At 70.6% G+C, this 57,531-nt stretch carries 50 protein-coding genes (2 of these 50 cut by a window edge); 24 read left to right on the top strand and 26 right to left on the bottom strand.

Translation table 11 applies throughout. The features are described from left to right. The 3 genes from PV364_RS32570 to PV364_RS32560 all read left to right on the top strand — a co-directional run. On the top strand, window positions 1-376 hold the 3' portion of the coding sequence (locus tag PV364_RS32570) for a hypothetical protein (RefSeq protein WP_319664137.1). The gene continues 14 nt to the left of window position 1, outside the view; 376 of the gene's 390 nt are visible here — the last part of the coding sequence; the start codon falls outside the window, past its left edge; it ends in the stop codon at window positions 374-376. Between the two features lie 207 nt (window positions 377-583). After that, window positions 584-2,875, top strand: coding sequence for a protein kinase domain-containing protein (locus PV364_RS32565; protein WP_319664136.1), 2,292 nt, complete (start codon window positions 584-586; stop codon window positions 2,873-2,875). Window positions 2,876-2,957: 82 nt separating this feature from the next. Continuing rightward, window positions 2,958-3,830: a hypothetical protein gene (locus PV364_RS32560; protein WP_319664134.1), complete on the top strand. Its 873-nt coding sequence runs from the start codon at window positions 2,958-2,960 to the stop codon at window positions 3,828-3,830. 96 nt (window positions 3,831-3,926) lie between these two features. Here the strand turns inward: PV364_RS32560 and PV364_RS32555 are convergent, their stop codons facing one another. The 3 genes from PV364_RS32555 to PV364_RS32545 all read right to left on the bottom strand — a co-directional run bounded on the left by PV364_RS32555 (window position 3,927) and on the right by PV364_RS32545 (window position 7,153). Further along, entirely contained in the window at window positions 3,927-4,346 is a 420-nt protein-coding gene (locus tag PV364_RS32555) for a CoA-binding protein (protein WP_319664133.1), read from the bottom strand. Between the two features lie 361 nt (window positions 4,347-4,707). Beyond that, window positions 4,708-5,751: a LacI family DNA-binding transcriptional regulator gene (locus tag PV364_RS32550; protein WP_319664132.1), complete on the bottom strand. Its 1,044-nt coding sequence runs from the start codon at window positions 5,749-5,751 to the stop codon at window positions 4,708-4,710. A 277-nt stretch (window positions 5,752-6,028) separates the two neighbouring features. Further along, a complete protein-coding gene (locus PV364_RS32545) occupies window positions 6,029-7,153 on the bottom strand; it encodes a Gfo/Idh/MocA family oxidoreductase (protein ID WP_319664149.1) in 1,125 nt (374 codons plus the stop codon). Between the two features lie 400 nt (window positions 7,154-7,553). Between PV364_RS32545 and PV364_RS32540 the strand changes: the two genes are divergently transcribed. The 6 genes from PV364_RS32540 to PV364_RS32515 all read left to right on the top strand — a co-directional run bounded on the left by PV364_RS32540 (window position 7,554) and on the right by PV364_RS32515 (window position 13,976). Further along, on the top strand, window positions 7,554-8,987 hold the full coding sequence (locus PV364_RS32540) for an aldehyde dehydrogenase family protein (protein WP_319664130.1): 1,434 nt from the start codon (window positions 7,554-7,556) through the stop codon (window positions 8,985-8,987). Window positions 8,988-9,054: 67 nt separating this feature from the next. Next, window positions 9,055-10,371: a sugar ABC transporter substrate-binding protein gene (locus tag PV364_RS32535; protein WP_319664129.1), complete on the top strand. Its 1,317-nt coding sequence runs from the start codon at window positions 9,055-9,057 to the stop codon at window positions 10,369-10,371. A gap of 101 nt (window positions 10,372-10,472) precedes the next feature. Further along, window positions 10,473-11,468, top strand: a complete 996-nt coding sequence (locus PV364_RS32530; protein ID WP_319664128.1) for a sugar ABC transporter permease — start codon at window positions 10,473-10,475, stop codon at window positions 11,466-11,468. Next, the gene (locus PV364_RS32525) at window positions 11,465-12,355 is read left to right on the top strand and encodes a carbohydrate ABC transporter permease (protein WP_319664127.1); all 891 of its coding nucleotides are present in this window, start codon (window positions 11,465-11,467) and stop codon (window positions 12,353-12,355) included. Before PV364_RS32530 ends, PV364_RS32525 begins: the two co-directional genes overlap by 4 nt. Further along, entirely contained in the window at window positions 12,355-13,335 is a 981-nt protein-coding gene (locus tag PV364_RS32520; RefSeq protein WP_319664126.1) for an aldo/keto reductase, read from the top strand. Before PV364_RS32525 ends, PV364_RS32520 begins: the two co-directional genes overlap by 1 nt. Continuing rightward, window positions 13,332-13,976: a ThuA domain-containing protein gene (locus PV364_RS32515; protein WP_319664125.1), complete on the top strand. Its 645-nt coding sequence runs from the start codon at window positions 13,332-13,334 to the stop codon at window positions 13,974-13,976. The genes PV364_RS32520 and PV364_RS32515 overlap by 4 nt, the downstream gene beginning before the upstream one ends. 132 nt (window positions 13,977-14,108) lie before the next feature. Here PV364_RS32515 and PV364_RS32510 read toward each other — a convergent pair whose 3' ends face one another. From PV364_RS32510 to PV364_RS32480, 7 genes are all read right to left on the bottom strand, one after another. Continuing rightward, entirely contained in the window at window positions 14,109-16,877 is a 2,769-nt protein-coding gene (locus PV364_RS32510; RefSeq protein WP_319664124.1) for a bifunctional YncE family protein/alkaline phosphatase family protein, read from the bottom strand. 6 nt (window positions 16,878-16,883) lie between these two features. Beyond that, a complete protein-coding gene (locus tag PV364_RS32505; RefSeq protein WP_319664123.1) occupies window positions 16,884-18,245 on the bottom strand; it encodes an ABC transporter permease in 1,362 nt (453 codons plus the stop codon). Then, entirely contained in the window at window positions 18,242-19,183 is a 942-nt protein-coding gene (locus PV364_RS32500) for an ABC transporter ATP-binding protein (RefSeq protein WP_319664122.1), read from the bottom strand. Before PV364_RS32500 ends, PV364_RS32505 begins: the two co-directional genes overlap by 4 nt. Window positions 19,184-19,495: 312 nt before the next feature. Next, window positions 19,496-20,173 (bottom strand): response regulator transcription factor, encoded by a 678-nt coding sequence (locus PV364_RS32495; protein ID WP_319664121.1) that lies wholly within the window; start codon window positions 20,171-20,173, stop codon window positions 19,496-19,498. After that, window positions 20,170-21,498 (bottom strand): sensor histidine kinase, encoded by a 1,329-nt coding sequence (locus PV364_RS32490; protein ID WP_415924634.1) that lies wholly within the window; start codon window positions 21,496-21,498, stop codon window positions 20,170-20,172. Before PV364_RS32490 ends, PV364_RS32495 begins: the two co-directional genes overlap by 4 nt. A 79-nt stretch (window positions 21,499-21,577) precedes the next feature. After that, window positions 21,578-22,426, bottom strand: coding sequence for an ABC transporter permease (locus tag PV364_RS32485; protein WP_319664120.1), 849 nt, complete (start codon window positions 22,424-22,426; stop codon window positions 21,578-21,580). Further along, entirely contained in the window at window positions 22,423-23,361 is a 939-nt protein-coding gene (locus PV364_RS32480; RefSeq protein WP_319664119.1) for an ABC transporter ATP-binding protein, read from the bottom strand. Before PV364_RS32480 ends, PV364_RS32485 begins: the two co-directional genes overlap by 4 nt. A 659-nt stretch (window positions 23,362-24,020) precedes the next feature. On the opposite strand from PV364_RS32480, the gene PV364_RS32475 reads away from it, so the two are divergent. Together PV364_RS32475 and PV364_RS32470 are read left to right on the top strand one after the other, a co-directional pair. Next, window positions 24,021-24,911, top strand: a complete 891-nt coding sequence (locus PV364_RS32475; RefSeq protein WP_319664118.1) for a hypothetical protein — start codon at window positions 24,021-24,023, stop codon at window positions 24,909-24,911. Window positions 24,912-25,830: 919 nt separating this feature from the next. Next, window positions 25,831-28,074 (top strand): RICIN domain-containing protein, encoded by a 2,244-nt coding sequence (locus tag PV364_RS32470; protein WP_415924633.1) that lies wholly within the window; start codon window positions 25,831-25,833, stop codon window positions 28,072-28,074. A 133-nt stretch (window positions 28,075-28,207) separates the two neighbouring features. Here the strand turns inward: PV364_RS32470 and PV364_RS32465 are convergent, their stop codons facing one another. Beyond that, complete coding sequence (locus tag PV364_RS32465) at window positions 28,208-29,077, bottom strand: winged helix-turn-helix transcriptional regulator (RefSeq protein ID WP_319664117.1); 870 nt, start codon at window positions 29,075-29,077, stop codon at window positions 28,208-28,210. 80 nt (window positions 29,078-29,157) lie between these two features. Here PV364_RS32465 and eno point away from each other — a divergent pair, with 80 nt between their 5' ends. Continuing rightward, window positions 29,158-30,441 carry a phosphopyruvate hydratase gene (gene eno / locus PV364_RS32460; RefSeq protein ID WP_319664116.1) on the top strand — a complete coding sequence of 428 codons (1,284 nt, stop codon included), beginning with the start codon at window positions 29,158-29,160 and terminating at the stop codon, window positions 30,439-30,441. A 153-nt stretch (window positions 30,442-30,594) separates the two neighbouring features. Here eno and PV364_RS32455 read toward each other — a convergent pair whose 3' ends face one another. From PV364_RS32455 to PV364_RS32445, 3 genes are all read right to left on the bottom strand, one after another. After that, window positions 30,595-31,473: a hypothetical protein gene (locus PV364_RS32455; RefSeq protein ID WP_319664115.1), complete on the bottom strand. Its 879-nt coding sequence runs from the start codon at window positions 31,471-31,473 to the stop codon at window positions 30,595-30,597. A gap of 157 nt (window positions 31,474-31,630) precedes the next feature. Then, window positions 31,631-32,959, bottom strand: coding sequence for a VanZ family protein (locus PV364_RS32450; RefSeq protein WP_319664114.1), 1,329 nt, complete (start codon window positions 32,957-32,959; stop codon window positions 31,631-31,633). A 185-nt stretch (window positions 32,960-33,144) separates the two neighbouring features. Continuing rightward, window positions 33,145-33,720 (bottom strand): helix-turn-helix domain-containing protein, encoded by a 576-nt coding sequence (locus tag PV364_RS32445; RefSeq protein WP_319664113.1) that lies wholly within the window; start codon window positions 33,718-33,720, stop codon window positions 33,145-33,147. Between the two features lie 77 nt (window positions 33,721-33,797). Between PV364_RS32445 and PV364_RS32440 the strand changes: the two genes are divergently transcribed. From PV364_RS32440 to PV364_RS32430, 3 genes are all read left to right on the top strand, one after another. After that, window positions 33,798-34,532, top strand: coding sequence for a hypothetical protein (locus tag PV364_RS32440; RefSeq protein WP_319664112.1), 735 nt, complete (start codon window positions 33,798-33,800; stop codon window positions 34,530-34,532). Between the two features lie 188 nt (window positions 34,533-34,720). After that, window positions 34,721-35,374, top strand: coding sequence for a class I SAM-dependent methyltransferase (locus PV364_RS32435; protein WP_319664111.1), 654 nt, complete (start codon window positions 34,721-34,723; stop codon window positions 35,372-35,374). A gap of 26 nt (window positions 35,375-35,400) precedes the next feature. Then, on the top strand, window positions 35,401-35,958 hold the full coding sequence (locus tag PV364_RS32430) for a hypothetical protein (RefSeq protein WP_319664110.1): 558 nt from the start codon (window positions 35,401-35,403) through the stop codon (window positions 35,956-35,958). Window positions 35,959-36,006: 48 nt separating this feature from the next. Here PV364_RS32430 and PV364_RS32425 read toward each other — a convergent pair whose 3' ends face one another. Next, window positions 36,007-37,326, bottom strand: a complete 1,320-nt coding sequence (locus PV364_RS32425; RefSeq protein ID WP_319664109.1) for a helix-turn-helix transcriptional regulator — start codon at window positions 37,324-37,326, stop codon at window positions 36,007-36,009. 236 nt (window positions 37,327-37,562) lie between these two features. Between PV364_RS32425 and PV364_RS32420 the strand changes: the two genes are divergently transcribed. Both PV364_RS32420 and PV364_RS32415 read left to right on the top strand, forming a co-directional pair. Beyond that, window positions 37,563-38,084, top strand: a complete 522-nt coding sequence (locus PV364_RS32420; protein ID WP_319664108.1) for a hypothetical protein — start codon at window positions 37,563-37,565, stop codon at window positions 38,082-38,084. A 228-nt stretch (window positions 38,085-38,312) separates the two neighbouring features. Beyond that, entirely contained in the window at window positions 38,313-38,480 is a 168-nt protein-coding gene (locus PV364_RS32415) for a hydrophobic protein (RefSeq protein ID WP_319664107.1), read from the top strand. 228 nt (window positions 38,481-38,708) lie between these two features. Here the strand turns inward: PV364_RS32415 and PV364_RS32410 are convergent, their stop codons facing one another. From PV364_RS32410 to PV364_RS32400, 3 genes are all read right to left on the bottom strand, one after another. Next, a complete protein-coding gene (locus PV364_RS32410) occupies window positions 38,709-39,395 on the bottom strand; it encodes a hypothetical protein (protein WP_319664106.1) in 687 nt (228 codons plus the stop codon). Between the two features lie 343 nt (window positions 39,396-39,738). Next, complete coding sequence (locus PV364_RS32405) at window positions 39,739-40,320, bottom strand: hypothetical protein (protein ID WP_319664105.1); 582 nt, start codon at window positions 40,318-40,320, stop codon at window positions 39,739-39,741. 243 nt (window positions 40,321-40,563) lie between these two features. Beyond that, a complete protein-coding gene (locus PV364_RS32400; protein ID WP_319664104.1) occupies window positions 40,564-41,160 on the bottom strand; it encodes a TetR/AcrR family transcriptional regulator in 597 nt (198 codons plus the stop codon). A 236-nt stretch (window positions 41,161-41,396) separates the two neighbouring features. Here PV364_RS32400 and PV364_RS32395 point away from each other — a divergent pair, with 236 nt between their 5' ends. From PV364_RS32395 to PV364_RS32375, 5 genes are all read left to right on the top strand, one after another. Next, window positions 41,397-42,989 (top strand): MFS transporter, encoded by a 1,593-nt coding sequence (locus PV364_RS32395; RefSeq protein WP_319664143.1) that lies wholly within the window; start codon window positions 41,397-41,399, stop codon window positions 42,987-42,989. A 133-nt stretch (window positions 42,990-43,122) separates the two neighbouring features. Further along, window positions 43,123-44,025 (top strand): NAD(P)H-binding protein, encoded by a 903-nt coding sequence (locus PV364_RS32390; protein WP_319664103.1) that lies wholly within the window; start codon window positions 43,123-43,125, stop codon window positions 44,023-44,025. A gap of 116 nt (window positions 44,026-44,141) precedes the next feature. Then, a complete protein-coding gene (locus PV364_RS32385) occupies window positions 44,142-44,324 on the top strand; it encodes a hypothetical protein (RefSeq protein WP_319664102.1) in 183 nt (60 codons plus the stop codon). Between the two features lie 149 nt (window positions 44,325-44,473). Next, entirely contained in the window at window positions 44,474-44,719 is a 246-nt protein-coding gene (locus PV364_RS32380) for a hypothetical protein (protein WP_319664101.1), read from the top strand. A gap of 836 nt (window positions 44,720-45,555) precedes the next feature. After that, complete coding sequence (locus PV364_RS32375) at window positions 45,556-48,285, top strand: glycosyl hydrolase family 95 catalytic domain-containing protein (protein ID WP_319664100.1); 2,730 nt, start codon at window positions 45,556-45,558, stop codon at window positions 48,283-48,285. Between the two features lie 121 nt (window positions 48,286-48,406). Here PV364_RS32375 and PV364_RS32370 read toward each other — a convergent pair whose 3' ends face one another. The 3 genes from PV364_RS32370 to PV364_RS32360 all read right to left on the bottom strand — a co-directional run bounded on the left by PV364_RS32370 (window position 48,407) and on the right by PV364_RS32360 (window position 52,438). Beyond that, a complete protein-coding gene (locus PV364_RS32370; RefSeq protein ID WP_319664099.1) occupies window positions 48,407-50,020 on the bottom strand; it encodes a peptidoglycan-binding protein in 1,614 nt (537 codons plus the stop codon). 249 nt (window positions 50,021-50,269) lie between these two features. After that, window positions 50,270-51,538: an MFS transporter gene (locus PV364_RS32365; protein WP_319664098.1), complete on the bottom strand. Its 1,269-nt coding sequence runs from the start codon at window positions 51,536-51,538 to the stop codon at window positions 50,270-50,272. A gap of 348 nt (window positions 51,539-51,886) precedes the next feature. After that, window positions 51,887-52,438 (bottom strand): TetR/AcrR family transcriptional regulator, encoded by a 552-nt coding sequence (locus PV364_RS32360; RefSeq protein WP_319664097.1) that lies wholly within the window; start codon window positions 52,436-52,438, stop codon window positions 51,887-51,889. Window positions 52,439-52,557: 119 nt separating this feature from the next. Here PV364_RS32360 and PV364_RS32355 point away from each other — a divergent pair, with 119 nt between their 5' ends. Further along, window positions 52,558-53,607, top strand: coding sequence for an aldo/keto reductase (locus PV364_RS32355; RefSeq protein WP_319664096.1), 1,050 nt, complete (start codon window positions 52,558-52,560; stop codon window positions 53,605-53,607). 365 nt (window positions 53,608-53,972) lie between these two features. Here PV364_RS32355 and PV364_RS32350 read toward each other — a convergent pair whose 3' ends face one another. Next, window positions 53,973-54,347: a hypothetical protein gene (locus PV364_RS32350; RefSeq protein WP_319664095.1), complete on the bottom strand. Its 375-nt coding sequence runs from the start codon at window positions 54,345-54,347 to the stop codon at window positions 53,973-53,975. Window positions 54,348-54,768: 421 nt separating this feature from the next. Between PV364_RS32350 and PV364_RS32345 the strand changes: the two genes are divergently transcribed. Continuing rightward, window positions 54,769-54,996, top strand: a complete 228-nt coding sequence (locus PV364_RS32345) for a hypothetical protein (protein WP_319664094.1) — start codon at window positions 54,769-54,771, stop codon at window positions 54,994-54,996. 158 nt (window positions 54,997-55,154) lie between these two features. Here PV364_RS32345 and PV364_RS32340 read toward each other — a convergent pair whose 3' ends face one another. The 4 genes from PV364_RS32340 to crcB (PV364_RS32325) all read right to left on the bottom strand — a co-directional run. Continuing rightward, the gene (locus PV364_RS32340) at window positions 55,155-56,138 is read right to left on the bottom strand and encodes a helix-turn-helix domain-containing protein (RefSeq protein WP_319664093.1); all 984 of its coding nucleotides are present in this window, start codon (window positions 56,136-56,138) and stop codon (window positions 55,155-55,157) included. A 374-nt stretch (window positions 56,139-56,512) separates the two neighbouring features. After that, window positions 56,513-56,887: a fluoride efflux transporter CrcB gene (gene crcB / locus PV364_RS32335; protein ID WP_319664092.1), complete on the bottom strand. Its 375-nt coding sequence runs from the start codon at window positions 56,885-56,887 to the stop codon at window positions 56,513-56,515. After that, entirely contained in the window at window positions 56,884-57,231 is a 348-nt protein-coding gene (locus PV364_RS32330) for a DUF190 domain-containing protein (RefSeq protein ID WP_319664091.1), read from the bottom strand. The genes crcB (PV364_RS32335) and PV364_RS32330 overlap by 4 nt, the downstream gene beginning before the upstream one ends. Next, window positions 57,228-57,531, bottom strand: the 3' portion of a protein-coding gene (gene crcB, locus PV364_RS32325; protein WP_319664090.1) for a fluoride efflux transporter CrcB. It continues 185 nt past the right edge of the window; the window shows 304 of its 489 coding nt (coding positions 186-489); its start codon lies off the right edge, out of view; it ends in the stop codon at window positions 57,228-57,230. Before crcB (PV364_RS32325) ends, PV364_RS32330 begins: the two co-directional genes overlap by 4 nt.

The raw sequence follows: 57,531 nt of genomic DNA, 5'->3' as shown, positions 1-57,531 counted from the left end.
ACTGCTCACCCCCGAGGAGAAGCTCGCCGACGCGAAGAAGCTGTTGAGTCTCCCGCCTATCGTCGTGATCTGCGGCTCCACCCGCTTCATGACCGAGATGAACGAGGCCGATCTGCGGGAGACCGCAGCCGGAAAGATGGTCGTCAAACCGGGCTGTGACATGAAGTCGCCGCACGAACTCTGGTCCGATCCTGTCGAGGCCGAGGCGCTGAAGGTCCGACTCGACGATCTGCACCGGGCGAAGATCCGGCTCGCCGACGAGGTGCTCGTCGTCGGCGGCTACATCGGAGACAGCACCCGAGCCGAAATCGCCTACGCCCGCTCGCTGGGCAAGCCCGTGCGGTTCACGCACCCCGAAGTCGACCCCGACGCCTGACCGCCCACCCCGCACCCTCCGCAGGCATCCCTTGGAATTGGTCATAGGCAGTGCCCCAGGCCACTGCGGGCCGGCGGCGGATCCGGACGGTCCGGTCCCGCGTCAGCCGTGCCGGCCTGGTGAGACCGGGTCCCGCGCGATCGGGGGGCACGGTCTACGATCAACGCTGCCGAGGGAAGACCGCTGACAGCCGGGGGACTTGGGGCCGTGGACGACCGGGATCTGATACTCGCTGACCGCTACCGCCTCGTACGCCCGCTGGGGAGCGGCGGGATGGGGGAGGTGTGGGAGGGCCACGACGCGACTCTCCGGCGGCCGGTCGCGGTCAAGGTGATCTCGGTCCTCGCGGGCGGCGGCAGCCGGGCCGACGAGGCGCGCGCCCGGTTTCTGCGGGAGGCACGGATCACCGCGGCGCTTCAGCATCCCCACATCGTCACCGTCCACGACCTCGGTGAGGCGCCGACCGGGCAGGGCACGACGCCGTTCCTGGTGATGGAACTGCTCCGGGGCGAGGGACTGGACGCCGTCGTCCGGCGCGGACCTGTCGCCGAGGAGGACGTGGCGCACTGGGGGGCGCAGGTGTGCGACGCGCTGGGGGAGGCGCATGCCGCCGGCATCCTGCACCGCGACATCAAGCCGGCGAACCTGTTCGTCGCGGCCTCCGGTCGCAGCCTGAAGGTGCTCGACTTCGGGATCGCCCGCGCCGCCGACGCCTCGGCCACCGGTGACCGGCTGACACACACCGGATTCGTGGTGGGCACGGCCGCGTACATGGCACCGGAGCAGGCACGCGGGCGCCCCGAGCAGCGCAGCGACCTGTACTCCCTCGGGTGCGTGCTGTTCGAACTGCTCACCGGTCGACTGCCGTTCGACGCTCCGGACTCCCTCGGGTACGTCACGGCGCACCTGCACGATCCGGCCCCCGCCCCGAGCAGCATCGCCCCCGGCGTCTCCGCACCGTGGGACCGCCTGGTCGGTCGGCTGCTGGCCAAGGACCCGCGCGAGCGGTACGCATCGGCCGCTGTGCTCGCCGGGGAACTGCGCCGCGTCGGTGCCGCGCGGCAGGCCGTCCCCGCGACTCGTCGTCACACCCCCACCGTCGCCGACAGCGGGGCGTCCGCGGCGAGTTCGCCGCCTTCGGCTGCCTCCCTGCCCGGCGATCCCGCGGCGGTGGCCACCGTGCGGGCGCCCGCCGAGCCACCGGCCGGATCGGGCGTGAGCCGGCGCAGCCTGCTCCGCAGCGGTGCGGGCGCCGCCGCGGGCGTGGTCGCCGCAGGTGCGGCGGCGGTGTACTTGTTCGGCGACCCCACGAGGGACCCGGTCGCCTGGTCGCAGAGCATCGCCGATGTCGACGTCTACAACTCCGACGGTCCGGACGTCGTCGTTGCCGACGGCCGGTGCCATGTAGGAGCCGGTCACTACTACAAGAAGACCGCCGCGCTCCACACCTTCGACCTTGCTACGGGAAAGCCTCTGTGGAAGTTGTCCCTCGACGCGGCCTGGGCCCGGGAAGCACGCTTCACGGTCGTCGGCGGCACGGTGCTCGCCCTGACCGAGGACCCCGCTGACAAAGGCGGACTCGTGCAGGCCTTCGACGCGGCAACCGGCGAGCGCCGGTGGGGGAGGTCCGTCTCCTACGGCGCCATGGGATTGGACGTGCACCGGCCCAGCGGCCTGCTGATCATCGAAAGGGACGGGTACGTCACGGGAATCGATCCGCGCACCGGCGACGAGCGATGGGCGGCCGATGTGAGCTCCCCCTATGGCGCCACGTCGCTCCTGGCCGGCGACCTCATCGTCTGCGGCGACGGAACCGCGCTGCTCGGCAGGACGGGCAAGAAACTGTGGACGCGCTCGGGCTTCGAACCGCTGGGCGACTCGGCGCAGTCCCTGGGTGAGGGCCTGCTCTGCTACGAGGCCGGCAAGGCGGTCCCCGTCGACCTCGTCTGCCGCAAGGCGGACACGGGTGAGGTGATGTGGCGGAGTCCGTTCCAGACGACCGAACCCGACGCCTTCGTCGTCGGGGCCCTGCAACCGCTCGACGAGCTGGTGTCGGGCACCACGGTGTTCCTTCCGCTGGCCGCGGGGTCCCGCCGGAAACCGACCGCACTGGACGGACTCACCGGCGAGCAGGCGTGGACGTACGGCAGCACGTACGAGGAGGTCGGCCTGGAGGCGCGGGCGACAACGAGCGTGGCGGGCGGGTTCGTCCTGTCCACGGGATCGGGACTGGTGTGCCTGGCCGCCGACGACGGCAGGCAACGGTGGCACGCCGATACCCGGTGGGTGCAGGCCGCCGGTACGTACGCCCTGCTCTCCCGGAAGGAGCAGGCACGCGTGTTCCGGCACTGGACCAGCGTGCGGATCGTCGGAGCGGAGAACGGCCGCACGCTCTGGACAGGCGAGTTCGACGGCACGGCGGTGAGCGAGCCCGGCGCGAGCGGCGACTCGGTCGTCGTTCTCGACGCCGGCGGCACGGTGTGGGCGATACACGTGTGACCTCGGGGTGGGGTGCCCCCGTCTCGCATCCGCGGCCGCGGGGTGTCCACGGCATGCCCGAGGCGGCACTAGTATCGCGGCCATGCCACGTCCCGAGGAGAGCGGCGGCACCGAGGGGGCGATCTCCGCGCCCTGGCGGGCCACTGTGCTGAACCACGAACAAGCGATCGGCCACCCGCCGTACGAGCGCGCCCGTTCAGAAGGCGAGCCGCTCGCGCGGCGGGACGATTTGCGCGTCCATGGCGCGGTCGGGGAGATCAGCTGCGCCGACGCCTCGGGCCGCACCCGCTGGACGCACCGCTTCTCAGGCCGTCCCAACGCCGCCCACATCTCGGGCGGGCGGGTCCTGGTCACCACGGACTCCCTCGAATACACCCCCTGGGGGCTCCTCGGGCCGGCCCTGCTGCTCGACCTCGCGGACGGTACCCTCATCGCCGAACTGCGCGGGGAGCGCGGCGCGGCACTCCGCGGCGGTCGCTTCCTGCTCGGCCTGGAGGGTTACTCGTTCTTCGACACCTGGGAGCACGACCGCGACGGCGACATGGTGGATTCCTGGCGCAGCTACGGCCACTACGTCGTCGGCACCGGCGTCCGTGTCGTCGAGGCCGACCGCGCCCACCCGACCCGCAGCCGGGTCGTCCGGTTGCTGCCCGGCGGCGTCATCGAACGCGGCCCGCACCTCACCGACCCCCAGGCCCCTCGGCCCCTGGTCCTGGACGACGGCACCATGCTGGTCCTCGACGGCGGTGTCCTGCGCGCGGTCGACCGCCGGCTGAACGGCACGGTGCTCGCCGAACTGCTGCCCGCCGCCCCCGGCCGGCCCCCGGGCCGCATCGGAGCGCTGCGCCGCGACGGCGACCACATCACCGCGGTCATCGCCGAGCCCCACCCGGACAGGAGTCCCACGCAGCACACCGTCCACACGTGGACCATCGCGCTCCACCCGCGCGCCTGATACCGGCTCACCGGACCGGCGACGCATGCGCTGCCCCGGCCGCTCCGGAACGCGGCGCCACCCGTGGACGCCGGGCGCGACGCGGGCGAGGGGGCGTCAGCCCAAGCCCAGCCGCGATATCTCCCGTCCGGGGGAGCGGTCCATGACCATGAGGAGACCTGCCTCGCGCGTCCTGTCGTAGGCGGCCTCGTCGACGACGTCCAATTGGAACCAGACCGCCTTCGCGCCGATGGCCACCGCCTCGTCCGCGATACTCCCGGCGAGGGCGGAGTTGACGAACACGTCCACCACATCCACCGGGAAGGGGATCTCCCCGAGCGAGGCGTAACCCCGCTCGCCGTGCACGGTCTCGGCCCTTGGATGGACGGGGACGATCCTCTTGCCGATGCGCCGCAGCTTCTCGGCCACTCGGTAGGCGGCTCGTTCGGGGTTGTCGGACAGTCCCACCACGGCCCAGATGTCGCCCGAGACGGTGAGGATCTGCCGCATGGTGGTGTCGTCGCCGTAAGTCGTCATGCCTGGCTCCGCCCTTGAGGAGGTGAGTTCAGCACCGGTTGCCGCCGACTTGCGGGGTCATGGGGAGCTTCAGCCGGCCGCATGACAGACCTTAGCCAGTCTCGGATACTGTATGCAATACCGCCCGGACGATCCGGCACTCGGCGTCGTCCGGGAGGAACCCCGGGGACACGGGTGAAGCCGCCCTGTCTAGCGCGCGGTTGACGCGGCGCGCCACCCGCAGGCGTTCTCCGACGCCGGAAGCGACGCGGACGCCCTCCGCATGCGGCGAAGGGCCCCGCCGCGCGTCACGCCCGGCCCTGCGCCAGGCATCACCTCCCCCGCCGCGCGGTCCCGGCACCCGGCCGTACGGAACCGCCGCTCAGCCGCGCTGCCGCGGGGGCTTCGTGCTCGCCCGCAGGATCACCCGGCCGGCCACCCGGGTGACCGACTGCTCCCGGGCATCCGGGGCCAGGGCCATCTCGATCGCGCGCCGGCCCATCTCGTGCAGCGGCAGCCCGACGGTGGACAGACCGGGGTCGTGGTCACGCAGCGTCGGAATGTCGTCGAAGCCGGCGACCAGGACGTCGCGCGGGGTCCGCAGACCGGCGGCACGGAAGGCGGCCATCGCGCCCAGCGCCATCACGTCGTTGACCGCGAAGACGCAGGCCCCCCATCGGCGTTCCGGGCGGATCGAGGCGATGACCTGTTGCGCCGCCTCGTAACCCCCGTCCCTGGTGAACTCGCCCGGCACCACCGCCAGCGGTTTGCGGCCCGCACGACGCAGCTCCCGGACGAAGCCGTTGGTGCGTTCGACGGCCGTCGCGAGCTTCTGCGGGCCGGCCAGCACGACGAAGTCCCTGGATCCCTGTTCCACGAGGGCCTTGGCCAGTGCCGCCGCCCCGGCGCGGTTCTCGGGAGCGATGGTGTGCGTGCCGGGCAGCGGCTGGCCGATGACGGCGACCTTCCCGCCCAGGCCCCGGTAGCGTTCGAGCAGGTCCGTCAGCCGCTGCTGGTCGCGCCGGCCGTCGTCGGTGTGCAGCCGCGACCCGACCAGGATGATGGCGTCGGTGCGGTGGCTGAGGAACGCCTCGACCACCCGGTTCTCCTGCTCCGTGCTGCGCAACGTGGTCGCGAGCAGTACCTGGCGGTCGCGCTGCGCGGCCTCGACCTGCACTCCCGAGGCGATGGTCGAGAAGTACGGGTCGGCGATGTCGTGGACGACCAGCCCGACCAGGCCCGTCTGGGCACCCGCCAGGGCCCGTGCCTGGGCGTTGGAGACGTAGCCGAGCTCCTCCGCCGCCTGGCGGACCGCCTCGACGACCGCCGGGGAGGGCCGGCGGCTGGAGCCGTTGAGCACCCGGGAGGCCGTCGCCTGGGAGACGCCCGCGCGGATGGCTACGTCGGTGAGGGTCACCCCTGCCACGCGTTCACCTTTTCATGTCGGTTGTCGCAGTCGTCCGTCGAGGTGGCGCCCCGACCGTCCGTGTCCTGCCGCTACTGGTCGGTGCTCCGGGTCTTCCGGGACGCGGTCGTCCACCGGCCGACGCCGGCGAGGGCTGTGTGGCCGTCACCCATCATGCCCTGCGACAGCAGGGCGCCGGTCCGGGCGATCCGGTGCGTGGGGTCGGGAGCCCGCCACGTGGGCCGGCCGGCCGCCGGCCGCCTCCCGCGCGGTGTCCCAGCAGAAGCCCGGTCCGTGGTCACAGGGTGACCTCCGGGACCTGCATCCGGCGGCCCTCGTCGGACGAGCGCAGGGCCAGTTCCGCGAGCTGCACGCCCCGCGCCGCGGAGAGCAGGTCGTGGCGGTGCGGGCGGCCGGCCGCCACGTCGCGCAGGAACTCTTCCCACTGCACCTTGAACCCGTTGTCCTGTTCGGCGTTGGCCGGCACGTCGAGCCACTGGTCGCGGAACGGTTCGGTGACCGGGAGGTCCGGGTTCCACACCGGCCTGGGGGTGTGCGAGCGATGCTGGGCCACGCACCCGCGCAGACCCGCCACGGCCGAACCGTGGGTGCCGTCGACCTGGAACTCGACGAGCTCGTCGCGGTGCACACGCACCGCCCACGACGAGTTGATCTGCGCGATGACGCCGCCGTCGATCTCGAAGATGCCGTACACCGCGTCGTCGGCGGTGGCCTGGTACTCCCTGCCCTGCTCGTCCCAGCGGACCGGGATGTGCGTGGCGGTCCTGGCGGTGACCGCCCGGACGGGCCCCAGCAGGTTCTCCAGGACGTAGCTCCAGTGGCAGTACATGTCGACGGTCACGCCGCCGCCGTCCTGGCTGCGGTAGTTCCACGAGGGGCGCTGGGGGACCTGCACGTCGCCCTCGAAGACCCAGTACCCGAACTCGCCGCGCAACGAAAGGACGCGCCCGAAGAAGCCCTCGTCGATCAGCCGGCGCAATTTGAGCAGGCCGGGCAGGTAGAGCTTGTCGTGCACCACGCCGGCCACGAGGCCGGAGTCCCGGGCCAGCGCGGCCAGTTCGACCGCCTCGTCGAGCGTCGGGGCGACGGGTTTCTCCACGAAGACGTGCTTGCCCGCCGCGATCGCGGCGCGCAGGGCCGCCGGGCGGGCCGTGGTCACCTGTGCGTCGAAGTAGACGTCGACGGAGGGGTCCTTGAGCACCTCCGTCAGGTCGGTGCTCCATCGCCGCACCATGTGGCGCCGGGCGATCTCGCGCAGCCGCCTCTCGTCGCGTCCGACGAGGACCGGCTCCACCTGCAGGCGCCTGCCGTCGGGCAGCATGACGCCGCCCTGCTCCCGGATCTCGAGAATGGAGCGGGTGAGGTGCTGCCGATAACCCATGCGGCCCGTCACGCCGTTCATGGCGATGTGCAGAGTGTCCGAGGCGGATGTCGATGCCACTGTGCCTCCGCGAGGGTTGGAATGCGTATTCCCACCGTAGGTTTCCGGTGTTTCGGCAGTCAAGGGAGCCCGCTCCGGACCGGCCGGCATCGCCCCCGTCGAGGGCTATCGGCGATGCTCCAGGGGTGCGGTCGGGCGGGAGCCGAGCGCGCGCTCCCCCGACCGACCTCGCCCAGCGCACCAAGAAGGCGGCTTTCATGACGCCTTGTTCCATTCGTTCCCCACCGGTTCGGCGGATCCCGATCCGGCCCTTGACACTGGCCGAAGAGGGCTCCTACTTTCGCCGGAAAGCGCATTCCCGACCCGCGAACACAACGCAACACCGGACCCACGAACGCAACATACGTACAGGGGTGCTCCGATGAGTCATGCGCAGACCGCGGCGGTGGACTACACCGCCGAGGTGTTCATCGACGGCCGGTTCGAACCTCCCGCGTCCGACTGGCTGCCCGTCCTCGACAAGGGGTCCGGAGCGGCGTTCGGCCGCTACGGGAACGCGTCCCCGGCGCAGGTCGACCGTGCGGTCGCCGCGGCCGGGCGGGCCCAGCCCGCCTGGGCGGACATCGACGCCAACACCCGGTGCGCCGTGCTCCGGGCCTTCGCCGCCGAGCTGGGCCGCCGCCACGACGAGCTGATCGAGCTCATCATCCGGGAGACGGGCGCCATGGCCGAGAAGGCCGAGGAGGAGCTGGAGCAGTCCGTCAACCAGCTGCTCAACTCCGCCACCCAGCTCACCGAGAACGCCGGCGCGATCCTTCCCCCGTACAAGGGCGGCAAGATCTCCCTGTCGCGCGCGGTGCCGCTGGGCGTCATCGGCCTGATCGTCCCGTGGAACTATCCGATGAGCCTGGCGATGCGGGCTCTGGCACCAGGGCTGGCCTACGGGAACGCGGTCGTGCTCAAGCCCGCCGAGCTCACCCCGATCGCCGGCGGCCAGGTGCTCGCCGAGGCGGCCCGCGCCGCCGGGATACCGGAGGGCGTGTTCGCCGTGCTGCCGGGGGACGGGCCGGGCACCGGCAGTGCGCTCTACCGGCACCCCGGGCTGGACCTCATCCACTTCACCGGATCGTTCGACGTCGGCCGTGAGATCACGGACTTCGCCGTCCGGGCCGGCAAGCCGGTCGTGACCGAACTCGGCGGGGACAACGCCTTCGTCGTCCTCGACGACGCGGACATCGACCAGGCGGCGAGTTGCGCGGTCTGGTCGTCGCTGTGGTACCAGGGGCAGACGTGCATCAGCGCCGGGCGGCACCTGGTGCACCGGGAGGTGGCCGACGCCTTCACCGAAGCCGTCGTGGAGCGGGTGCGCAAACTCCGCGTCGGCGACCCGCTGCGCGACGAGGTCGACCTCGGCCCGGTGATCAGCGCCGTCCAGCGGGCCCGTTTCCACGACGGCCTCGTCGAGCCGTCCATCGCGGCAGGGGCGAAGGTCGCCGTGGGCGGCACCTACGACGGGCAGTTCTACCAGCCGACCGTGCTGACCGACGTCACACCGCAGATGCCCGTCTTCTGCGAGGAGACCTTCGGCCCCGTCATGCCCATCACCGTGGTGGACTCCGAGGCCGAGGCCCTGGAGCTCGTCAACCGCCACCGGACCCTGATGAACTCGGTCTTCACCGGCGACCCGCTGCGCGGCCTCGCCTTCGCCGAACGGGTCACCTGCAACGAGGTGCACGTCAACGACGGCTACGCCCGTCACGGTGGCGAAGGACAGCTCGCCGCGTTCACCCGCCGGCAGTGGGTCGGCCTGCAGACGGCTCCGGTGTCCTATCCGGCCTGGGCCCAGGGGAGTTGACCCCGATCCGGGGCACCCCGGCAGCAGGACACCGGGCCCGGCAACCACACCGTCAAAGGAGAACGAAGTGCTCGGGGGCTATCTCAAGAGAGCGGCAATCCTCGGCCTGGTCGCCACCACGGCCGTGACCACCCTGGCGGCCTGCGGCTCGTCGAAGGACTCGTCCGGCGGGAAGAGCAAAGGGCCCGTCACGTTGACCTACGTCAACTGGGACGGCGGCATGCAGGACGTGGTCGACGAGTGGAACCGGCTGAACCCGGACGTGCAGGTGAAACTCAGCAAGCCGTCCGGCACGGGCTACACCCTGTACAACAAGCTGATCACGAACAACCGGGCCGGCACGAACCCGGACATCACCGAGGTCGAGTACCAGGCGCTGCCCGCCCTGATCGCGAACAAGGTGGTGGTGCCGATCGACGACTACGTCGGCGACCTGTCGGGCGACTTCGACAAGGCATCCCTCGCCCAGGTCCAGTTCGACGGCAAGACCTACGGCGTTCCCCAGAACATCTGCCCGATGATCTTCTTTTACCGCAAGGACGTCTTCGACCGGCTCGGCCTCAAGGCGCCGACCACGTGGGACGAGTACGCGGCCGCCGCCGAGACCATCCACCAGCACAACCCCAAGCAGTTCATCGGCAACTTCACCGCTGCCGACGCGGGCTGGTTCGCGGGCCTAGCCCAGCAGGCGGGGGCCGACTGGTGGACGGCCTCGGGCAGCAAGTGGACGGTCGCCATCGACGACGCGCCCACCAGGAAGGTCGCCGACTACTGGGGCGGTCTGGTCCAGAAGGGACTGGTCAGCCCGGAGCCGAACTGGTCCCCGCAGTGGAACACCGACATGAACAACGGCACCCTGGTCGGCTGGGTCAGCGCGCAGTGGGCGCCCAACCAGTTGCCCGGAATCGCCAAGGACACCGCGGGCAAGTGGGTCGCGGCCCCGCTGCCCGCCTGGACCCCGGGTGACCGGACCGTCGGCATCTGGGGCGGTGAGACCGAGGCGGTGACCGCCAACTCCAAGCACCCCGCGGAGGCCGCGAAGTTCGTCAAGTGGATGAACTCCTCGGCCGGCGGCGCGAAGATCCTCATCGAGAAGGTCGCCGCGTTCCCCGCCTCGAAGGCGAACCAGCAGCTGGACGCCCTCAAGACGCCGCCGACGTTCATGTCCAACCAGCCGGACTACAACACACTGATGGCCCAGCAGGCGGGCAACGCGCGGACGTTCCAGATCTGGGGCCCGAACGCCAACGTCACCTTCGACAGCTACTCCAACGCCTTCGCCGCCGCGCTGCAGAACAAGACGCCGCTGTCCGCGGCGCTCCCCCAGATCCAGCGGGCGACGGTCGACGACATGAAGCAACGCGGCTTCGACGTCACCGGCTGACCCGGCCACCGTCCGCCCGCGCACCCACTCGCCTCCGCGCACCCACCGGGCCGCACCCACCCACCCGCACCCATCCACCGACACGAGGGGAAGAAGGGCTCATGAGTGCCATCGAGGAGCAGGCGGGGCCACGCCCCGGGCCCGGCACACCGCCCCCGGGCGCGGGTCCCCGCCGGTTCCCCGGTGGCCTCGTCCCGACGTCGCGGTCCCGGCCCGGGCGGCGACGGCGCACGTTCCTGCCGCAGTTCCTGCTCGCCCCCGCGGTGCTGCTGTTCCTGCTGTTCACCGTCGCCCCCGGTGCCTACGCCCTCTGGCTCAGCTTCCTCAAGCCGCAGATCGGCGGGGGCCTGCTCGGCAACGAGGACCCGAAGGACGTCTTCGCCGGCTTGGAGAACTACCGGGCCACCCTCGCGGACTCCGAGTTCTGGCACAGCATCCTGCGGATGCTGCTGGTCGCGGGCATCGGCGTGCCCGCCACGATCTTCTTCGCCACCCTGTTCGCCCTCTGCCTCGACGCGAAGCGGGCGCGGCTGGTCGGCGTCGCGCGACTGGCCATCTTCCTGCCGTACGCCGTCCCGGGTGTCATCGCCTCGCTGCTGTGGGGCTTCATGTACCTGCCGGCGACCAGCCCGATCGGCGGTGACCACATCGACTACTTCGGTTCCGGGCAGGTGTTCTTCTCGGTCGCCAACGTGGCGGTGTGGGGCGTGCTCGGCTTCAACATGGTGGTGCTCTACACCACGCTGCGCTCCCTGCCGCGCGAACTGTTCGAAGCCGCCGAGATCGACGGAGCGAGCGAGCTGCAGATCGCGCTGCGCATCAAACTGCCGCTGCTCGCGCCGACCATGACCCTGGTGACGGTGTTCTCCCTGATCGGCGCGCTGCAGCTGTTCAACGAACCGACCACCCTGAAACCCGTCGCGAACGCGATCAGCTCGACCTGGGTGCCTCTGATGCGCGTCTACACCGACGCCTTCGTCAACAACGACATCCACCGGGGAGCGGCCACCTCGTTCCTGCTCATCGTCATGACCGTCACGGCCACCGCGGTCGCCAACCTGATCCTGCGCAGGATCTCCCGAAGGAGTGAGCGATGACCGCCGTCATCACCGGGCCCGCCTCGGCGGCCGCGCGCCGGCGGACGCCCTCCGGCCGCGTCAATCTAATGCCCACGATCATCCTGGCCCTCGGCGCCCTGTACTGCGTGCTGCCCGTGCTGTGGATCGTGATCGCGTCCACCAAGACCAACGACGAGCTGTTCTCCACGGCGCCGTTCACCCCCTCGTTCCACGGCGGCTTCGTCTCCAACATCGAGGCGCTGTTCACGTACAACGACGGCATCTTCGCGCGCTGGGCGCTCAACTCCGTGATCTACGCCTTCGGCGGCGCCGCGCTGTCGACGATCATCTGCGGCTGCGCCGGGTACGCCCTGGGCAAGTACCGCTTCCGCGGCAGCGTCTGGACGTTCCGGATCATCGTGGCCGCGGTGCTGCTTCCGCAGATCATGCTGGCCATCCCGCAGTTCCTGATGCTGGCGAAGGTCGGGCTGACCAACAACTACGCTGCGGTCATCCTCCCGCAGCTGGTCAGTCCGTTCGCCATCTACCTGTGCAAGATCTATTCGGAGGCCTCGGTCAGCGACGACATCCTGGAGGCGGCCCGCGTGGACGGGGGATCGGAGTGGCGCATCTTCCGGTCCATCGGCACCCGTCTCATGGCCCCGGCCCTCGTGACCGTGTTCCTCCTGCAGTTCATCGCCATCTGGAACAACTTCCTGCTGCCCTTCGTCATGCTCAACACCGACCGCCTCTACCCGCTGACCGAGGGGCTGTACGGACTGCTGATCATCACCGGCGGCCAGGCCGCGCAGTACTCCATCGTCGTCATCGGCGTACTGTTGTCGATCATTCCGCTGGCCCTGCTGTTCCTCTCGTTGCAGCGCTACTGGCGGGTCGACCTGCTGTCCGGGGGAGTGAAGGCCTGATGCGGCACGGTGCCGGCCGGCGACCGGTGGTGGCGGCGCTGCCCCGGCTGGGCTTCGGGGCGGCGGCCATCGCGCAGCCGCCCGTTCCGGCCGGTCAGGCCATGGACTGCCTGGCCGCGGCGTGGGACAGCGGCTTCCGCTACTACGACACGGCGCCGATGTACGGCGACGGGCGCTCGGAACTGCTTCTGGGATGGATGCTGCGGGGACGGCCGCGGGACTCGTACGTGCTGAGCACCAAGGTCGGCCGGCTGGTGCGGCCCGGGCACCCGGACACCGCGCGCACCGGGGCGGGGTGGATCTACGACTTCAGCCACGACGGGGTCCTCACCTCCCTCGACGAGAGTCTGCGGCGGCTGGGCGTCGACCGGGTGGACATGGTCTTCATCCACGATCCCGACCACCACTGGGAACAGGCCCTGGACGGCGCGTGGCCCGCCCTCGCGCGGCTGCGGGACGAGGGGGTGATCGGCGCGGTGGGGGTCGGCATGGTCCAGGCACCCATGCTGGCCCGGTTCATCCGGGAGACCGACATCGACGTGGTGCTGGCGGCCGGCGTCTACACCCTGCTGGACTCGCAGGCCCGCCTCGAACTGCTGCCCGAGGCCGAGCGCCGGGGGGTCACGGTCATCGCGGCCCAGGCCATGCACGGCGGGCTGATCGAGGGAGTGGCCCAGCCGCAGTTCCGCTACCGGCCGGTGACCGAGGAGATCCGGCACACGGTGGCGCGGATCGCGCGGATCTGCCGCGCGTACGGGGTGCCGAGCGCAGCCGCCGCTCTCCAGTTCCCGCTGGGACACCCGGCGGTGGGCTGTGTTCTCACCGGCCCCGCCTCGCAGGGCCAACTGCGTGAGAACCTCGACTGGGCGACCACCGAGATCCCGCCGGGACTGTGGGGGCGGCTGCGCGAGGAAGGCCTGGTGCCCCCGGACGTCCCCGTTCCCGCCCTGCCCGCGCCACACCCCTGGAGCATCCCGTGAGCCGCATCGTCATCCTCTCCGGCGTGACCGAGGTCGACGACCCCTGGCACGACTTCACGGCGACATCGCAGGCCATCGCGGACTGCCTGGAGGACGCCGGCTGGACCTGCACGGTGGAGAGCACCGGCCGGTGCGACCGCGCGGGCCTGACCGACGCCGACCTCTTGATCGTCAACAGCGGGCTGGCGTCGCCGCCCGGACCGGGGACCGAACCCTCGGCGGCCCTCCTCGACCACCTGGCCTCCGACCGCCCGGTTCTGGGCGTCCACGCCGCGGCGAACACCTTCGGGGCGGTGCCGGCGTGGGCGCGGCGCCTCGGGGTGCGCTGGGCGGAGGGTGTGTCGATGCATCCGCCCATCGGCCGGCAGCGGCTCACCCCGGCGGCCGGGACCGTGCTCGCCGGCCTCGACGAGGTCACGGTGCACGACGAGCTCTACAGCCACCTGGAGCTGCTGCGGCCGGCGGACGTACTCCTGGCGCACCCCCTCGACGGCCGCGACCACCCGCTGGTGCTCGCCCGGTCGGAGGGCCGGCAGCGGACCGTCTACGACGCGCTCGGGCACGGCGTCGAGTCGTACGCGTCCGCCACCCGCCGCGAACTGCTGCGCCGCGAGGTGCGCTGGCTGCTCGACGAGGGCTGAGTCGCGCGGAACGCCGTGCCGCCCTGCGGCCGGCACGGCGCCAGGGACGTCATGACCGGCCGCGGCGAACGGTTCTCAGGCTCTGGCGTGACGCCGGAGAACCGTTCGCGGGGCGGGAATCGGAGACGTGCGTCAGTCGTCGGTCTCCGCCGACGGGATGTAGGCGCCGGGCACGTCGCCCGGAGCGAAAATCTTGTCCTCACCGGGGTACGGCTTCGTCCACGCGTGCGTCTGGTACCACGTGAAGTGGTTCATCTGCGCGGGATTGGCGAAGTCCGGCTTGGCGTTCGGCCCGGTGAGCCGCTGCTTGGACTGCCAGGCCTCCCACTGAGCGGCGACCGCCCGCTCGGCCGCGGGAACCTTCTCCGACGGCACGGGCGCCGCGTGGGGGTTCTGCGGCGCCGGAGTGTCCAGACCGCAGGCGGGCGGCGTCTTCAGGCCGTCGGTCAGCGCGATCCGGTTGGGCAGTGCGGTGAACGGTGTGTAGTCCGCCTTCTTTGTGAACGCCTTGGACATGGGAGTGGCGGCGCTGTCCTTCTGGTTCATCGGGTGGATCCCGAGGATCTGCTCGATGGTCCGGATCAGCGTGATCTGCGAGTAGTAGTGGCTGTCGACAGCGCCGTGCTCCGCCCAGGGGCTGATGATCTGGACCGGGGCACGGTGGCCGTCGACGTGGTCGAGCCCGGCCTGGGAGTCGTCCTCGACCACGAAGATCGCGGAGTCCTTCCAGTACGCGCTGTGCGAGATCTCGTCGACCATGCGGCCGACGGCGAGGTCGTTGTCCGCGACCTGGGCGGCGGGGCCGGCGGGCCCGCCGGTGTGGTCGCTGGAGAGCCAGAACATGTTCAGGTTCGCCGGACCGTTCTGCTCGAAGTCACGCTTCCAGATCTCGGCACGGTAGACGTCCGGGACGCTGGTGTCGAACTTCGCGAAGCCGGGGACCGAGACGCTGTTGAGCGACGGGATCGGGGAGGACGACGTCAGGTTGTAGGCCGTGTCCTGCCCGGTGGCCTGCATGTTCTTGGTGTCGCAGTACAGGTTCTGCCAGCTCGCGCCCGAGGGCTTGGCCAGGAACTGGTGGAACTCGCCGAAGTCCCGCACGGTCTGGCCCGCGGCCTGCGCGCCGGTCCACAGGAAGCCGGTCCGCTGGTGGCCGAGAGCGTCGTCCTCGGTGTCGTAGCTGCGGGCGTACTCACCGGCCGAGGACTCGGTGTACTCCGGGTTGTCGGCCTGCATCAGCCAGTTGTGACCCTCGGCGGAGTTCGTGCCGATGTCGTAGGTGTTGTCGTACAGGCCGAACTGGCGGGCCAGCGCGTGCTGGTTCGGCGTCACGTTCTCGCCGAACTCGGCCAGGGACGCGTCGCCGTTGCCCTGCGGGATGTCGCCGAAGAGCTGGTCGTAGGTGCGGTTCTCCTTGACGATCAGGAAGACGTGCTTGATCGTCGAGGGGTCGCCGAGCTTCTCCGGGACCGGAACGGGCTTCGGGCCCTTGCCCTTGGCCTTGGCCTTTGCCAGTTTGACCGAGTCCTTCGTCCAGCCGTTCTGCTGGAAGACCTTCGCCGTCTCGGACTTGATGACGTGGTCGCTCGGGAGCGTGAACCGCTGCACGCTCGAGGTGGTGTCGTGGGTGCCGTGCCCGGTGCTGTTGGTGGGGCGGCGGGCGTCGATGCCGCGGGTGTTGGAGACGACCACCTGGTTGCCGACGGTGGCGATCTCGGAGGGGAAGTAGTCCGTCGGGAGCAGACCGACGTAACTGACGGGCTCCTGCGGGGACGTGTACCGGTAGACGGCGACCGCGTCGGCACGGCCCAGCGTCACCAGCAGGTGGCCGTCGTCGGTGAGCGTCACCGCGTTGGGCTCGTAGCCCACGGACGCCTCGGGCCACGGCTGGGTGGCGATGGTCTGGACGACCTTGTTCTTGCGGGTGTCGATGACCGACACGTCGTTGGTGGCGGTGTCCGTGACGAACAGCGCCCCGTTCCTGGCGTACAGCGCGGTCGGGTGCAGACCGACGTCGATGCTCCCGACGGCGGCGGCCGGGTTCGCCAGGTCGATGACGCTGACCGTGCCCGTGGTGGTGGCACCGGTCACGGGGTCGGCCGGCACCTGGGTTCCGTACGAGTTGATGGTGGTCTCGCCGGGCCTCGCCGGCCGCCCGCCCTCGTTGCTGACGTAGAGCTTGCCGCCGACCTGGACCATGCCGCGCGGGGCGTTGCCGACGGCCCAGCTCTGCTCGACGGTGCCGGTCGCCGTGTCGATGGCGACGACGCGGTTCTGTCCGTTGACCGCGGCGTACACGGTGGAGCCGTCGGCGGAGAAGACGGGCTGGGCCACCAGTGCGTGCTTCGACCCGTCCGCGGGGATCTTGATGGACACCGGGTCGGCGAGGCTGCCGTCGGGATTCACCGTGAACTTGGTGTAGCCGTCGGTCTGGCCCAGCCACAGCTGCGAACCGTCGGGCGAGTACGTGGGGCCTTCCTGGCCCACGTCGTTGCCGCTGATGCGCAGGTCCGCCGTCGCGGAGTTGCCGACGAGCTGCTGAACCTTCCAGTTCTTCAGGTCCACGACGGCCAGCGCCATGCCGCCGTCGGTGATCGAGGCCGCGAGGTGGCTGCCGTCCGGGCTGACCGAGGACGACATGATCTTGCCATTGTCGATGACGAGCCGCTCGCCATAGGGGTCGATGTACTGGTCGCTGGAGACGACCTGCCCGCGATGGGTGCTCTGGCCCACCTGGTCGTGGCCGAACTGGGTGGTCTGGGCGAATCCGATGCCCGTTCCGGTCGCGAGGACGACAGCGGTCGCGGCTGCCAGCGTCAGGCTCCTGCGGCTGCCCAAGTGGCGGCCGAGGAGGCCGGAGCCGGCCCTGCCGGCCGGCGTGCGACGACGTGTGACCTGCATGTTGAGTTATCCCTTCGAGGTGGGGAGCAGTTCGGCGTTGCCGTCGAACTGCCAGAGCGGGTTCGGTGCGTCCCCATCGCGAGTCCGCACCAGGAAGTAGCCGTTCACTTCCTTCGGCCCGTCGCCGTCGGCGACGAACCGCCCGTCCGGGGTGATGTCGAGCTGGTAGACGGCCGACCCCGTGGCGGCCACACCGGGCAGGTGCCAGGAGACGACGCAACGCCAGTCGTTCCCGGCCCCCTCGGCGTTGTCGCTGACACCGGCCTTGGTGCAGGCCGCCGTGGCCTTCAGCTGGTCTTCGGTGACAGCGGGGCGGTTGAGCTGGTCGGTCTGCATGCGGTAGAGGTGGGCGAACGCGGTGGCGACCGAGCGCTGCACCTTGTCCTGCTCGATACCGGAACCCGTGGCCGAGGTCGTTGCCGCGACGATCGCGACCGTCGCGACCGCCAGCCCCACCAGCGGCAGGACTCCGGCGACGACCACGCGACGCGACGAGCCGTCGTCGGACAGGTTGGTGAAGTCGCGCCGCAGGAAGAGCACATACGCCAGCACCGTCGCGGTCACGGCCCACACCAGGCTGACCGCGATGCCGATCAGCAGCGGCGCGAGCTGCACGGGGCTGGTGAACAGACCGTTCCAGGCGATGAAGGCGTACCCGGGCAGAGCGACGCGTACGGCGACGGGCAGCGGCATCATCTGGGCGACCTGCATCACGAGCGCGACGAGCGCGGGCAGCAGCAGCCCCATGGGAGAGCGCCCCAGCGCGATGGATCCCAGCAGGCCGATGCCGGCCAGGGCCAGGGTGGGGGCGAGTGCGCAGAGCCAGGCGAGCAGCACCTGCACGGCGGCGTCGGACGGCGCCAGGAGGTGCCCGTCGAGGCCGACCAGCGGCCGGTTGCCTACCGCGGCGAGCCCCCCGACGGTGCTGGAGCAGGCCAGCCCGGCCACGAGCAGCACGAGGACGGTGAGACTGGCGAGGGTCTTCGCCGCGAAGATCCGCCGAGGCGACCGGACCGCGACGAGCAGGTGCCGCCAGGTGCCGAGCCGGTCCTCGGAGGCGAACACGTCGCCGGCGACCACCGAGGTCACGAGCGGAAGCGCCCACGTCCCCGCGAATCCGAGCATCACCAGTGGCCCGGCCCACCCCGTCGCGAGCATCCAGCGCCCGAAGAGCGTGTCGACGGGAAGCGTGCTCTGCCGGCTCACGGCCGCGACGAAGAGCGCCGGCGCGATCCAGCAGGCCAGGACGAGCAAGCGGATCCGCCATTGCGAGACCAGCTTGACCAGTTCGAAACGGTAGACACGCGCGACCGGGGCGCGCGAAGCGCTGCCGACGGCGGTGTCGGCGACTATGGCGGTCGCGGTCATCGGCCGGCCTCCGGCTGTTCGGTGAGGGCGAGGAACGCCGCCTCGAGCGGCGACACCACCGGTGCGAGCTCGCGCACCGCGATACCCGCGCGCACGAGTCCCGCCACCAGTTCATCGAGGGCGGCCACCAGCGTGCGCACGACGAGCACGTCCTCGTCGTGCCGGGCCCCGGCGTCGCCGACGACGTGGATCCCGGCTGCGCCGGCGGCCAGTCGACGGGCGGCGCGCGGGTCGGAGGTCCGCAGCCGGTAGTCGAGTTCGCGGTTCTCGGCCGCCAGCTTGCCCAGCGGGCCGGAGAAGACGACCCGTCCGGTGGCGAGGATGGTGACCTCCGAGCACAGCGCCTCGAGATCCTCCATGTGGTGGCTCGAGATCACCACCGCGGCTCCCTCGTTCGCGAGCCGGGTGATGACGCCGTACACGTGCTTCTTGCCCGCCGGGTCCAGGCCGTTGGAGGGTTCGTCGAGCACGAGCAACCGGGGCTTGGTGAGCAGCGCCGCGGCGAGCCCGAGCCGCTGCCGCATGCCGAGCGAGAACCCGCGCGCCCGGTCGTCGGCGACGTCCGTGAGCCCGACCTGGTCGAGCGCTTCGTCGATCCCCGCCGCGCGCGCGTCCTGGCCGCGGAGTGCGGCGAGCGTGGCAAGGTTCTGCCTGGCGGTGAGCGACGGGTAGAGGCCGGGTCCGTCCACGAAACCGGAGACACCGTCAGGAGCGGCGAGCGTGCGCCCGATCGGAGTGCCCAGGATCTCGAGGCCGCCGCTGTCGGCGACCGCCAGCCCGAGAAGGAGGCCGAGCAGCGTCGTCTTGCCGGCGCCATTGGGCCCGACCAGACCGTGCACCTGTCCCCGCGTCACATCCAGATACATGGCGTCGAGTGCGACAACGTCTCCGAATCGTTTGGTGATCCCGCGGGCACGGACTGCGAGGAGTGTGTCCATGAGTCCCTTCTTCCTCAACGCTCAAGGACCTTAGGGAGGCGCACGGCCTCGGCAGAGACGGCGGATTGAACGTCGGGGGAACGGATCGTCAAGGCATCGGCAAGTCGGAGTGCACGAATGCGCCGCGATCCGTTCAGACCAGTCAGACGTGGACAGGCCCGGGGGCTCCGGCGGCGGCGGCCTGACCGCAACCGCCGGCTACCCGGCGAAGTCCCCTCGGGACGCCGCCGGGCAGTGTGGTGAGCGCGTGGGGCCGTACCACCCCCGCCGCAGTCAGGAACGGGCCCCGGGAGCGCGGGAACCCGCGAGGGGTCAGCCGGGCGGATGGGGCCGGGTGAGTCCCAGGTCGTAGGCGAGGATGACGGCCTGGACGCGGTCTCGGGCGCCGACCTTCGCCAGTACCCGGCCGACATGTGTCTTCACGGTCGATTCCGACAGGACCAGGCGTTCGGCGATCTCGCCGTTCGTCCATCCCCGGCCGATGGCGACCAGGATCTCCCGTTCGCGTCCGGTCAGGGCCGTCAACCGGGGGTCGTCGGCCGCGGTGGCGCCGGGCGGGAGAGCCGGGAGATGGTGGGCGTAGGCGTCGAGGAGGCGCCGGGTCACGGCCGGGGCGACCACCGCGTCGCCTTCCGCCACCGCGCGGATGCCGGCCAGCAGTTCCTCTGGGTGGGCGTCCTTGAGCAGGAACCCGCTGGCTCCCGCGCGCAGTGCGGCATGGGCGTACTCGTCGAGGTCGAAGGTGGTCAGGACGAGGACGCGTGAGCGCCCTCCCGTGCCGACGATCCGGCGTGTGGCCTCGATGCCGTCCATGCCGGGCATCCGGATGTCCATCAGCACGACGTCAGGCCGCAACTCCGCGGTCAGGCGGACGGCTTCGGTGCCGTGACCGGCTTCCCCGACCACGTCGGTGCCGGGTCGGCTTTCCAGCAGCATCCGGAAGCCGTAGCGCTGCAGGGGCTGGTCGTCCACGATCAGAACGGTGGTCATGCCACGCCGCCCGCGGCGTCGAGCTGGTCGGGGGCGAGCTCGAGGTCCGCCGTCACCGTCCAGCCACCGCCGGGTCGGGGGCCCGCCGTGACGGTTCCGCCGTACAGCGCGGCGCGCTCCTTCATGCCCGCGAGCCCATGTCCCGGCTCTCCCGGAGGCGAGTGCCCGGCTCCGCCCGGCGGCCCGCTGTCGTCGACGCGGACCCGCAGCCGGGTGGCGTCAGCAGTCACCTTGACGTGCGCCCTGGTGTGAGGGCCGGCGTGCTTGAGGGCGTTGGTGAGTGCTTCCTGCACGATGCGGTACGCCATGAGCTGCACTCCGCGGTCCAGGTCCTCCAGTTCGCCGCCCGCCGTGTAGACGACGTGTGGTCCGGCCGCGCGGATCCGCGCGCACAGCCCGTCGATGTCGGCGACGCCCGGCTGCGGGTTCAGCTCCGGGCCTTCCTCGGTCGTCCGGTCGCGCAGGACGCCCAGCATGCGCCGCAGCTCGCCCAGTGCCTGTCGGCCCGTGTCACCGATCAGCACCAGGGCTTCCCGCCCGCGCTCCGGGGAGGCCCCGACGGCGTACGCGCCGCCGTCGGCCAGCGTGACGATGACGGAGAGGTTGTGCCCGACGATGTCGTGCATCTCGCGGGCCACCCGGGTGCGTTCGGTCGCCGCGGCGAGCCGGCTGCGCTGGTCCCGCTCGATCTCCAGGCGGGCCGCGCGCTCACGCAGACCCGCCAGCTGGGCCCGGCGGATCCGCACGGCGATGCCGACCGCGACCGCCGCGGTCGCGGCACTGAACAGGAAGAACGAGGAGTCCCAGACGGACACCGCGGCGGACAGCCGTACCGCGACCAGCGCCAGGGCCGCTGCCATGGCCGCACAGGCCCACGCCAGCTGCCGCAGCCGACCGTGCAGCGCCAGGCTGTACAGGGCGACCAGCAGGGCGACGTCCGCCCGCAGTGCCGCGCCGAGAGCCCACTGCAGCACGAAGACCGTCATGACCACGGCGAAAGCGGTCGCCGGGCGCCTGCGCCGCCACAGCAGGGGCAGCACCAGACCCGCCTGCAGGAGCAGCGTCGCGGGCAGCGGCAGCCGGGTGAAGGCGATCCGGTGCTCCCGCAGGCCATCGTCGTCGTGGACCAGATCCGGGACGCAGAACACCAGCAGGACGAGGGCCACCACCACGGTGTCCAGGACCCACGGGTGATCGCGGTCCGCCTGCCGCACGCGCTGGCTCGCCCTGGACCAGCGCACGAACACCGGGTGCCCGGACAACGGATCGTCCACTGTGGCCGGTGGCAGGTCCGGGTCGAAGGAGGCGGTGCCTTGCTGGCTCACGGATCTCACCTGTCCATCGTGGGCGGGAAAAGCCGTCCGCGGCACCCGGCGCCGGCCGGGTGCCGCGGACGAGCATGCCTCATGCGTCGCTGCGCACCAGCCGGACTGCGGCTCCGGTCAGGGCGGCTGCGGTCCACAGCACGAAGACGATCAACCCGGCCACGGGCGACAGCGTCGTCGCGTCGTGATGCAGGGCGAACATGGCCTGGCCGGCGTTGCTGGGCAGACAGGGGCTGATGTTGTCCTGCCAGGCGGTGGGAAGCAGCGAGATCAGGCCGGGGATCAGCATCAGCGAGGCCACCAGCACCGAGATGCCACCCGCCACCGACCGCAGCAGCGCACCCAGGGCGACGCCGATCACGCCGACGAGGCCGAGGTAGAGACCGGCCCCCAGCAGACCGCGCACGACACCCGCGTCGGACAGCGTCATCGCCGCCCGGGTCTGCGCGACGATGCCGCTGTCGGCGAGAAAGGTCACGAAGACGCCGGCGGTGCTCAAGGCCAGCGCGATCACGCCGAACACCGCGGCCTTGGACCACAGCACCGGCAGGCGCCGCGGAACGGCGGCCAGAGTCGAGCGGATCATGCCGGTGGAGTACTCACCCGCGGCGACCAGCACCCCGAGGACGCCGAGTGCCAACTGGGCGAAGTTGGTGCCGAAAAGCGACAGGCTGAGTGCGGTGGCATCCGCGAAGTCGCGGTCCATGGGCCGGCCCGAGGAGATCCTGGCCTTGAACTGGAACGCGGCGATCAGACCGAACGCGACCAGGAACAGCAGGCCCAGCCCGAGGGTGATCCAGCTGGAGCGCAGTGACCACAGCTTGGCCCACTCCGAGCGCAGCACTCGTGTTCCCGTCACCTTGTAGGCGGGTCGCGCGACAGACGCGGCGACAGGCGTGGATTCCTGGCTCGGCGCGATGGTGTTCACAGCACACTCCCGGGGGCTTCGAATCCGGTGACGGACCCGTGGTACTCCACGGCGTCCTTGGTCAGGTCCATGAATGCCTCTTCGAGGGAGACCGTTCGCGGGGCCAGTTCGAACAGCGCGATGCCGTGCTCGGCGGCCTTGAGACCGATCGCGCGTGCCGACAGTCCCGTGACGACAAGCTCCTCGGAGCCGGCCCGGCCGGTGATCTCCACACCCGCCCCGGCCAGCACCTCGCGCAGCCGCGCCGGGTCGGCCGTGGCCACCTTCACCACGTCGCCGCCTGCCTGGCGGACCAGAGCCTGCACCGTGGTGTCGGCCAGCAGGCGCCCGCGCCCCACGATGATCAGGTGGTCCGCGACGAGCGCGACCTCGCTCATCAGGTGCGAGGACACGAAGACGGTCCGGCCCTCGGCGGCCAGCCCCGTCAGAAGGTTGCGGATCCACAGGACGCCTTCCGGGTCCAGGCCGTTGACCGGTTCGTCCAGCATCACGGTGGCAGGGTCGCCGAGTAGGGCGGCCGCGATGCCCAGGCGTTGTCCCATGCCCAGGGAGAACGAGCCCGCGCGTTTCTTCGCGACGGACTGCAGGCCGGTCAGCTCGATGACCTCCTCCACCCGGCTGCGCGGGATGCCGTGGGTGTGGGCCTGGGCCATCAGATGGTTGAACGCCGACCGGCCCGGGTGGATCGACTTGGCCTCCAGCAGGGCACCGACCTCCTGGAGCGGTGCGGCGTGTCCGGCGTAGCGGTGGCCGTTGACCCGTACCGATCCGCTGGTGGGCGCGTCCAGCCCGACGACCATCCGCATCGTGGTCGACTTGCCCGCCCCGTTCGGCCCCAGGAACCCGGTGACGGTGCCCGGCCGGACCGTGAAGTCGAGTCGGTCGACCGCGGTCTTCTCCCCGTACCGCTTCGTCAGCTGGTGTGCCTCGATCATCGGTGGCCCCTGGGTCGTCGTGGGCCGGACTGTCCCGACCGCCTCACCTGCAACGCTAGATTCCACCGCGGCGAGATCCGTGGTACCCGGGACCGATCATCGACGATGCCGTAGTACCCCGGTACCACTCCCTGCGCGCGCCCGGTCACGGCTGACCTGCCGCGACCCCACCGCGGGCCGGCGGGTGGCCGCGGGCTTCTCCGCGTGGTGGGTCGTGCGCGCATCACCCGGTCGGCGGCGGCTTTCTGCGGCAGCCCGTGAGCGGAGACAGGCACGGGAAAGGGGACCACGCGGAACCGCGTGGAGAACTTCGTTCTCCGGCGCGCCCCGCCGTCGTCCGGCTCCTTCCCGACCCTAGACTGGGGGGCGTCTACTCATTTGTAGACGAATGTGCACGAGGTGCCGTCCGTCACTCCGCTTCTCCGGTGAGGCCACCGTCCATGCCCTGCGCGACGCCTGCAGCAGTCGGCCTCGTGCGCGCGGACCGCCGGTCGCCCGCCGGCGCGTCGTGTGCGGAGCACGGCCTGGCAGCGCCCTCAATGCCCTGCGGGCCGTGCCCGCGTACAGGAGGCCGGCGTGAACGGTGAGGACCGCGCCCCGCCCCGGGCCCCCTGCGTGACAGTCGATCACTCATGCATGACGGCCCTGGAGGGACGGAGATGGACAAACCGCAGACCTCTGCCGCGGCACCCGCGGCCGGCATCGGCGAGACGGTCGGCGCATCCGCGGTCAAGAAGCTGCCGGAGGTCGCCCTGGCCTTCTGGATCATGAAGATCGCGGCGACGACGCTCGGGGAGACGGCAGGCGACCTCTTCGCCCAGACCCTCGAGATCGGCTACTTCCTCACCACCGTCGCCCTGTTCTCGATCTTCTTGGTCACCCTTGCCGTTCAGCTCCGGTCGTGGCGCTACAACCCCTTCGTCTACTGGACGGTCATCCTCTCCACCAGCATGGCGGGCACCACCATGTCCGACTTCATGAACCGCGATGCCGGCGCCGAGTACCTCTCCCACGGCTCCACATCACTGGGCTGGGGACCCCAGGGACTGGGACTGGGCTACCCCACCGGTGCGGGCATCCTCGCCTCCCTTCTGATCGCGATCTTCGCCGCCTGGCGGCTGACCCGGCTGCCGTTCACCCTCCGGGACATCCACACTTTCCGCGCGGAAGCCCTGTTCTGGACGGCCATCCTCGTCTCCAACACCCTGGGCACCTCGATGGGCGACTTCCTGTCCGACAGCTCCGGCCTCGGCTACGCCGGAGGCGCACTGCTCATCACCGGGCTGCTCGCCTGCCTGCTCGCTCTTGTGTACGTCCCGGCCGTGCCGAACGTGCTGCTGTTCTGGATCGCGTTCGTGCTCACTCGCCCCCTGGGCGCCACCGCCGGCGACTTCCTGACCAAGCCCACCGCCAAGGGCGGCCTCGACCTGGGCACCGCGGGCTCGTCCGCGGTGCTCCTGGCGGTCCTGCTCGGGTTCATGGGGCACGCGTATCTTCACGAGCGGCGAAGCGCCGGGACACCGAACGGGCGGCCTGCTCGTGCGGCGTAGCGACCCGCCCGGCCCGTGCCCGGCCGGCCTGGTGGTGTGGTGCGGCAGTTCCGGTGGAGCGGGCTCGTACGGTGCTGCGTCAGTGTCCCAGCAGCTCGGCGGCCCGTTCGGCGATGGCGCAGACGGCGGCGTCGGTGTTCGCCCGGGACTTGTCCGGGCGATCATGTTCTTGAGACGGAACGAGCAAGACGTCGCCCAGGTCTTGGCACCTCCGGCGCCACCAGGGCCAAGCGCGTGGCGCGCAGGGGTCGGGCAGGGTTCTCTCCAGGAACCCGGCGTCGGCTTTCTTGATGATCGACGCGATTTCTCGGGCCGCTCGTCTGTGAGAGCCCCTACGGCCCGCTCAATCAGGAGGCGGTCGTCCCAGAGGTCGCAGCCCTGCAAGTGCGGTCGCGGCACATAGAGCGGTCGGCGCGGACGGCGCGCGAAGACCTGCCAGCGGTTGACGGCGTCTTCGAGGTCCCGGACATGAAGTTTGCACCGGGCCGATCATGCGACGGCTCGGTGTCCGGGTCGTTGATGTGGGCGTGGGGCGGGCCCGGACGGCGATCGCCCTTACCAGGTCGCAGTCTTCGGGTGGCGGCCCGGTCAAGCTCGGCATCGGTCCGCAGGATGTGCGCCAGGACGACGGCATCCTGATGGTCGGACTTCTTGCGGGGCGCGCCGGTTCCGATGGCGGGCCACCGCCATCGGATTGATCGCGAAGACATGGCGGCGGTAAGGGCCGTGCGTGACCAGGTGAGGCCGAGCCACCGCCGTGCCGTCCGGCGAACCCCGCACCCATGCTGATGCTCCGTCACATCAGCATGCCGGCCCCATATTTCACGACTTAATTTTTGGTTTGTATTGACGCCCGGGTCGACGACTCCTACCGTCCGATCCAGCTCGCGCACCCCGCAACGCGACCGAGGAGACACGCGTGACCAACGCTCCCGCCGTGCTCGTCCGAGTCCGCCGTCACCGCAGACTCACCACCATCCTCACCACCGCCGCCCTGCTGCCGGTCGCCGCCGGTATCACCCTGCTCGCCGCCCCGGAGGCCGGGGCGGCGACCATCCCCACCACGCCTACCACCGTCGTCAACGCCAACAGCGGAAAGTGCGTGGACGCACGCGCCGCGACCACCGCCAACGGCACGGCAGTGCAGCAGTACACCTGCAACGGGACCGCCGGCCAGTCCTGGCAGTTCACCGCGACCGACAGCGGCTACTACCGGATCGGCGCGGCCTCCGCGCCGAATCAGGTATGGGACGAGACCGACGTCTCCACCGCCGACGGCGCGCTGACCCAGCTGTGGCTCTACGGCGGCGGCGCCAACCAGCAGTGGCTGCCGGTCGCCGAGGCCTCCGGCTCGTACCACTTCGTCAACCGCAACAGCGGGAAGTGCCTCGACGTCCCGTCGGCGTCCACCGCGGACGGCGTCCAGCTGCAGCAGTACACCTGCAACGGCACCGCCGCCCAGTCCTTCGCGCTCTCCGGGGGCGTCACACCACCGACGGGCACTCCGGACTTCGGCCCCAACGTCACCGTGTTCGATCCGTCGATGTCGGCGGCCGCCATCCAGTCGAAGGTCAACTCGGTCTACGCCACCCAGCGGACCAGCGAGTTCGGCACCCAGCGCAACGCCCTGCTGTTCACCCCCGGCACGTACAACGTCGACATACCCGTCGGGTACTACACGCAGGTCTCCGGGCTCGGCCTGTCACCGACCCAGGTGTCGATCACGGGCGGCGGCGTGCACGTCGAAGGCCACCTCGAGGACGGCAACGCCACCCAGAACTTCTGGCGCGACGTCGAGAACATGTCGCTGAGCCCCAGCTCGGGCAGCACGATGTGGGCCGTCTCGCAGGCCGACCCGTTCCGGCGGATGGACGTGCACGGGAGCATGAAGCTGTGGGACGACACCCACGGCACCAGCACCAACTGGTCCAGCGGGGGCTTCGTCGCCGACTCCCGGATATCCGGCCAGGTCAACTCCGGGACCCAGCAGCAGTTCCTGACCCGGAACACCGCCCTGAACGGCGGCTGGACCGGCCGCAACTGGAACATGGTCTTCGTCGGTGACACCGGGGCCCCGGCCACCGGCTTCCCCAACCCGCCGTACACCACCGTGGCCCAGAGCCCGGTCATGCGCGAGAAGCCGTTCGTCTACGTCGACGGCGCAGGCGCCTGGCAGGTCTTCGTCCCGTCCCTGCGGACCAACGTCCAAGGGCCGGACTGGGTGGGCGGTACCGCCCCCGGGACCTCGTTGCCGATCAGCCAGTTCTACATCGCCAAGCCCGGTGACACCGCCACGACGATGAACAACGCACTCGCCGCGGGCAAGAACCTGCTCGTCACGCCGGGCGTCTACCACCTGTCCGCCGCGCTGAACATCACCCGCCCCGACACGGTGGTCCTCGGAATGGGCCTGGCCACCCTGGTCCCGGACAACGGCAACGCCGCGATCACCACCGCCGACGTCGACGGCATCGACATCGCCGGACTGCTGATCAGCGCGAACACCACCAACTCGGCCACGCTCATGCAGGTCGGCCCGGCCGGGTCGACCGCCGGCCACGCCGCCGACCCGATCGTGCTGCACGACGTGTTCTTCCGCATCGGCGGCGACGTCCCGGGCAAGGCGACCCAGACACTGGTCGTCAACAGCAACGACGTCATCGGCGACGACCTGTGGCTCTGGCGGGGGGATCACACCAACGGCGTGGGCTGGACCACCAACCCGGCCGCCAACGGACTGATCGTCAACGGCAACAACGTCACCATGTACGGTCTGGCGGTCGAGCACTACCAGAAGTACCAGACCACCTGGAACGGCAACGGCGGCCGTACGTACTTCTACCAGAGCGAGACCCCTTACGACGTGCCCGACCAGGCCGCCTGGACCACCAGCGGCGGCGACCTCGGCTACGCCTCGTACAAGGTCGCCAACTCCGTCACGTCGCACGAGGCATGGGGCGTGGGCGTCTACGCCTACCTCCGTGACAACCCCTCCCTGGTGCTCGGCCACGGCATCGAGGTGCCCACGACGTCCACGGTGAAGTTCCACAGCATGGTCACCACGGTCCTGGGCGGTGCCGGCACCATCAACCACATCATCGACAACACCGGCAACCAGGTCACGGCCGCCAGCAACGTGGCCTACCTGGTCAGCTATCCGTAGGTCCGTCCTCCCTCTCGCACCCCGGGCGCAGGGGCCGGCCCGTACCGGGCCGGCCCCTGCGTTTGTGCAACTCCCCGCTGGGCGCATCGTCGTGCCGAACGAAGGGTGCCGGGTACGTCTCGCCGTGCGGCGTTCAGGCGTGGTCGGCCGCGACCGCGGTGGCGAGCCGCCGGGCCTCGTCCACCGCGTGCGGGATGTCGTCGACGGGGAAGAGTACGTGCCGCACGGTCCGCTGCCGGTCGAGGACGAGGACGCTGCGCTTGAGCCGCGTTCGGCCGGCGGCGTGGAAGGTGGGCAGGCGCAGGGCCGCGGCCAGCTGAAGACGGGCGTCCGACAGAAGCGGGTACGGCACCGACTCGGCCCGGCCGAACGCGGCCTGCTGGTGGGGCAGCTGGGTGCTGACGCCGTGGACGGCGGCACCCGCGTCGCGGAAGGCGGGCCAGGCGTCGCGGAACAGGCGGTTCTCCAGTGTGCAGCCGGCCGCGCCCGGCAACGGCTCCTCCCACCGCACGCCGGTGGCGGGGTAGGTGAACAGGACGGTCGCGGCGGCCTCCGGGGCGACCGCGTCACGTGGTGTCCCGTCGCTGCCCGGCAGTTCGAGCCCCTCGGTCAGCCGGGTGCCGGTCAGGGAGTGCACGCGGGCGTGCTCCGCGCTGTCCTCGGCCGCCGTCGCGGTGAGGCTTCCATCCCCCAGGACCCAACGGTCGCCCCAGTCCTGCATCGCCACCAGCAGCGGGAGCAGCCCGGTGCCGGCGTCCGTCAGCAGGTACTCGTACCGGACCGGGCGGCGCTGATAGAGGCTGCGACGCAGGACACCGCTCGCGACGAGCCGTCCCAGCCGTTCGGTGAGGACCTTGCGGGACAGGCCCAGCTCCGCGGCGAGGGCGTCGAAGCGTACGTGGCCGCGTGCGATCTCCCGCAGGACCAGGACGTTCCACCAGTCACCCGTGATCACGGCGGCCTGGGCGATCCCGCAGGTCGCGTCGGCGTTGTGCATCTTCATCACCCCATAGTAAGTTCCCTCCGGGAACTCACTTTGTTTCAGTATGGAACTTATTCCGATCGAACGTGAGGAGCTGCACCATGACCGCCATCACCCGCGTCATCGGCCGCGAGATCATCGACAGCCGGGGCAACCCCACCGTCGAGGTGGACGTCGAGCTGTCGGACGGCTCGACCGGCCGGGCCGCCGTACCGTCCGGGGCGTCGACCGGCGCACGAGAGGCCGTCGAACTGCGCGACGGGGACCCGGGTCGCTTTCACGGCAAGGGAGTACGCCGGGCGGTGGACGCCGTCAACGAGAGCATCGCGGACACCGTGACGGGCCTCGACGCGGAGAACCAGGCTGCCGTCGACGCGGCACTGATCGAACTGGACGGCACCCCCAACAAGGCCCGGCTCGGGGCCAACGCCACCCTGGGCGTCTCGCTGGCCGTGGCCAAGGCCGCCGCGGCCGCTCACCGTCTGCCGCTGTACCGGTACGTCGGCGGGGTGGACGCACGACTGCTGCCCGTGCCGATGATGAACATCATCAATGGCGGCGCGCACGCCGACAACCCGCTGGACTTCCAGGAGTTCATGATCGCCCCGATCGGCGCGGCCACCTTCGCCGAAGCCGTACGCATGGGCTCCGAGGTCTTCCACACCCTGCGCCGCGACCTCATCGCCGCCGGCCACAGCACCGGCGTCGGCGACGAAGGCGGATTCGCACCGGACCTGCGCACCGCCGACGAAGCACTGGACTTCGTGGTCCGTGCCGTCGAGCGCACCGGTTACAAGCCCGGCGAGGACATCACCGTCGTCATGGACCCCGCCACCTCGGAGTTCTTCCGGGACGGGGTCTACGACTACTCGGGCGAGGGCCTGCGCCGTACGCCCGAACAGCACGTGGACTACCTCGCGGGCCTCGTCACGCGCCACCCGGTGGCCTCGATCGAGGACCCGATGGCCGAGGACGACCTCGACGGCTGGCGGCTGCTCATGGCCCGGCTCGGCGACCGGTGCCAGCTCACCGGCGACGACGTGTTCTGCACCAACGAGACCCTGCTGCGCGAGGGCATCGACAACGGGGTCGCCAACTCGATCCTGGTGAAGGTCAATCAGATCGGTACCCTCACCGAGACCCTGGCCACCGTCGGCACCGCCCACCGCGCGGGCTACACGGTGGTGATGTCGCACCGCTCCGGGGAGACCGAGGACACCACGATCGCCGATCTCGCCGTGGCCACGGGCTGCGGCCAGATCAAGACCGGATCGATGTCCCGCTCGGACCGCACCGCCAAGTACAACCAGCTCATCCGCATCGAAGAGGAACTGGGGCCCCAGGCCCGGTACGCGGGCAGGGACGCCCTCGGCCTCCGCCGGTGACGCGAACGGGCGCCCCCCGCGGCGCCACTGACGAGTCCCCCCCCGCATGCCCGCGGGCCGCGCGGCGGCCGGTGGCGGCGGGGCGCCGCCGGGACTCGCAAGGGGCCGTCCCCGCACCTGCAAGCGGGGGACGGACAGGCCGGCACCTCTCGGTCAGCCCTCCTGGGGATGAGCCGGTGCGGCCGGCAGGCGGGTCGGTCGGGCACGGTGGGCTGCCCGAGCGGCCCGGCGCTCCCCGGCCAGGGCGAGCACGGTGGCCCTTGCTTCCTCTCCGGCGTCGAACGGTGCCGGGGAGAATCGGCCGCAGGCCCTGACGTGCCGTTCCCAGTCGTCCTGCCAGAACTCCACGGTCCAGCCCGGCCACAAGTCCGGTATCTGGTACGCGTGCGGGGAGGACCACAGGGACCACCAGCCCAGAGCCCGGCGCTCCGGCTCGAGGTGGATGCCGGAGTTGACGTGCAGGCGGCAGACTCCGTGCCCCGGAGCCTCTGCCAGACGGTCGAGCAGGGCGACGCCCTCACGGACGGGGTGGTCGAAGCAGTCGGAGGCGACGTGGCAGCGGTCGGTGCCGACCGTGATCACGACACCGCCCGGGTCGGGCCACGCCAGATCCTCGTCGCCGGGGGCGAGAAGCGGGGCCAAGGAGAGGTCCCGGTCGCGGCGGCGGACGTACTCCGGGTCCAGCCCGACGTGCTCGCGCAGCTCGGCGGCGCCGTCGTACAGCCGGCGAACCTCCCAGCCCGGCCACGCCGCCCGGATCAGGTCGAACGCGGCCGCGCGGTGGCGAAGTTCGGCGCTCGGGCCCTCCCAGGCGAAGAACAGCAGTATCTTCCGGCCGAGGTCGAGCAGTATTCCGCCCTGCGCCATGATGTCGTCCAACCACCAGCCGTCCTGGTGGAGTTCAGGGAGCATGGCGAGCACCGCCGACGGCCCGTCGAGCAGGTCGAGGTCGATCCCGACGGCCCAGCCGGTCCGGTACAGCTCATGCGTGCCGTTCTCGCGGACCACGACGACGTTGGCTCTGTCTCCCATGAGGTCAGGATGCCGGGGCCGCGGGCTGCCGGCCATCCGGTTTCGGCGGCGGCCCGCCCGCCCGGTGTCGAACCGGTCCAGGCGGCGGGCCGTGCCCTGTTGGCCGCGGCCGTCCGTTCGATCCGGCACGGAACCGGCAGGCGTGTCCTCCCACTGATCAGCCGTTCTGCGTTCGAATCGGAACGTTTTGTCCGGTGATGGAGTCGATTCCGATGACCTGGACCGTTTCGTCGCCGATTCCGGTGGGGAACAGCCAGACGGTGTGCCACGTTCCGTCCTGTTGCTCCAGGGCGAGGGTGCCGTTTCCGAAGGTGGTGTCCGGGGGAAGAACGAAGTCGGGGGTGTGGTGCGCGGCGGCTTTGGCCTGTGATTCGGTGAGCTTGGGAGCCGGTACATGGGTGGGGTCGGCGACTTCTCGTACGAGGAGGCCGGAGAGCCGGCCGAGTCGGTCGATCTCCACGTCGAGTCGCATGGGCATGAGGACTCCGTGGACGGTGCGCCGCCAGCTGACGCTCCATCCCCGCCGCCCACCGGCGACCGGAGAACTGGCGATCCGCGAGCCGGGCAGGGCCCAAGGGAAGCGCTGCTGCACGTAGTGCGTGGCGATCGTGCGGGCGTCCTGCTCGCTCTTGGGGGCGGGAAGGCCGTTGGCGACCGGTACGGAGCCGACGAGGGAGGGGTCCACGCCTTGCTCGTACGCGGGGAAGTGCGCACTGAACTCCCCGTCGTCCGGCCAATTCATGGTGAGTGACCCCTTGCCGACCACTGCGGCGAGGAACTTCTCTCCGGGAAGGTACTGCACCTTTTGGACGGTGAGCTGCGTCCCGAAGGCCTCGCGGACCCGCGCTTGGGCGGCCTTGCGCATCTCGGAGCTGCCGTACTGGACGCTCGTGGCGTCGACGAAGAGCAGTTGCATCAGCAGGAATCCGGCGAGCGCGTCGACAGCGAGTACTCCCGCGAAGGACCAGGCGAACGGTCGGGGGCTTCCCCGCCAGGCCGGGACACGCGTACGGGTCGCCGCAGCCGTCAGCGCCCAGCCCAGAGCCGCGCCCGCCACGGCGCCGGTGGAGTTGGCCACCCAGTCCGAGCTGTCACAGACGCGCGCCACCACGGGCACCGTGCCCTGGACGACTTCGATGGTCAGGCTCAGCGCACTGGCGCCCAAGGCGACAGCGACGGGCTGCCGGAGCGCGAGGGCGCCGAAGAAGCCCAGGGGGACGAACAAGGCGACGTTGAGCAGCCCTTGATCGTTGAGGAACGCCTCGCTCATCTGGCGGTTGACGGTGCAGTTTCCGACGTATCCGCTTCCGGATCCCCAGAAGGTGAGCAGCAGGACGGCGACGGTGCTGCCGGCGAAGCAACTGGTCGTCAACGGACGCGGATGACTACGGCGCGCCCACGCGTAGGTGGCCGCCAGTGCCACGAGGGTCAGGAGTACGGCGAACGCGATGAAGCGTCCGTGGCCGGCGAAGACTGCCTGCAGCATGTGAAGGGAGTTCCCATGGTCGTGGCTGACCGGCCGCCGTTGCTGGGGGAGGGCGGCCGAGGAGAGGTCCACAGTGTGTCAGCAGGCAGCGACGCGGGGAGTGGTGATGTCGATCATTGTGGCCGGCGCCCCACGCATCCGGCGCCGGTCGGACGTTCGGCGGGCAGCGGGCAGCGGGCAGTCGGTCAGTCGGCGGGCAGGCCGAACCAGCGGAGGAGTACTGGTCGTGCGTCGTCGGGGGCGTCGTCCTCGGGCCCGCGGGCATAGCGCGCGAGCAGGGCCAGATAGTCGTCGTGGAATGCGTCCAGCTCACCCTTCGTGAGGTGGATGAGGCTGCGTGAGCCCCGCATCCAGCCCTCGGACTCCGCCTGCCCGGCGGTGAACTGCCGGGCGAGCTCGATGTCCTCCTCCATCCTCATGCGGTCCAGTTCGGCAGACATGACGCGCTCGGCCTCCGTCAGCTCATCCTGCGGCGGTCTGCGGATGTCGAGGCCGCGCACTCCGCGCCACCAGCGTTCACGCCCGGTGGAGCGCTCGGGGATGTCCTCGATGAGGCCACTGCGCTCCAGCATGCGCAGGTGGTAGCTGAGTGTCCCGGTGTTCTCGCCGAGAGCGGCGGCCAGCGTGGTGGAGGTGGCCGGGCCCACCGCGCCGAGGTGGCGCAGGATCCGCAGACGCAGGGGGTGCGAGAGCGCCTTGAGCACCTCGGGGCTGTTGACCGTGTGCCGCCCTGCGGCTTCCGCTCTCCGCTCGTTCGTCATGGCGACAGTCTATCCGGATGGCAGCCATTTCTCTGCAGAACTTCCTCTGCAGAGGAATCTCTGCAATGCTGTGGTGCATGACACCGAACCGAATGACCTTGAATCGCGGCGTCCGCCGCTTCACAAGTGCTGTCGCGGGAGCCCTGCTCGCCGGTCTTGCCCTCGGCGCCGCACCAGCGCACGGGGCTGAACGGGCGGCGGATCTCCCGGACTTCGACTTCTCCGCCTGCCCGAGTGTCGACGAGCTGCCCCCGGACGCGGACCCCGGCACCTGGCGTTGCGAGGTCATGCACGCCACGGGCCGTCTGCGCATGGGCGCCGTCGACGAGCCGCTCACCGAACCTATGGAGATCGCCTTCGCCGAAGGCCGTGTAGAGGGTGAGTTCCGCCAGGTCTTCGGGGGGATGGCCGCCGCGCCGATCCAGGTGGCACGCACCCCGTTCACCCTGACTCCGCAGTACGGCGGCTACTCGGACTTCCTGTCGGACGACACCCGGCGCGGCGAGTTCGACATCACGTTCGCCATAGGCTGGGTGCACGGGCTGCCGGCCCTGCCGTCGTCGGGCTGCTCGGTGGGTGACCATGAGGACGCGGTCCACCTGGTGCTCAAGGACACCGATCCCACCCGCGTCATATCCCAGGACCCCCTGGTCGCCGCCTTCGGTGCCCAGGACGTGGAGTTCGCCGCCCCGGGCACCAGTGGCTGCGGCCCCCTGAAGCGCGTGCTCGACCGGGTCCTCGGCCTGCCGTCCGCGGCGGGGACGAACGCCTTCGACATGGATGTCATGGTGGCCATTCGGCCCTACGAGTAGACCGGCGCGATTGAGTGGTCATCAGTACCGTGATCCACCCCGGCCCGGCAGCGGCCCGGGACGCCCTGCCGTGACGGCAGACGTTGAGCGGCGTGGTGTGACGGCCGGATGTCGGCGGCGGTGGATGTCGCGCAGGTCAGCTGAAGGACGTGCCCTGTCTGTCGGTTGCCTGGTCTAGGGTCGCGCGCATGGCTGAGCCCTCCTTTCTGAGCGCCGTCCGCGAGTCGTACGACACGGTCGCCGCCGCTTACGTCGAACGCGTCCCGCCTCCGGCCGAGATGGACCCGCTGTCACGCGCGATGCTGGCGGCATTCGCCGAACTGGTGCGGACGGCCGGTCCGAGGCCGGTCGCGGACCTGGGGTGCGGCCCCGGACGTGTGACGGCGCACCTGGCCGGGCTGGGGGTGTCCGCCTTCGGCGTCGACCTGTCGCCGAAGATGGTCGGGCTGGCCCGGCACGCCTATCCGGACCTGCGGTTCACGGAGGGCTCGATGACCGCGCTGGAGATGACCGACGACGAGCTCGGCGGCATCCTGGCCTGGTACTCCACCCATCACACGCCCCCGCAGTGGCTGCCGGATGTGTTCGCCGAGTTCCACCGCACGCTCGCGCCCGGCGGCCACCTGCTCTGGGGAGACTATGTCGGCAATGAGCGGCTGCAGCCGACGCACGGCTATGGCCGTCCCGTGTCCTACGAGTCGTACCTCCTGTCCCTGGACCGCATGGTCGACCTGCTGGAACAGGCGGGACTCGTCGTCACCGCGAGGCTGGAGCAGGAGCCCGGCGGACGCGTGAACCGACCGCACGCCTGCCTCCTGGCCCGCAAGCCCGAAACGCCCTGACGGGCGGGGCGGACGCTCGGCCGGGATTGGTCGCTCTCGGCCTGCTCGGCGAGCCGGCGACCGTCCCCTTCATCGGACGCTACCTGGACAGCCCGATCGCCGAGTTGCGCTGGGCCTCCGCCTTCGCGTTGACGCGGTTCGGCATCGCCGTCCCGGCCGTCGTCGACGCGCTGGCGCAGGTCGTCGCCCGGCCGCCCGAGAAGACCGCGAGCATGTCGTTCCTGAGCGGCTCCTGGCGCGGTCTCGCGGCGATGGCCCTGGCCGATACGTCCGAGGCCACGACGCTCCAGGCGGTCGATGACATGCTCGCCGGGCCGGCGGCCGGTACGGGCGTCGAAGGGTTCCATGACAGGCACTGCGCGGCGCGGATGCTGTTCGGGCTGGTTTTCGCGGGCGATCCCGCCGAACCGCCGCACGTTTTCGGCGACCTGAGCGACGTGCAGCAGCGTGTCGTGCGCTTCTTGGCCGGCCAGGACGAGGTCGCCCTGCCATCCGGTGCCACGGAAGCCCTCCGTCGGTGGAAGGTGCCGACCAGGCGCGCCGACCTGCGCGTCTACGCCGGGATGGTCCAGGGCGGCCGGTAGGCCTGAGCCCGCCCCCTCGCCATGGGGCGGGTGCGCGGCTGGTCCTGCTCAGCTGTCGAGGAGGGTCCAGCCCTGCCTCGCGTACCAGTAGCGCGGCAGGCCCTTGATGCCGCTGGTGCGGAATGCCAGACCGTGGTCGTCGATGCGTTCGGTGCCGGTACGGCCCTGCGAGGACCAGTCGAGTTCCAGGTACCAGCGGCAGTCGCAGCCCGCGGTCCGGGCGTCGACCAGCAGCACCTCGGGATCCTTCGAGGACACCCGGTAGGGCATGCGCCTGGCCGGGATCGTCCTTCCCGCCTCACTGCCCTGGACCGAGCGGGCGATCGGCCGGTCCATGTCCAGATCGACGGCGAACGAGCGGGGACTCATGTCGCTGCCGCAGCCTTGGCCTGTGGAGTAGACGGTGCCCTTCACCGGGGCGGCCCGTCCTACGACGCGGACCCGCAGCGCTTCCAGGACGACGGCCGCGTCCGTCCGCCCCTGCACGGAGATGGCGACGAGCGTTTGGCCGCCGTGCACAGCGCCTTGTGTACGCGCCCAGGGGGCGGCGTCCTGTGGGGCCGGGGGCGGCGGCACCTGCTCGGGGGCCTTGTCGATGACGTAGTCGTGCATGCAACCGATCGCCCAGAGCTGGGAGTCCACGGTCCATGTGAGGGGCGGGGCGGTGGGGGAGGCATGGGCGGAGGATTGCGCGGACGGGCTCGACGGGTGCTCGCCCAAGGCGGGTGCGGACGGAGCCGGGGAGCCGTGCCGTGCGCCGACGGTCTGCGTGGTCGCCTTGCCGGACGCCTGGCCCCGGTTGTCGCCGGTGGTCCAGGAGTAGCCGGACGGCAGGGCGGACAGGCCGCCCAGGGTGGCGATCAGCGCGGTCACGACAGCTGCGGTGACCACGGAGCGCCGCCTGTGCCAGGGCTTTCGCGAGGCGGGGCGCGACGCTGCGTCGTGCTCGCGCGACGAGCCGGTACGGGCTTCCGCGAAAATCTGCCGGGCTTCGGGCGACGGGCCGGGGGACGGGTCGGACTCTGCCGCGGACACCCGCTCCGCCGTCCCGTCGGACAAAGGGCCCTCGCCGGCTCCGGCGACCTCCGGTGCGGCATCCGTCGCCGTCCGGGACCGTTGCCGGGCCGCCACCGCCAGGACCCACCGCCGGTGCAGTTCGACCCGTTCGGCCGGACTGGCCTCGCACATCGCGGCGAACCGTTCCACGGGCGCGAAGCCGAGCGGCACGGCGTCCCCCGCGCAGTAACGGTGCAGCGTCGAGGCGTTCATGTTCAGGCGGCGCGCGAGTGCCGCATAGCTGCGGCCCGAGCGAGCCTTCAGACGCCGCAGCAGGGCCGCGAACTCCTCCACCTCGTCCTGGGTCGACACCGGTTCTCCCCGTCTCGCGTCCCAGGACGGCATCCCAGGCACTCCCTATACGGAGAGGTCAACAGGCCTGGGATGGTTCCACCGTTGCGGATGGGGCGCCGTCCGTTGTACCCGGACCGCGACGCCGCCGATGCTCTTGGTGTCGCCGGAGCCGCCCCCGCACCACGAGGGTCGAGGACGCCGCCCCGCACACAGCGACGCACTTCCGCAACCGTCGAAATCGGGGAAACACACTGATGAACAGCAACACGACCGCCCGCAAGCACGTCCGCCGCACCGCACTGATCGCCGGCCTCGTCGCCGCCGTCGCCCTGCCGGTGGGGCTCACCGCCTCGGCACAGGCGTCCGTCACCGCCCCCGCGAAGGTGTCCGCCGCCGCGCCGGGGTCGGTCAGCGGCACGACCGGCCAAGCGGTGACCCGGGTCGCGGACTTCTACGGCGCGTACATCGACGCCAAGGGCGACTACGAGGACCCGGACGGCACGCTGGCCACGGCGCTGCGCCAGCACTACCTGACGACCGAATTCGCCCAGCGGCTGGCGGCCTGGGAGGAGGACAACGGCGCGGACGGCGTCCTGCGGGCCCAGAACGTCCCCGCGCAGTGGAAGGTGACCGACAACGGCGCGGTGGGCAACGGTCACGAGGTCGTCGTCACCCTGACCTTCGGCAGCGGGGCGACGACGCAGAAGACCAAGCTCTTCGTGCTGTTGGAGCGGTACGACCACATCGCCGACATCGAGACCACGAGCGCTCGCTGACGCGGAGCCGCGCCGCCGCCCGGTCGTCCCGGCCGGGACAGGGCACCGGGACTGGCCGACGGATGCCTGCCGAGGGTACGGGTTCCGCCCGCGTCCCTGATCGCATGACCGTCTCCGGTGCGCCCTCGGCCCGTCGCCGGGCGGCGCTCGGTCCGCTTCGCCGTTGCCCTGGGTGCTGCGCATAGCGACCGTTGGGCGGGGCAGACGCGGGGTCAGGAGGTTGATGACATGGTTCCTTTGGTGCTTGTTCTGCTGTTGGCCCTGATCCTGTTCGGCGCGGGGTTCGCCCTCAAGGCGCTGTGGTGGATCGCGATCATCGTCTTGGTGGTGTGGCTGCTCGGGTTCGTCTTCCGGGCCGCCGAGGGTGGCGGACGTCGCCGCTGGTACCGATGGTGACCTGACACCGCTCAGTCCAGGGGTGGGGTTCGTGCAGCCGGCAGGGCCGCGAACCCCACCCCTTTTGCGCTGCCCTGCCGCGTTGCGGGTAGACGCACCGGTAGCGGCTCGCCGGCATCGCGTTCCGGAACCAGCGCGTACCTCCCCGGCGAGCCGCCCCGTCCTCGCCCCTACCGCGAGCCTGCGCCCTCGCATGAGGTGCCGCGCGGACCCTGCTTCACCCGGGGCCTACCGTCCGGCAGCCGCCGGGGCCCGCGCGGCAATCGACTTCGGGCCGCAAGAAAGGCGTGCGGCTTCGCGAGCGGCGGCCGGATCGGGCTGGGCCCTGCCGTCGACGACGATCCGCGTGTCGCACTCAAGGGTTCCCCCGCCCTCGACGGTCCAGCTCTTCGCATGGCCGGTGGTCACGGTCTTGGCGTGGGGGCATGTGTAGCGGAAGTCCGCTTCTACGACGTACGTCTCCTCGTACATCACGAAGCGGCCTGCCCCCTCCGACGAGATGGCCCGGCTTGCGTTGGGGTCATCTGGTTCTCTGCCAACCTCGGCGAAGGCGAAACCGGCGGCTTCGTCGCCTTCTTGGGCCTCACCGACGAACTTGGCCAGGGAGAACAACACATCACGAGACGGCAGCGCCGGGCCACGTGACGACACGGCGGTCTCGGGCCACGACACCCGGTGTTCGAGCTGCTTGAACTTGCCGCCGCCCTTGCCGAGGGTCTCCACATCGGAGAGGGCGGAGAGCCGGATGGGCCGCTCTACGTTGAACCACTGGTAGATACCGTTCGCGCACGCCTTCGGGCCCAGGGCCAGGGCCGTCGCGGATGCCTTCGGTTCGGTGTGCGCAGCGGTTGCGGTGCAGGCACCGGTGCCTGCGACCGCCAGGGTGGCGGTGAAAGCAGCGATCGAACGCCTCATGGCGATTCCTCACAAGATGCTCATGGCTGGTGGCCTCTCGCCGCGGGAGTGAGAGGCTGCCGGTTGATCGCATAGTAGGCACCTGACGTGGACAGCCGTTCCGCGGGCCGTGTCACGGGCCGGGCAGCGGTCATGAGGATCGGCCCGGCCGTGGTGGTGGAACCGCGTGAAGGTCTGCCATCGGGCCCGGCCCCGGGCCTGTCCGGAATCCGCTCCGTGCCGCTTGCCGGTCGGATCGCAGGGTTGCCGTACGAGGCGGGGGCCCGGCAGTTCCCTGCTGGGCCCCCGGAATCCGTTCGCGCGGTGACCAGGGCAGTGCCCGGTCGTCGCCCGGTCTCGCCCGTTACGGCATGGTCAGGGTGGCCAGGGGGTGGTCCGCGGCGTCGAGGACGGTGACGCTGTGGAAGTAGCGGCCGATCGGCGCCGGAAGCGGCCTGGGGACAGGGCTGGTGGCGTACCAGGCGCCCCAGCCCGGGTGTCCCGGCAGCCGCACGACGGTGCCGGTGACCGTGCCGTCGTCGGTCACGACCTCGACCTTGGCCGCGCTGTCCGGGGCGACGTACACCCCGGACAGGAAGAACTGGTCACCCACCGTTTCGGCCTGCAGCTCCACGCTGGGCTCGTGGGGGTCGATGTTGCCGTCCACCACGCTGCGGAACTGGCCTTCGGGCATGTCGGGGGTGGTCCAGTGCTTGCCGTCCCTGGTGAGCCACAGCTCCACACCCGGCGCCGCGTGGACACGCTGACCGGGCCGCACGATCCGGGCAGACTCGGCCTTCACGGCGTGAGCGGTGGCGCCGGCGGTGATGTGAGCCGCCGCCTTGCCCGGCGCCTGGGCCGGCGTCAGCGCGTGCGCCACCGTCGGTACCCCTGTCACCGCCGCCGCTGTCACCGCGGCCGCTACGTACTTCTTCATTCGGGTCATGGACAAGGCTCCTTGCTGACTGTCGATCACGTCGCTGGAGGTGCGCTGCGCCCCTCCGAAGCCCTAAACCACCGTCCGTCGCGCTTTAGTTGTCGGCCTTCGTCGACTTCTCCGAGTTGGCCGAAACGCGTCCCGTCGCCCCGCACCTCCGCGCAACCACGAGCTCCTGCGGCCGCTGCCGGACGGCGCGCTGCGCACCATGCGCGGCCCGCGACGGGCGGCCGCCCCGTCAGCCGGTTCCGCTCAGTCCGTGCGGTGCCGTGGCGCGGACTGCCCGGAGTCGATTCCTTCGAGAGCCGTGCGTGCGGCCTGCAGCAGTTCTTCGGAGATCGGGTTGCCCCGCGTGGCGCGGGCGAGGACGAGGGCACCGACCATGGTGCAGAGCTGGGCCATGCCGTCGTCGTCACCGGTGGCCAGACGGGCGGCCCGGTTCCGCACCCCGTTGATGTAGACGTGCTGAGAGCGGGCGGCCTGCTCGGGCTCGCGCCCCAGGTCGGCGGCGAATCCGGAGACGGGACAGCCGTCCCCGGCGTGATCGCGGTGCCAGATCGAGAGGTATCGGTCGATCAGCGTGCGGCGGGCGGTTTCGTGGTCCCCGGAAGGCTCCTCCAACCCGGCCGGCAAGTGTGCCGCCGGATCCTCGAAGGCGTGGGCGATGGCCTTGTCGACCAGGTCCTCCTTGGAGGCGAACTGCTTGTAGAACGCTCCGTGGGTGAGCCCGGAAGCCTTCATCAGGTCGGCGATGCTGACCGCCGTGCCCTTCTCGCGGAACATCCGGGAGGCCGTGGCCACGACGTACTGCCGGTTCTCCTGCGCTTGCGCCTTGGACGCGCGGCCCACGGGATCACTCTCCTAAATAACTGTCGCTTGTCATCTATCCTATCCCGTGTTTAGTCTGATGACGACATCTATTTTCGTCGGCGAGGCGACACTCCGCAGGTCAGGCAGGGCCTGAAGTTCCCCCGCCGTCGTAGCCGGCCGTTCCCGCCCGGCCATCGCAGAGCCATCGAGCACACTGGAGACGCCCCGTGGCATCACCGCCCACTCCCGCCGAGCCCTCGACGCCCGAGGAGTCCATGCCCGAGGAGTCCACGCCACTCGTGCCGCCCGCCCGGCGACAAAGGGTTTCCGAGGTCGTCCACCGCCGGCGCTGGGCCGTCCTGGCCGTGCTCGCGTTCAGCCTCCTGGTGGTGATGCTGGACAATTCGATCCTCAACGTGGCGATGAAGACCATCGCCCAGCCCGCTCCCACCGGTCTCGGCTCCACCCAGAGCCAGCTGGAGTGGGCGGTCAACTCCTACACGCTGGTCTTCGCCGGACTGCTTTTCACCGCGGGTCTGCTGGGTGACCGGCTCGGCCGCAAGAAGGTGCTGCTCTTCGGCATGGCCGTGTTCGGTGTGGGATCCGTGCTGTCCGCGCTGTCGGACTCCTCCGGGCAGCTCATCACCTTCCGCGCCGTGATGGGCTTCGGCGGCGCCTTCATCCTGCCCGCGACGCTCGCGATCATCATGAACGTCTTCGAGCCCGAGGAGCAGCCCAAGGCCATCGGCATCTGGACCGGTGTGGTCGGTTTCGCCATAGCCGCCGGCCCCATCGCCGGTGGCGTCCTGCTGGAGCACTTCTGGTGGGGCTCGGTCTTCCTGGTCAATGTGCCGATCGTGGTCGCCGCGATGGTCGCGATGGTGGCTATCGTCCCCGACTCCAAGGACCCCAGGCCCGGCAGGCTCGACCCGGTCGGCGTGCTGCTGTCGGTCGTCGGTCTGGCGGTGCTGGTCTACGGCATCATCAAGGGCGGCCAGCTGGGTGACTTCACCCGGCCCGAGGCCTGGGCGACGATTCTCGCCGGCCTGGCGGTCCTCGCCGGGTTCGTCGTGTACGAGGCCCGCAGCGACCACCCGGCCCTCGATGTCGCCTCCTTCCGCAACCGGCGGTTCTCGGCCTCCGTCGCCGCCATCGGCCTGGTCTTCTTCGCGCTCATGGGCGTCACGTTCTTCAGCGTCTTCTACAACCAGAGCGTGCGCGGCTACAGCGTCCTGCAGTCCGGACTGCTCGTGCTGCCGCTGGCCGCCTCCCAGATGTTCTTCGCCCCGCGGGCCCGGCTGGTCGTCGACCGCTTCGGCGCCCGAGCGGTGTGCGCCGCCGGCCTCGTCCTGACCGCCATGGCCTTCGCCGGCTTCCTGCTGCTCGGCCAGAACACTCCCATCTGGGTGCTGGAGGTGCTGTTCTTCCTGATGGGCGCGGGGATGGCCCATGTGATGCCGCCCGCCACCGTCATGATCATGTCGTCGCTGCCGCGGGAGAAGGCCGGCTCCGGATCCGCGGTCAGCAACACCTTCCGGCAGGTCGGCGGGGCCATGGGCGTCGCCGTGCTGGGGTCGCTCCTCTCCACCGGCTATCGCAACGGCATCGACGGCCACCTCGACGCACTGCCCACCCCCGACCGGCACGCGGCTGGCGAATCCGTCCAGGCCACCCTTGCCGTCGCCGAGAAGCTGGGACCGGCCGGCAGGGCCCTGGTGCAGCCCGCGCACGACGCCTTCATCCACGCCATGCACCTCACGGCGGCGGGGTCCGCAGCCGTCGCCCTGTTCGGCGCGGTCGTCGTGCTGGTCTTCCTGCCGGGCAAGGCTCCTGCCAGGGCCGCCGAGCCCCAGCACCGGACCCCCTGAGCCCGAAGAGCCGTCATGACGTGCGGAATCGCCGCACGGACCCACGGCGGCACCACGGGGCCGACGGTTCCGCTGACGCACTGATCACACCTCAACTCACCTATTGCCTGCCCCATTCGAAGGAGATCGCCCGATGGTCGACAACAACCTTGTCCTTGTCCCCGGTGCCGGCGGCGTGGGCCGCACGGTCTTCGAGCACCTGCGTGCTCAGGACGTGCCGGTGCGTTTCATGGTCCGTCGTGAGGACGAGCGGGCCGCCGAGCTGCGGACGCTCGGCGCGCAGGTCGTCGTCGGCGACCTGACCCGGCCCGAGACGGTGGCCTCGGCGCTGCAGGGCGTGACGCGGATGTACTTCGCGATGCGCGTGTCGCCGGACCACCTGCTGGCGGCGACCGTGGTGGCCTCCGTCGCGAAGGAGTACGGGACGCTGGAAGCCCTGGTCGACCTGTCCCAGATGACGGTGTCGCAGATGACCGCCACCAGCACGGAAGAGTCGCACCAGCAGCGGCTGCACTGGCTGGCGGAGCAGGTCTTCGACTGGTCCGGCCTGCCCGTGGTGCACATCCGGCCGACGGCGTTCCTGGACAGTCCGCTGTTCACGACGATGGCGGCGCGGTCGATCCAGGAGAACGGCACGATCGCGCTGCCGTTCGGCACCGGGCGCACCTCGCCGGTCGCCGTGGACGACGTCGCCCGGGTCGTGGCCACTGTGCTCCGCGACCCGGTTCCCCACATCGGGCAGGTCCACGAGCTGACCGGGCCGCGCGCGGTCGACATGACGGAGCTGGCCGAGGAATTCTCCCGGGCTCTGGGCAGGCCGGTGACGTATGCGGACGTGCCTCCGGAGCGGTGGGAGGCCCAACTCCCGAAGCTGGGGATGCCGCCGCACATCGAACAGCACGTCGCCACCATGGCCCGGCTGCACCGGGGCAACCGCTACGACCGCACGGCCGACGGAGTCGAGCGCGTGACGGGCACCCCCGCCCAGTCGATCGAGGCGTTCGTCGCCGCCCGTAAGGACTTCTACCTCGGCTGAGCGGCCCCGGCCGGCCCCGCGACGATGCTGTCGCGGGGCGGCCGACGCCGAGGCCAGTCGGACAGCGCAGTCGGGCCATGAGATGCGCAGGCGCCGACGGAAACCGGGGTGACATCGTGATCCAGCCACCCCTAGGGGTCGGCCCACGACCGCTGACCTCGCAGGGTCTCACCCGCCGTCCGATCGTCCCGACGGACGCCGCCGCCCTGGCCGGGCTGCTCCACGCGATCGAGGCGGTCGACACTCTCGGTGAGTACTACTCCGAGGAGGACGCCCCGACCAGATCAACGCCCCTCTGATCGACCTCGACCTCGACCGCGGCACGGTCGGCGCGCCGAAGGGGTGCACCGGGTGACGGTCAGCGGAGGCGTGCACCCGGACCACCGCCGCCGCGGACTCGGGTGCGGAGCCGCAGTCCGCAGGGATCGCGGGTACGAAGGCGCTGCACGTGATCCATCACCCCCGCCCGCGGCTCGCCGTCGACGTCCGGAACAACGCGCGCAACGACAGCGCGCTCGCCCGCTACCGGGCCGCAGGCATGACGCCCGTGCGCTGGTACTCCCACTTGCGGCATCCACTCGGAGCCGCCGTCGTCGACGTGCCGACGCCCGACGGCCTCGTTTTCGAGGGCTACTCCGCCGACAACGACGCCGAGTTCCTCGCCATCAGGCACGATGCCTTCCTCGTCCGCTGAGCCGGGGTCCCGACGTCGCGGCAGCAGTGGCGCGCGTGGCTCGGTTGGCCGGCCTTCCGCCCTGGCCTCAGCTTCCTGCTGCGCGATGCGGACCGCGGCACCGCCGTCGGCATGCTGCTGACCTTCTCCTGGGACGCGGACACCGAGGCGACCGGCGTCCGTGACGCGCACACCATGACCCTCGCGACCCGCCGCGCACATCGCAGGCGAGGCGTCGCCGGGGCACTCATCCCCACACACTGCGCTGCGCACAGGACGCGGGTTTCGACCGGGCGAGCATCGAAGTGGACGCCGACAGCCCGGCGGCGGAAACCGGCTGTACGAGCGCGCCGGATTCATCGCCGCCCGCACCGAAGTCCGCTACGCCCTCGACGCGTGAACGCGATTCGGTCGACCGGACAGCAGGTGTGCTCCGCCGCTGCTGCGGGGTCGCTGAGGCCGGGGTCCACGCGCGTCGCGCCGTAGACGGCGCAACGTCCGGCCGACGATTTCGGCCGGACGTTTTGCGCTGAGTGTTGACCCGTCAAGACATCCGATGTTCACTTCCCTTGACGCGGCCATGCCGACGTCGTGATGTTCCCGCACGCCGTACCCCCCGCTTGTCGTCGGCGCTTCGGGACGGAACAGTCTCGCGCGCCCTGTTCTGGTATTTCCGTTGTATGTGTCCCGATCGGCGCATCGCTTCGCCGTGCCCGCGTATGGCGCGGGGAGCGAGTGCGCCGTAGCAGCAGTCCGGCCCAGTCATCCGATCAATCTCGCTCGACGTCAACCGGTAGCGCTCCAGCCTCGCGCTGTCCCGCACCGGTCGTCACCCCCACCAGCAGGGAGGGCATTCGATGAGACTGCGCAGACTCGTGCGAGCCGCGCTCGCAGCCGTCTGCATCATGACCGCCACCGCCGTCGGCCTCTCGGCCCCGGCAGCGGCGGCACCGACGGACGCCGCGTTCGACTCCGCCACCGGAGCCCTGAACGTGGATCGCGCCGCCTACCTGTCCCAGCACGACCTCGTCTACAACCGGCCCAACACCAACCCGCTGCACGGACTCACCGTCGGCAACGGCCGTACCGGTGCGATGGCCTGGCAGAACAACGGGCTGACCATGCAGGTGTCCGGTGTGGACACCTCGCAGCAGACGGCGTTCGGCGCCGGCATGCTCAACCTGTCCACGACCCCGGCGCTCGAGAGCGGTTACAGCACCTACCAGCAGCGCCTGTCGCTCTACGACGGCACCCTGACCACCAGGTACGACGCCAATCGCACGGTGACGGTGATGGGCGTGCCGAACTCCGAGGTCATGGGCGTACACGTCGAGGACTCGCGCTCCGGCGTCTCCGCGATCAACCTCGACCTGGGCCTGTGGGACGTCTCCCAACTGGGCAACAGCGGGGACGTGCCCGACCTGAACACCTGGAAGACGGTCTCGACGTACGCCGACTCCACGGGCGCCGGAATCAGCCGCGGCCAGTCCGACCCCCAGAACTTCGGCTACACGCTCGCGGCCACGGTGGAGGGAGCGGCCTACAGCACTCGGGTCGTCGACGGACGGACCGTGCGGCTGTCGATCACCCCCTCGCGCAGCTACACCATCTGGTTCACCGCCAGCACCCGGCTCAACGCGCCCTCCCACGACTCGGTCGCCGAGGCGAAGCGCGCGCTGGCATCGGCCAAGAGCCGCGGCTACAGCGCGACGCTCGGCGACTTCACGTCCTGGTGGCACGACTTCTGGGGCAAGTCGTTCGTGCAGTACTCGGGGCTGTCCGGGGACGCGGACTACCTGGAGAACGTCTACTACCTGAGCACGTACATGATCGCCGCCGGGGGATACGGGACCAATCCCTTCCACTTCATCAACGGCGTGTTCCGCGCCACCGGCGACCAGACCAAGTGGAGCAACGCCTACTGGTACTGGAATCAGCGCGACGTCTACAACTCCTTCCTCGCCTCCAACCACGTCGATCTGCTGGCCGGCTTCAACCGCCTCTACAGCCGCAACTCGGCGACGCTGAAGGCGTACACCAGTACCCGCTACGGCGTCGACGGGCTGTGGGTGCCGGAGACCATGGGCTGGGACGGCAACGCCCGGGGCACCGTCAACAGCGACTACACGAAGAACATCTGGTCGACGGGCACCGAGGCCGCGTACAACATGTACCTCCAGTACGCGTACACCAACGACACCTCCTACCTGCGGAACACCGCCTACCCCTTCATGCGGGACGTGGTGAAGTTCTACGCCGCCAAGCTGTCCTACGACTCCGCGTCCGGGAAGTACTACGTGGCGAGTTCGAACGCGCACGAGACGTACTGGAACGTGCCGAACGCGATCACCGACCTCGCTGCCGTGCGCACCCTGTTCCCCCTCGCGATCCGCACGTCCCAGACCCTGGGCCTGGACTCCGACCTGCGGTCGCAGTGGCAGCGGATCGTCGACAACCTGATCGCCTATCCCTCCACCGCCGACGTCTATCTGCCGCACACCCCGCCGCTCGCACAGACCCGGAACGGGGAGAACGTCGCGGCCGAGATCATCTGGCCCTACGACCGGACCGGCATCGGCTTCCCGGACCAGCAGAAGGCCGTGAACACCTTCAACGCCCGTCCCTTCCCGTACGGCAACGTCTGGGCGAACGACGCCGTGCAGGCGGCCCGGCTGGGGCTGGGCGACCAGGCCTACCAGGGCATGAAGACGATGCTCCGCAAGTACCAGACCTATCCCAACGGCATGACCGACAACACCAACGGCGTCTTCGAGTACCTCGGGGTGCACCTCACCGCCCTCAACGAGTCGCTGCTCCAGTCCTACAACGACAAGATCCGGGTCTTCCCCGCGGTGCCCAGCGACTCCTCGTTCACCGGACGGTTCACCCTGCTGGCCAAGGGCGGCTTCACGGTCAGTTCGGAGCGCGAGGCCGGCGAGGTGAAGTACATCGGCATCAAGAGCCTGTACGGCAACACGACGCGGATCGTGAACCCGTGGGGGAGCCAGCAGGTCAGGGTCCGTGACGTCTCCGGCGGCACGACCGTGCTCACCACCAGCGCCACCGAGTTCGACCTCCCCACGGCCGCCGGGAAGGTGTACGTGGTGGAGCGCACCGCCAAGCCGCTGTCCTCCTACGCGTCCGTACGGCTCACCGGATCCGTGAACCAGGGCGAGAAGGCGCTGAGCGGCACCACCTCCACCCTGGGTCTGGCGCAGACCGCCAACCCCATGGTCAACGACACCCAGTTGACCTACGACAGCAACTGGTACCCGACCAGCGGGCGGGGTTACGGCGACTACAACGACGACACCCACCACAGCACGACGGTGAACGCCGTGGCCCAGTACACCTTCACCGGTACGGGAGTCGCCTACCTCTCCGAACGCAACGGCGACATGGGGCCGGTCGACGTCTATCTCGACGGCGCGTTCCAGTCGACGGTGGACCTGCGGGTCTCCGGCGCGCGGCAGGCGCAGCAGACCGTCTGGCAGCGCAGCGGACTGACCCGGGGATCGCACACCATCCGCATCGTCAACCGCAGCACCTCGGTGGGGATGGTGGACGCCCTGCGCATCACACCCTAGGAAGTCCGTGGACCGGGGGCGGCGCATGCCACCGGTCGTACCCTCGGTCGTGCCCCCGGTCGGAACGGCGCCGCACCCGGTGGTGCGGGTGCGGCGCCGCCGCTTCCCTGCCCGCCCGCGGTCAGCGGACCCGGATGAAGACGACGTCGTACCCCAGGTTCGTGCCCCGGTTCTTGACGTAGACGCCGTCCTTGCCGCCGTTGGGGTTGCCGGTGTTGCCCTCGACGGTGGTGAAGGAGGAGCCGCCGCTCACCGTCCGCACGATGCCGATGTGCTCGTTGCCGTCGTTGAAGTTGCTCCCGCCGTTCCAGTCGAAGGCCACGATGTCGCCGGGCTGCGGGTTGGTCGTCACCGAGAGGTGGTAGGCACCGGCCCTCGCCTGCTTCACCCAGCCGGAGACGTAGCTGTTGCGGTAGGTGGTGGCACCCGTCTGCTTGGCCACCCAGCTCACGAACGTCGCGCACCAGGCGTAGTTGTTGGTGGACAGCGAGAGGCCCACGGAGACCCCGTAGCTGTTCGCCCGGGCGCTGCCCTCGACCGTGCCGACCTCGGCGGCGGCGACGTCGAGCATTTTCGCGTACCCGCCGCCGGGCGGCGGCGACGAGGGCGGCGTGACCGCGCCGTACAGGGCGGCCTTGGTGTTCGGGCCCACCCTGCCGTCGACCCCGAGGCCCTTCTCTGCCTGGAAGTCCCGCACCGCGCTGTCGGTCATCGGCCCGAAGTCGCCGTCGACGGCGAGATCGGCGCCGTGGTGGTTGAGGAGGCTCTGCAGCTCGGTGACGCAGCCGCTGCGCTGCCCCTGGACGATGTCGGTCGGGCACGAGGCGGAGTTCAGGTTGATCGGCGCGGGGGCGCCGTTGCCGCCTCCTCCGCCGATGTTGGAGTACAGGGCGTTCTTGGTGTTCGGGCCGACCTCGCCGTCCACCGACAGGCCGCGCGAGGACTGGAAGGACCTCACTGCCGCCAGGGTCGCGGGACCGAACTCACCGTCGACGTCGAGGTGCTGGCCCTGGCCGTTGAGCAGTGCCTGCAGGGTCGCGACGCAGCCGCCGGTCTGGCCCTCCACGATGTTCGCCGGGCACGAGGAGGACCGGAGGTCCAGGCCGGTCGACGGTGCCTCGTCGGTGTCGTACAGCTCCCGCTTGGTGTTCGCGCCGACCTCGCCGTCGACCGACAGGCCGTGCGAGGACTGGAAGCTGCGGACCGCGCTGTACGTCTCCGGCCCGAAGTCGCCGTCCACGCTCACCGCGTAGCCGAAGTGGCGCAGCAGCCGCTGGAGTTCGGTGACGCAGCCGCCCTTGCTGCCCTGCACGATGTTCGCCGGGCACGACGAGGACGTGAGGTTCACGGGTGCGGGCGCCGTGCCCCCGGTCGCGTACAGCTTGCTCTTGGTCTGGGGGCCCACCCGGCCGTCCACGGCGATCGCGGTGGCGGCCTGGAACTCGCGCACCGCGTACAGCGTGTTCGCCCCGAACTCACCGTCCACCAGGAGCCCCGCGCCGTGGGCGTTGAGCAGGTTCTGCAACTCGGTGACGCAGCCGCTCACCTGGCCCTGAACGATGTCGGTCGGGCAGGACGACGAGGTGAGCTTGACGGGCGCCGGCGCGGCCATCGCCGGGCCGGCGCCCATCAGGATGGTTGCCGTGAGGATCGCCGCGGTGGCCGCGAGACTCACGATCCGGGCGCGCCGGCCGGGTCTGGTGCGCTTGGCGGAGAGGCGTAAGGCGTTCTTCATGACGGTGGGGGTCCCCTTCGACGGTTCGACGGATCATCTGACGAGCGACCGGGCCGAGTGTCCGCCAGGCGGACGCGCACGACGGTGACAGCCGGCGCCCATGCGGGCAATCCGTTTCGAACAACTGGCCGGATTTCGCCGCCGTCCCCGGTCGTCCCGGCGGGCCGCGATGGGGCGGTGCCGGAGGTGCCGAGTCCGAGGGAAGGGGCCTCAGGGGCCGGCGGTTGTGCCCGACCGTACGACCGGGTGTCAGGCCCGGTCGGCGGGCACCGCGGCGTCGTGCGCGTGCTCGTGGGGCGCTTCGGCGGTGGCGCCACGGCCCGGGTGGCGCCCGCGGACGGCGTGTCCGGCCGGCACGAGTCCCGCGAGCAGCAGGAGGGCGCCGCCGCCGGCGGCTACGCCGTGCCAGCCGAAGGCGGAGAACAGCACTCCGGCGACGGCGGCTCCGGCGGCGCCGCCGGCGAAGACGGCGAACATGTAGACCGTGTTCATCCGGGCCCGGAGCTCGGGTCGTGCGGTGAAGATGCGTGCCTGGTTGGCGATCTGCCCGCTCGTCGTGCCGTAACCGAGAAGGTTGCAACCGACTGCCAGGGCGACGAGCGACTGCCCGGCGAGTCCGAACAGCGCGAAGGCGAGCAGGGCGGAGGCGACGGCCAGGGCGTTGACGGCGTCCGGCCCCCAGCGGTCGGCGAGCCGCCCCGAGTAGCGGGCGGCCAGTGCGCCGGGGACGCTGAACAGGCCGAAAAGGCCGATGACCGCCGGGCCCAGTCCGATGGGGGGAGCGGCCAGGTGGAAGGCGAGCGTGGACCAGAAGGCGGAGAACGCGGCGAAGACCGTCGCTCCCAGCGCGGCGGACAGGCGCAGCGGCGCGTGCCGGACGAGGAGTCCCGGCAGGGAGGCGAGCAGGCGGAAGTAGCCGTCGGCCGGTGCCGATTCGGACGGTCGGCCGGGCGGCATGTAGCGGGGGAGTACCAGGAGCAGGGCGGCGGTGGCCAGTGCGGCGACGAGGTATCCGGCGCGCCAGGTGCCCGCGGCCTCCGTGATGAGACCGGAGGCGGTGCGGGAGAGGAGGGCGCCCATGGTGAGCCCTGTGCCCACGGCTCCCAGGGCCCGTCCGGCGCGGCCGGGGGCGGCCATGGAGGCGACGGTCGGCATGATGACCTGCGGCAGGACGGTGCTCGCGGACAGCACGAGGGTGGCCATGCCGAGCAGGGCCACCGAGGGAGCGAAGGCCCCCGCGAGGAGGGCCGCCGAGGTGACGGCCAGCAGGACGGAGGAGAGCCGGCGCAGGCGGGCGCGGTCCGCGAGGGGCACGATGGCGACGATGCCGAGTGCGTAGCCGATCTGCGCGGCCGTGGTCACCAGACCGGCGGCGGAGGTGGAGATTCCGAAGCCCCGGGCGATCTGCTCCAGCAGCGGCTGGGTGAAGTAGATGTTGGAGACGGTGACCGCGGTCGCCGTGGCGAAGACGGGTATGGTGCCGCGCTTGACGTCGGGGCGGGTGGCTGCGGTGGTCATGGGTCCTCGTGGGTCGTTCACTGGCGAGCCGAAAGGGTGCCGGGCGGGCCAGTGCCGGCGGGAGGCTTGCGGCCGGGCCTGGTGCGTTCTCTTTCGGTGCGTGAGGGGCGTGCGCCCTTTCCTTTCAGGATGAGGATCATCATCCAGAAAGTCAAGGGTGAAGGCGCCGGGCGAGGGCGCTCCCGTCGGGCCGGGCCGAGGTGGCCGTGGACGCGCGGAGGGCCAGGTTGGCTTCCTGACCTGGCCCTTTTCTCTGCCGGCGTACTGCTCTCGCCGCCTCCTCGATCCGCACGCGGGCTCCGGCCGCCGTCGCAGGGGGGGGGGTGCGCTGTGGGTGGCGTCCGTTGATCAGCGCCGGAATCCGTCGATGGCCAGCTCCCTCAAGCGGTCGGCCTGGGCGGTGCCGTCGGGGGTGTTCGGCGTACGCCACAGGCAGCTCATGAGCATGATCACATCGACGGGGTCGATGCCGGGGCGTACCTCGCCGGCGCGTTCGCATGCGTCGAGGAGCTGTCCGACGGCGGCGGTCACGGGGGGCCAGGAGGCGCTGACGACCTCCTGCGCGGCGGCGGAGTGCAATGCTTCGCCGAGCCCGTGCTTGATGCGCACGTAGGTGGCGAGGGTGGTGAACCACTGCCGCAGCGCGTCCAGCGGGGCGTGGGTGGTGAGCAGCCCCGGCACGGAGTCGACGAGGCGCGCCACGTCGTGCCGGTGGACCTCCAGGATCAATGCTTCCCGGGTCGGGAAGTGCCGGTAGAGCGTGCCCGCGCCGACGCCCGCGCGCTTGGCGATGGAGTTGAGCGAGGCGTCCGGCGACTCGGCGAGCACGTTGTGTGCGACCTGGAGGATCGCCTCCCGGTTCTTCAGCGCGTCGGAGCGCTGCTTCGCGGCGTCGGGCACGGTTCCTCCTGGCCTGCGGCGGTCACCCCGTTGCGATCCGGAGAGTTCTCCGTTAACGTCGTCCGGGTTAAGCGGAGAGCTCTCCGCTTGTTCTGCCTCTCCATTCTAGGAGCTCGTTCGTGCACTACATCAAGCTCGGCCGCACCGGCCTCGACGTCTCTCCGGTCGCCATCGGCGCCATGACCTACGGCGAGCCCGACCGAGGCCACCCCGTCTGGTCCCTCGACGAAGAGGCCAGTCGCCCCCTGATCAAGCACGCCCTCGAAGCCGGCATTAACTTCTTCGACACCGCCAACCTGTACTCCTACGGCTCCAGCGAGGAAATCCTCGGCCGCGCGCTGAAGGACTACGCGAACCGCGACGAGGTGGTCATCACCACCAAGGTCCGCCACACCATGCGCCCCGGCAGCGCCAACGGCGGCGGACTGTCCCGCAAGGCGATCCTGACCGAGATCGACAACAGCCTGCGCCGCCTCGGCACCGACTACGTCGATGTCTTCATGATTCACCGCCTCGACAACGACACGCCGCTGGAGGAGACCCTCGAGGCGCTCCATGACGTCGTGAAGTCCGGCAAGGCCCGCTACCTGGGCGCCTCCTCCATGCACGCCTGGCAGTTCGCCAAGGTCCTCCACCTCCAAGAGCGCCACGGCTGGGCCCGATTCGTCACCATGCAGGACCACTACAACCTGCTCGCCCGCGAGGAAGAACGCGAGATGCTCCCGCTCTGCGCCGACGAGGGCGTCGCCACCACGGTGTGGAGCCCCCTGGCCCGCGGGCGCCTCGCCCGCCCCTTGGACCAGGCGAACTCCGGTGAGCGGTCCGCGACCGACGCCGGCTACGCCGACATGCTCTACAAGGCCAACGCCGACAGCGACCGGCTGATCATCGACGAGGTCGGCACCGTGGCCGCCGCCCGCGGCGTCAGCCGCGCCCAGGTCGCGCTCGCCTGGCTGCGCCGCAACCCCGTCGTCGCGGCCCCCGTCGTGGGCGCCCGCACGATCCACCAGATCGACGACGCCGTCGCCTCACTCGGCCTCGACCTCACCGACGAGGAAGCCCGCCGTCTGGAAGCCCCTTACACCCCCCGCCATGATTTCCAGGGCATCTCCGACGCACGCGAACTTGAGCGCATCAAGGCAAGCATCCCCGGCTACAGCAACCTCTGACCAGCGCGCACGCCGACGTTCAGCAGCCCTGCATCCTGCGGAACGGGCGTGGCGTCAGGTGTGCCGTGGCTCGACGGGAGCTGGCGCACGGCGACGGGCGCGGTCGACGGCGTGCCGGGTGGGGAGGGTTCGCAGCTTGTGCGTGTTTGCGTGTCTGTCGGTTCCTGCGGCCTGGGTCCGGGCCCGCCTGCTGAGCAGTTCGGGGTGCTGCACTCCGCCGCGCCGGAGTGCAGGGCGGGGCGAGACCTTGGGCGACCTCCGGATGAGCCGGTCAGTGGATGCGCGCCGCTTGACCGCGCCCTCAGCTTCGATGAGCACGCCCTCGGATCGTCCGTCAGCCGCCCCGCCGCGTGAGCGCGGCCCGCTCAGCCCGCCCCGACATTCACCGTGAAGCGGACCTCGGTGGAGCCGAGCGTTTCGGTCACCCTCCAGCAGCCGGCATCGGGAAAGTCGATGACCGTCGGCCACCACTGCCGGTCGCCGCCGGCGGTGGCGAATCCACCGATGCTGCCGGGCACGGAGCCGGGCCCGTCCAGTCGTTCGGCGCTCACGTGCGGCGCGCCCTTCCGGTCCGTCGACCGTCCCCGGGCGTCGAGCGTTATCGAGGCGTACTTCGTGGAGTGCCCCTCTGCGCCTTCGTCTGCGTGATCCGGAGGAGGGGGCTTGGCCACCCACAGGTCCTCGGCGCCGTACCAGTTCAGGCTTCTGTCGAAGCCGCGCACGCCGGCCGGCACGGACACGGAAGGGACCGTAGCGGCCTCCGGGCAGGTCGCGGCCATGGTGCGGGAGGCATCCGGCTGACCGGCGAGGGAGGACGGTGAACCCGGTCGGGAGGTAGCCGATGGGGAGCAGCCGGCGGCTACCATGATCAATGGGCCGATCAGGCACGCCACCGCCCATGCCGACCGCCTTCGCATACGCCTCAGTCTTTCATCGACGTGAGCACTGGTGTACCCCTTCGACCCGCCGTTCGGGTACGGATCTCGCGGGTCGACGGCCGGTCGCGCCGTGGGGGCACGGGTAACGCCTGCCGGCCGGGTGCGCATCCCTGACCGGCCGGGTGTGCACCGTATGCGCGGAAAGTCAGGTAGCGGCGGGTCGCCTGGGCTAGCATCCAAAGGCAGGAATCCAACGAGTCCCGCCGTTGCAGGAGCACTGGCCATGGCCAAGACGCGTCTCAAATGCCGCAGCCGTCGATCCGCCGCTGCCGTGGTCGAGGTCGGGAAACTGCCCGCTGACCCGCATCACACGGTGCGCCAGGACGGCGACGAGGTGGTCATCAAATATCGCAGTGCGCTGTGGCCCCTGGACGTCGCCGAGTGGGCGGCGCTCGAGGGGCATGCCAGCGACAAGGCTGCGGCCCGCGTCATGGCCCGGCTCCGGGACTAGCCGGCCAGGACTGGTCCGGCCGATCATGCACCTGCTCGGTGTCCGGGGCGTCGATGTGGACACGGGCGGGGTGATCCGGCGGATGCGGAGTGGAACGGCGCACTCGCGCCCCGAGGGGCGGCGGGTGTCGCCACGGCAGGACGGCGCGAGGCTCGGCATCAGTCAGGCCGGCGGGAGTCGGCTCTCCCCGCGGCGTGTTCCAACCGCAACTCGCGGGGGCTCACACCGTACGCGGTCTTGAAAACGCGACTGAAGTGAGCGGCGCTGGCGAACCCCCACCGGTGGGCGATGGCCTCGATCGTCATGAACTGGTGCACAGGCGACACCAGTTCCCTCCTGCACTCCTCGAGGCGCTGCGTCCTGATCCATTCACCGAGGGTGATACCCGCGCGGGACAGGGTCAGGTAGAGCCAGCGCACGGAAACGTCGTGCTCGGCGGCGATACGCTCGGCGGTCAGGTCGGGGTCTGCCAGATGGCGACGGACGTATTCCTGGACGCGCACAAGAAGTGTGCTGTTCAGAGGCGCTCTGGCCAGGTCGTCCCGGTCCAGGACCGCGGTGACCACAGCTCTGATCAGGTCGACACTGGCCTCCGTGAACAGGGCGGTCTCAGCTTCGCCGGCTGCATCCTGATGGCGGGCCAGTCGGGTGAAGAATGCTGCTGTGGCACCCACGGCCGGGCGTTCCGAACTGAGTGGCACGGCGGTGATCTGGTCGAGCAAGGACGGCCGCAGGCCCAGGACATGCGCGGGAACGCGCACGAGAACCGAATGGGTCGAGCCGTGGAAAAGGACCTCATAGGGCTTCGTGTCGTCGAGCACCGTGAGATCCCCGGCCCTTCTCAGTGCGTGCCTGCCTCCCTGGCGGACATCGGAGACCCCCGCCTCCTGGAGATGGACGAGAACGTGCGGCACCATGTCCTCGTCCACTGGCACAGCGGTGCACAGGAGGCGGGTCACGTTCCAGCCGATCTCCGAGACCTTGACCGACCCCAGCGCGTTGGTGGTCACATAGGCCCGCTGGCGATGTGGATTCGGCGGAAGGCCCACCTCCACGCGGCCGTTGATCGACCACGAGAACTCACGGATCGCGTCCGCACGCTCACCAGGAGCCAGCGACGCGGCGTCAAGCAGAACGGCCATGCGGGCTTCCTCCCGAACAGGTCGCGGAGACTGCGCAGCATGCGCATTTCCACGGTACTGCGGTCAGTGGCCCATTGTTTCGCAGCTTTTACTGCATGATGCATCTTTATTTCTGCTTGGCCTTGCGACGTCGGGCCGGGACCCCGCAGCAGGTCCGGGGCGGTTTGGCAGGCGTTGCCGCCGGACACCCGCGCGAGGCGACTCGGTGGCGGGGCGGCCGCACGGGATGCCGGGCGCCAGCCGGAGGCGCACCCTCGAAGAGCGGCCCCGTTCGCGTTCACCGCTGTCATGCCCCAGTGAGCGGGGCCGCCCTCCGGAACGTGGACGTCGCTGTGTTCCGCGGGTCCTCGGGAGGGAAGGGACGGGTCCGTGGATCATGCCCACATCGCCTGGGCGAGCGCCGCCCCGATGAACGCCGCTCCCAGACCGGCGACGACACTGGCGACGGCGTTGGCGGCGGCGAAGAACCGCGCTCCGGTCTCGGCCAGGCGCAGGGTCTCGTAGGAGAACGTCGAGTAGGTGGTCAGCGCCCCGCAGAATCCGGTGCCGACGAGCAGCTGCACCGAGTGGGAGGCGGCACCGTAGGTGACCGCACCGGTGAGCGCGCCCAGGATCAGGCATCCGGCGACGTTGACGGTGAACGTGCCCCAGGGGAAGACGGTGTCGTGCCGGGCCTGGACGGCGCGGTCCGTGAGATACCGCAGCGGCGCCCCCACCACCGCCCCGGCGATGACCAGTGCCCAGTTCATGAGTGGTTCCCCCTGCCGACATAGCGGATGACCTCGACGTCGTCGAGGGTGACCAGGCCTTCGGTGACCAGTTCGTCGAGCTGCGGCAGGAACGCGCGGATGCGCTCCTCGTGGTCGACGACGACGATGGCCACGGGCAGGTTCTCGTTCATGGAGAGCAGCCGGGCGGTGTGGATCAGCGAGGAGGCCCCGAAGCCCTCGACACCGTGGAACACGCTGGCCCCTGCCAGGCCGGCGTGGTGCGCCCGGTGGACGATCTCGGTGCACAGCGGCTTGTGGTGCCAGGTGTCGTTGTCCCCGATCAAGATCGTCAACCTGGTGGCGGTGCCGTGCAACCGTGTCATGTCTGCCTCCCTGCGATCAGGCGTCGTGTCGCGGTCGCGGCACTCCACACCGCGGCGAGCGCGATGAGCGGGGTTGCGACCAGGTAAGCGAGCGCGGTTTCCGCGTGGCCGTCCTGGATCAGGGTGTGGATGTCGACCGTGTAGGTCGAGAAGGTGGTGAATCCACCCAGTACGCCGGTGCCGAAGAAGGGGCGTACGAGCCGGTGTGCGTTCCACCGCTCGGTGATGACCACCATGAGGACGCCGATCACGGCACAGCCGACCGCGTTGACCGCGAACGTGGTCCACGGGAAGGCGCCT

It is taken from the genome of Streptomyces sp. MI02-7b (genome assembly GCF_033793585.1).
Lineage (GTDB): Bacteria > Actinomycetota > Actinomycetes > Streptomycetales > Streptomycetaceae > Actinacidiphila.
This window is presented reverse-complemented; position numbering and strand designations above follow the sequence as displayed.

What these genes read in the sequence shown, in the direction of transcription:
- eno (WP_319664116.1), top strand. Translation starts at nt 29,158, where the DNA reads ATGACCGCCATCACCCGCGTCATCGGCCGCGAGATCATCGACAGCCGG.
- PV364_RS32340 (WP_319664093.1), bottom strand. Translation starts at nt 56,138, where the DNA reads ATGGCCGTTCTGCTTGACGCCGCGTCGCTGGCTCCTGGTGAGCGTGCG.
- PV364_RS32440 (WP_319664112.1), top strand. Translation starts at nt 33,798, where the DNA reads ATGACACCGAACCGAATGACCTTGAATCGCGGCGTCCGCCGCTTCACA.
- PV364_RS32445 (WP_319664113.1), bottom strand. Translation starts at nt 33,720, where the DNA reads ATGACGAACGAGCGGAGAGCGGAAGCCGCAGGGCGGCACACGGTCAAC.
- PV364_RS32510 (WP_319664124.1), bottom strand. Translation starts at nt 16,877, where the DNA reads ATGCAGGTCACACGTCGTCGCACGCCGGCCGGCAGGGCCGGCTCCGGC.
- PV364_RS32405 (WP_319664105.1), bottom strand. Translation starts at nt 40,320, where the DNA reads ATGACCCGAATGAAGAAGTACGTAGCGGCCGCGGTGACAGCGGCGGCG.
- PV364_RS32375 (WP_319664100.1), top strand. Translation starts at nt 45,556, where the DNA reads ATGAGACTGCGCAGACTCGTGCGAGCCGCGCTCGCAGCCGTCTGCATC.
- PV364_RS32390 (WP_319664103.1), top strand. Translation starts at nt 43,123, where the DNA reads ATGGTCGACAACAACCTTGTCCTTGTCCCCGGTGCCGGCGGCGTGGGC.
- PV364_RS32365 (WP_319664098.1), bottom strand. Translation starts at nt 51,538, where the DNA reads ATGACCACCGCAGCCACCCGCCCCGACGTCAAGCGCGGCACCATACCC.
- PV364_RS32410 (WP_319664106.1), bottom strand. Translation starts at nt 39,395, where the DNA reads ATGAGGCGTTCGATCGCTGCTTTCACCGCCACCCTGGCGGTCGCAGGC.
- PV364_RS32465 (WP_319664117.1), bottom strand. Translation starts at nt 29,077, where the DNA reads ATGAAGATGCACAACGCCGACGCGACCTGCGGGATCGCCCAGGCCGCC.
- PV364_RS32455 (WP_319664115.1), bottom strand. Translation starts at nt 31,473, where the DNA reads ATGGGAGACAGAGCCAACGTCGTCGTGGTCCGCGAGAACGGCACGCAT.
- PV364_RS32545 (WP_319664149.1), bottom strand. Translation starts at nt 7,153, where the DNA reads ATGAACGGCGTGACGGGCCGCATGGGTTATCGGCAGCACCTCACCCGC.
- PV364_RS32415 (WP_319664107.1), top strand. Translation starts at nt 38,313, where the DNA reads ATGGTTCCTTTGGTGCTTGTTCTGCTGTTGGCCCTGATCCTGTTCGGC.
- PV364_RS32530 (WP_319664128.1), top strand. Translation starts at nt 10,473, where the DNA reads ATGAGTGCCATCGAGGAGCAGGCGGGGCCACGCCCCGGGCCCGGCACA.
- PV364_RS32330 (WP_319664091.1), bottom strand. Translation starts at nt 57,231, where the DNA reads ATGACACGGTTGCACGGCACCGCCACCAGGTTGACGATCTTGATCGGG.
- PV364_RS32395 (WP_319664143.1), top strand. Translation starts at nt 41,397, where the DNA reads ATGCCCGAGGAGTCCACGCCACTCGTGCCGCCCGCCCGGCGACAAAGG.
- PV364_RS32495 (WP_319664121.1), bottom strand. Translation starts at nt 20,173, where the DNA reads ATGACCACCGTTCTGATCGTGGACGACCAGCCCCTGCAGCGCTACGGC.
- PV364_RS32435 (WP_319664111.1), top strand. Translation starts at nt 34,721, where the DNA reads ATGGCTGAGCCCTCCTTTCTGAGCGCCGTCCGCGAGTCGTACGACACG.
- PV364_RS32560 (WP_319664134.1), top strand. Translation starts at nt 2,958, where the DNA reads ATGCCACGTCCCGAGGAGAGCGGCGGCACCGAGGGGGCGATCTCCGCG.
- crcB (WP_319664092.1), bottom strand. Translation starts at nt 56,887, where the DNA reads ATGAACTGGGCACTGGTCATCGCCGGGGCGGTGGTGGGGGCGCCGCTG.
- PV364_RS32475 (WP_319664118.1), top strand. Translation starts at nt 24,021, where the DNA reads ATGGACAAACCGCAGACCTCTGCCGCGGCACCCGCGGCCGGCATCGGC.
- PV364_RS32450 (WP_319664114.1), bottom strand. Translation starts at nt 32,959, where the DNA reads ATGCTGCAGGCAGTCTTCGCCGGCCACGGACGCTTCATCGCGTTCGCC.
- PV364_RS32480 (WP_319664119.1), bottom strand. Translation starts at nt 23,361, where the DNA reads ATGATCGAGGCACACCAGCTGACGAAGCGGTACGGGGAGAAGACCGCG.
- PV364_RS32500 (WP_319664122.1), bottom strand. Translation starts at nt 19,183, where the DNA reads ATGGACACACTCCTCGCAGTCCGTGCCCGCGGGATCACCAAACGATTC.
- PV364_RS32540 (WP_319664130.1), top strand. Translation starts at nt 7,554, where the DNA reads ATGAGTCATGCGCAGACCGCGGCGGTGGACTACACCGCCGAGGTGTTC.
- PV364_RS32505 (WP_319664123.1), bottom strand. Translation starts at nt 18,245, where the DNA reads ATGACCGCGACCGCCATAGTCGCCGACACCGCCGTCGGCAGCGCTTCG.
- PV364_RS32525 (WP_319664127.1), top strand. Translation starts at nt 11,465, where the DNA reads ATGACCGCCGTCATCACCGGGCCCGCCTCGGCGGCCGCGCGCCGGCGG.
- PV364_RS32520 (WP_319664126.1), top strand. Translation starts at nt 12,355, where the DNA reads ATGCGGCACGGTGCCGGCCGGCGACCGGTGGTGGCGGCGCTGCCCCGG.
- PV364_RS32345 (WP_319664094.1), top strand. Translation starts at nt 54,769, where the DNA reads ATGGCCAAGACGCGTCTCAAATGCCGCAGCCGTCGATCCGCCGCTGCC.
- PV364_RS32555 (WP_319664133.1), bottom strand. Translation starts at nt 4,346, where the DNA reads ATGACGACTTACGGCGACGACACCACCATGCGGCAGATCCTCACCGTC.
- PV364_RS32420 (WP_319664108.1), top strand. Translation starts at nt 37,563, where the DNA reads ATGAACAGCAACACGACCGCCCGCAAGCACGTCCGCCGCACCGCACTG.
- PV364_RS32370 (WP_319664099.1), bottom strand. Translation starts at nt 50,020, where the DNA reads ATGAAGAACGCCTTACGCCTCTCCGCCAAGCGCACCAGACCCGGCCGG.